We start from the raw sequence: 57,671 nt of genomic DNA on the forward strand, positions 1-57,671 counted from the left end.
TCCTTCGTCAACACCCCGCACATCACCAAGGAGCACCTCTACCAGGTCTCCGGCCACCTCGACTGGTACGCCGACGGCATGTTCCCTCCCATGGAGCTGGAGGGCGCGCGCTACTACCTCAAGCCCATGAACTGCCCGATGCACAACCTGATCTTCAGGGCGCGCGGGCGGTCCTACCGCGAGCTGCCGCTGCGGCTGTTCGAGTTCGGCACGGTCTACCGCTACGAGAAGTCCGGCGTGGTGCACGGCCTCACCCGCGTGCGCGGCCTGACCCAGGACGACGCGCACATCTACTGCACCCGCGAGCAGATGCGCGACGAGCTGACCTCGCTGCTGCGTTTCGTGCTCGAGCTGCTGCGCGACTACGGCCTGGAGGACTTCTACCTCGAGCTGTCCACCAAGGACCCGGTCAAGTTCGTCGGCACCGACGAAGACTGGGAAGAGGCCACCCAGACGCTGCGCGAGGTCGCCGAGTCCGAGAAGCTCGAGCTGGTGCTCGACCCCGGGGGCGCCGCCTTCTACGGCCCCAAGATCTCGGTGCAGGTGCGGGACGCCATCGGCCGCTCCTGGCAGATGTCCACCATCCAGCTCGACTTCAACCTGCCCGAGCGGTTCGAGCTGGAGTACCAGGGGGCGGACGGGGCGCGCCAGCGCCCGGTCATGATCCACAGGGCGCTGTTCGGGTCGATCGAACGGTTCTTCGGCGTGCTGGTCGAGCACTACGCCGGGGCGTTCCCTCCCTGGCTCGCGCCGGTGCAGGTGATCGGCATCCCGATCTCCGACGCCCACGTCGACTACCTCTCGCAGATCGCGGCCCGGCTGCGCGAGCGGGGCATCAGGGTCGAGGTCGACGCCTCGGCCGACCGCATGCAGAAGAAGATCCGCAACGCGCAGAAGGCCAAGGCGCCGTTCATGCTGCTGGCCGGCGACGACGACGTCGCGGCCGGCGCGGTCTCCTTCCGCTACCGCAGCGGCGAGCAGAACAACGGCGTCCCCGTGGACGACGCGATCGCCGAGATCGTCGACGCCGTCGAGCGCCGCGTCCAGGTCTGAGGCTCGAAGGAGGCGGGGCGGCGGCGGTGCCCGGCGGGCGCGGCCGGCGCCCCGCGTCCTATGCTGCAAGGCATGCAGGAGCCGATTGAGCAGCCCGGTGCGGGAGATCCCGACAACTTCCAGCGTCTGTGGACCCCGCACCGCATGGCCTACATCAAGGGAGAGAACAAGCCGAGCGGCTCGGGCCCCGGCGACGGCTGCCCGTTCTGCGAGATCCCCAAGATGAGCGACCAGGACGGGCTCATCGTGGCCCGCGGCTCCTCGGTCTTCGCGGTGCTCAACCTCTACCCCTACAACTCCGGGCACCTGATGGTGGTGCCCTACCGCCACGTCGCCGACTACGTCGACCTGGACGAGGCGGAGACCGCCGAGCTGGCCGACTTCACCAAGCGCGCGGTGCTGTCGCTGAGGAAGGCCAGCGGCGCGCAGGGGTTCAACGTCGGCATGAACCTCGGCCACGTCGCCGGCGCCGGCATCGCCGCCCACCTGCACCAGCACGTCGTGCCCCGCTGGGGCGGCGACACCAACTTCATGCCGGTGGTCGGCCACACCAAGGTGCTGCCCCAGCTCCTGCAGGACACCCGCGACCTGCTCGCCGGCGCCTGGCCCGCCTGACACGCCCGGCTCAGGTGGGCAGTGGGCTGAGCGCGGGGGCCGGGCGGGCCTGCGCCTGCGGGGCCAGGGCGCGGATGCCGGCCGACAGCACCAGCGGCACGGCCAGCGCCAGGGCCATCGACAGCACGGCCGCGCCCGAGTCGTTGACCAGCATGCCCACCACGCCGCTCACCAGCGCGCCGATCAGCCCGGCGCGCAGCATCGGCGCCCGCTCGAAGGCCACCGGCAGCACCCCGGCGCTGGCGGTGCCCGGCCGCAGCAGCGCGAAGACCAGGAACGCGAACGCCGCGATGACGATCGGCATGAGGTTGGGCGACAGCAGCGTGCTCAGCATGGCCCCGAGCTTGCGCCCGATCACCGGCAGGAACGTGCCGTCGATCACCTGACCGGCGAACCGACCGAGATGGGTCTGCGAGGCGGGCGGCCGCAGGTGGTCCAGGTAGGCGATGCCCATCACCAGGACCCCGCCGGCCACGCAGAACGCCCCGAGCCTGACCACCGAGACCCGCTTGCCGGCCACCAGCAGGGCGGTGACCGCGATGCCCGGCACGAAGGCGATGACGCCGCCGAAGTCGCTGCCCACCCCCGGCCAGCCGTCCAGGATCATCGCGAAACCGCCCAGCCCGGCCACCAGGAGGACGGCCGCCCGTCGGCGCCCGGCCCGCACCAGCCCGTCGGCGACCGCGGTGGTCAGCAGCAGCACGGCGGTGGCCATCAGCGCGAATGGGATGTTGCCCAGGCCGTAGTAGCGGGCGCCCACCACGCCGGTGTACCCCATGATGCTGTCGAGCTGCAGGGGCGTGCCGCTGAGCAGGTCGCCCACCAGCACCGCGGCCGTGACCCCGGCGATCACCGACGGCGGCCCGAGCACCCCGCCCGCGCCGGGACGGCCGCGCAGCCGCGCCCACGCGACCGGCGCGCCGAGAGCCAGCACGGTGAGCGCGGCGGCGCAGGCGAGCACCCCGGCCACCAGCGTGACCGCCGGCGCCGTGGCGCGCTCCCACGGGGCGAGGTTCACCAGGTAGGTCGAGACCGGCAGTGAGGCCAGGGCGAGCGCGGCGACGCGCACTCCGCCGAGGGCCCGGCGGCGGCGCAGCAGCAGGAAGGCGACCAGGTAGAACAGCACCTGCAGCACGGCGAGGCCGGTGAAGAAGCCGCCGCCGACGGCGCGGATGGTCTGCCCGGCGACGTCGGCGTGCCGCAGGGCGGCGACGCCCTCCTCGGTGCCGGTCGCGCCGGTGGGCGCCCACGGCACCCCGATGACGGTGCCGGGGACGGCCGCCCCGGCCGCCCGCAGAACCGTCGCGGTCACGTCGGGCAGGATCACCATGTCGTCGCGGTGGGTGGAGGTCGCGCCCAGGAAGTGGTCCTGAGCGCCGGGCGCCCGCCACATCGCCACCCGCAGGTGCGGCTCGGAGCCGTGGTCGGAGAGCCCGGTCAGCACGACCCGCGTGTCGGCGGGCAGGTGCCCGACGACCGTGCCGACGCCGGCGTCCGCGGCGGCGAGCGCCGCCCGGCGGGCGGCGGGGGTGAGCTTGTCGGGGGCGTCCGCCAGCAGCTCGCCGTCGTAGTAGGGGCGCACCAGGTCGTCGATGTCGGCGGCCAGCACGGGGCAGGCGGACCAGTCGCGGACGCCGTCGGGCGCCGGGGCGTACAGGTCGACGGCGCCGGAGCGGTCGGCGAGCGCGAGCGCCGCCCCCGGGCCGACGGCCGAGGTGCAGCCACCGGCCGCGTGGACGGCCGCGCCGAGCGAGCCGGCGTAGTCGGCGTCGCGCACCGTCCACAGCCAGTCGAAGCCGGGGATGACGGCCTTACCGCCCTGCTGCTCGACGGCGGGCGGCGGCCCGCAGCGGGCGCCGACCGAGGAGCGAACGCCCGAGGAGATCGTCAGCCACCCGTCGTAGGGGCAGGTGACGCGGCCGACGGTGCGCACCGACAGCGAACCGATGGCGCTCTGCGCCGCGAGCCGCCACAGGTTCGGGGTGGTCTCGGCGCTCACGTCGTCCCAGTGGAGCCCCGGCACGCCGATCAGCGCCACCCGCCCTGGGGCGTCGGCCCGTCCTGCGGCCTCCGCCCGCCCGGGGGCATGCGCCCACGCGGCGCCGGTCGTGACCATGCACAGCGTGATCACCGCCAATGCGCCCAGCGCCCGCCTCACCACTGACTGACCTCCCATGACGTCCACCCGCGAATCCATGGAACCGTACGGGAAAGCGCGCCGCCCGGTCCAGGAAATCGCGGTGAACATCGCCCGCGGCCCGGCGTGGCCCGGGATCAGGGCAGGACGACGGTGGCGGGCGCGCTCTCGTTGCCGAGGCGGTCGAGGGCGGTCACCAGGTAGGAGCCGCCGGCCGTGACCGTGAAGGACTGGACGGCGGCCGGGGCGGCCGGTGCCACGGCCACCAGGTTGCGGCCGTCGGCCGTCGCGCACGCGTCCGGCTTGGCGCCCGTGACCCGGTACACGGCGTAGGACCGGGCCTCGGGGGAGGACTTCCAGCTGAGCGCGCCGCCCGCCAGGGTCAGCCCGGTGGGGGCGGCCGGGGCCCTGCCGCCGCGGTCCTGGACCAGCGGAAGCAGCGCGGGGCGGGGGTAGTGGTCCTTGACCAGCGCGTCGAGCACGCCCAGCGGGTTCTTGGCGAGCTGGGCGGCGCTGAAGTAGACGTCCCCCCGCACCTCGGGGTACTTGCGGTTGAGGGTCAGGTGGGCGGGCAGCTCGCCGGCCCTGGTCCAGGCCGCGGTGTCCTTGGTGCCCACGCGGTAGAGCGCCTGGCCGATGTAGAGGTGCACTCCGGTGCCCTTGACCTGGTCGGCCCACCACGGCACGAGCTTGGCGTAGTCGGCGGCGGCGAAGCCGCGCGGCCAGTAGATCTGCGGCATGACGTAGTCGATCGACCCGGACTTGATCCACGCCTTCGCGTCGGCGTAGATGGCGTCGTAGGCGGACAGGCCCTTGGTGTCGGAGCCCGTGGGGTCGTCGGACTTGTTGCGCCAGATGCCGAACGGGCTGATGCCGAACTTGACGTACGGCTTGGCCTGGTGGACGGCCGCGCCGACCTGGGAGACCAGCGTGTTGACGTTCTCCCGCCGCCACTCGGCGAGCGACATGCCCTTGCCGTACTTTGTAAAGGCGGCGGCGTCGCCGAACTTCGTGCCCCGGCCGGGATAGGGGTAGAAGTAGTCGTCGAAGTGCACCCCGTCGATGTCGTACCGCTGCACCACGTCCTTGATCACCTTGACGGTGTAGGCGCGCACCTCCGGCAGGCCGGGGTTGTAGTACAGCTTCCCCTCGTGCTTGACCACCCACTTCGGGTGAAGGCGCGCCGGGTGGTTCGCGGGCAGCTTGGACACGTCATCCTTGTCGGCCGCGCGGTAGGGGTTGAACCAGGCGTGGAACTCAAGGCCGCGCTTGTGCGCCTCGTCGATGAGGAAGGGCAGCGGCTCCCACCCGGGGTCGCGGCCCGCGATGCCGGTCAGCCACTGGGACCACGGCTCATAGGGGGACTTGTAGATCGCGTCGGAGGCCGGGCGGACCTGGACGAACACCGCGTTGAGGTGGCGCTTGACCGCGTTGTCCAAAATGCGGACGTACTCGGCCTGCTGCCGCGCCGCGTCCAGGCCGGTCTTGGACGGCCAGTCGACGTTGTGCACGGTCGCGATCCACACGCCCCGCAGTTGCCTCTTGGGGTATTTGGGGCTCGCCTCGCACGCTTGCTCCTGCTTCGCCGCAGCGGGGTGGGCGGCCGCGGACCTGGCTTGGCCGGTCGCGGGCTTGGCCTCGGCGGCCGACCGCTTGGCCTCAGCGGCAGGGCGCTTGGCCTCGCTGTCGGCGGGAGCGGCGCCAGGCCCGAAGAGATAGGCGACGCCGGTGGTGACCACCGCCATGGTGGTGGCGGCGAGCAGAGGCCGATGTCCGTTTCGCATGGGACATCAGTCTGGCATCGGCCAAACACTGGTAAGGCCCGATAAAAGAAATCGCACCGTGATGCCACGGTGACACACGAGGTATATGAGGCCGCTGTGGCGAGGAGCGCCGGCCCATGACGGCGGCCGCCGTCCGGTGCGGACACGACGGTTTCCCGGCCGGCACCTGCGCGTCGGCGCCCCGGCCCGCCCGGCGATTCTCCGAAGCGGTCGCCGGATCGGCTCCGGCCTCCGGCGCGGGTGACAACTGCCTTACCTTCGATCGACGCGCGGTGCGAGCGGGCCGGCCGGTGTCGTACGGCCCGCTCGCTCGCACCGCGTCCGGCGGCCATCCCCGTGAAGCCCGGGGCCGCAGGGAAGGGTCTAGTCGGCGGCCGATCTGAGCTTGTCGGCCAGGTGGGAGGGCAGCGGCTCGTACCGCAGGAACGAGCGGTGGAAGGTGCCCGTGCCGTGCGACATGGACCGCAGATCGATGGCGTACCGGGTGATCTCCAGCTCGGGGACCTCCGCCTTGACCAGCGTGCGCCCGGTGCCGACCGGCTCGGTGCCGAGGACGCGGCCACGGCGCGAGGACAGGTCGGACATCACCGCGCCGACGTGCTCGTCCTCGACCAGCACCGACAGCTCGTCCACCGGCTCCAGCAGCAGGGCGGGCACCTTGGCCGCCGCCTCCTTAAGGGCGAGCTGCCCGGCGATCTGGAAGGCCATGTCGGAGGAGTCGACCGAGTGGGCCTTGCCGTCGAACAGCGTCACCCGGATGTCCACCACCGGGTAGCCGGCCAGCACGCCGCGCTCCATCTGGGCCCGCACGCCCTTCTCCACCGAGGGGATGAACTGCCTCGGCACCACGCCGCCGACGATCTTGTCGACGAACTCGAAGCCGCCGCCGGAGGGCAGGGGTTCGATCTCGACGTGGCAGATGGCGTACTGCCCGTGCCCGCCGGTCTGCTTGACGTTGCGGCCGGTGCCCTGGGCCTTGCCGCCGAAGGTCTCGCGCAGCGGCACCCGCAGCTCGACGCGCTCGACCTCGACGCCGTGGCGCTTGGCCAGGTGGTCCAGCAGCACGTCCGCGTGGGCCTCGCCCATGCACCACAGGACGAGCTGGCGCGTCTCGGGGTTGTTCTCCAGTCGCAGGGTCGGGTCCTCGGCCACCAGACGCCCGAGGGCCTGCGAGAGCTTGTCCTCGTCGGCCTTGGACCTGGCGCGGATGGCGACGGGCAGCAGCGGGTCGGGCATGGTCCAGGAGGTCACCAGCAGCGGTTGGTCCTTGTCGGACAGCGTGTCGCCCGTCTCGGCCCGGCTGAGCTTGGCCACCGCGCAGAGGTCGCCGGCGACGCACTTGGTGGTGGTGCGCTGGTGCTTGCCCAGCGGGGAGGACAGCGCGCCGATGCGCTCGTCCAGATCGTGGTCCTCGTGGCCCCGCTCGGTCAGGCCGTGCCCGGAGACGTGGACCACCATGTCGGGGCGCAGCGTGCCGGAGAAGACCCGGACCAGGCTGATGCGGCCGACGTAGGGGTCGCTGGTGGTCTTGACCACCTCGGCGACCAGCGGCCCGTCGGGGTCGCAGGCGAGGCTCGGCACCGGCTTGCCGCCGATCGTGGTGATCTCGGGCAGCGGGTGCTCCATGGGGGAGGGGAAACCCTGGGTGATGATCTCCAGCAGCTCCTGCATGCCGACGATCGCGCACGACCCCTGCACGGCGCACGTCGCCAGCACGGGGTAGAAGCCGCCCCTGGCCACGGCCTTCTCCAGGTCGTCGATCAGGACCTTGGTGTCGATCTCCTCGCCGGAGAGGTAGCGGTCCATGAGGGACTCGTCCTCGCTCTCCTGGATGATGCCCTCGATCAGCGTGCCCCGGTAGGCGTCGATCTGCTCCTGGTAGGCCGCGCCCGCCTGGTTCTCGGTGCGCGTGCCGGTCGCGTAGTTGTAGAACTTCTGCGACAGCAGCCCGATGAGGCCGTTCACGTGGCCGTTGGTGACCACCGGGAGGTAGAGGGGCGCCACACCGTCGCCGAAGGCGCCCTGGCAGGCGGTGACCACGTCGTCGAAGTCGGCCCGCTGATGGTCGATCTTGGTGATGACGACGGCGCGCGGCATGCCGACCGAGGCGCACTCCTCCCACAGCATGCGCGTCAGCCCGTCGATGCCCTCGGCCGCGGAGACCACGAACAGCGCCGCGTCCGCGGCGCGCAGGCCCGCCCGCAGATCGCCCACGAAGTCGGCGTAACCGGGGGTGTCCAGCAGGTTTATCTTGATGCCGTTGAAGGTGAGCGGCGCCACCGACAGGTTGACCGAACGCTGCTGGCGCACCTCCACCTCGTCGAAGTCGCTGACGGTCGTGCCGTCCTCGACCCGGCCGGTGCGCTGGATGGTGCCCGTCGCGGCCAGCAGGGCCTCCACGAGCGTCGTCTTCCCGGACCCCGAGTGGCCGACCAGCACGACGTTGCGCACGGCATCCGGCCGGTCGGCCGAGGGTGCCCTGCCCGCGGCTCCCGCTGGTCCTCCCGCTGTTCTCTCTGGCATAACGCCTCCCGCGTCTCGCCGTGAGATGCGGCCGCGCGCGGTCGCATCGTCCGCCGCCGCGCCCGCCGCCCGAAAAAGAGCGCGGTGCATTCACCCTTCACCCGTCCGGCGCGGATCACAAGGGTCTAAAGGCAAAAGTGCTCGCGAGAAGACATGTGGACTTCCTGACCCGTTCTCCGGGTCGTTCCCCGCCGTTCTCCGGCCCGCGCCGCGCCGTTCCCCGTGCGGGGAAGCGGCCCAGGTGAGGGGACGGCGCTCGGTTCGGACCCCGTGGCCGGAGTGGCTACGATCGGACGGCGATGTTGAAGCTCCTGCGCCCCGCCGTCACCCGTGTCCTGTCCCCGCTCGGCCGGGCGCTCGCCCGCCGGGGGATCAGCCCGAACGTCATCACCGTCCTCGGCACGCTCGGGGTCGCCGCCGGAGCCCTCGGCTTCTATCCGCGCGGCCAGCTGTTCCTCGGGTCGGTCGTCATCACCTTCTTCGTCCTGGCGGACCTGCTGGACGGCGTCCTGGCCCGCATGCTCGGCAACGGCAGCGTGTTCGGGGCCTTCCTGGACTCCACCCTCGACCGCGTCGGCGACGCCGCCGTCTTCTCCGGGCTGATCTTGTGGTTCATGTCCACCGGGCAGGCCGTGCTGGCCTGCGTCGCGCTGTTCTGCCTGGTCGCGGGGGCCGTGGTCTCCTACGCCAAGGCGCGGGCCGAAGGGCTCGGCCTCACCTGTGATGTCGGCCTGGCCGAACGGTCCGAGCGCCTGGTGGTCGTCCTGGTCGCCGCCGGCCTCGGCGGGCTCGGCGTGCCCTACATCCTGGCCGTGGGCCTGTGGCTGCTCGCCGCCGCCAGCGCTTTCACCGCCGTGCAGCGCATCGTGCACGTTTACCGCCAGACGGTGCCAACATGAACCTACGGGCCGCGCATCGGCGATGATGCCCTGAAGTCCCGACCGGCGCCCCGCCGGAGCCTGTGACCTACCCATGGGGGTGAACCTCGCGTTGACTGATCGGCTCGTCGTATGGGCTTTCCACCTCGGCTGGGTGCTGGTGCCCAAGCTGCCCGAGCCGGTGGCCGCGTGGGCCTTCCGCCTCATCGCCGACCTCATCTGGCGCAGGCGCGGCAAGCTCGTGCGCCGCCTTGAGTCCAACCTGGCGCGGGTCACCGGCAAGGACGTCGCCGACCCCTCGGTCCGCGACCTGAGCAGGGCCGGCATGCGCTCCTACTTCCGTTACTGGATGGAGGCGCTGCGCCTGCCGGTGATCGGCAAGGAGCGCATCCTCACCGGCACGCGCGCCATCCACGGCGAGCGCATCTTCGACACCCTCGACAGCGGCCGGGGCATCGTGCTCGCCCTGCCCCACATGGGCAACTGGGACCTGTCCGGCGCCTGGCTGGTCCACAGCGGCCACACCTTCACCACGGTCATGGAACGTCTCAAGCCCGAGTCGCTGTACGAGCGGTTCGTGGCCTTCCGCGAGAGCCTGGGCATGGAGGTGCTGCCGCTGACGGCCCAGGGCGGCGGCACCGCGCACGCCTTCGGCACCCTGGCCCAGCGGCTGCGCGCCGGCCGCGCGGTCTGCCTGCCCGCCGAGCGCGACCTGACCGAGAAGGGCATCGAGGTCGACTTCTTCGACGGCAGGACCCGCATGGTCGCGGGCCCGGCGCTGCTGGCCGTCCAGACCGGCGCCGCGCTGCACCCGGCGACCATCTGGTTCGAGGACGCCGGCTGGGCGATCCACATCCACGAGGAGATCCCCGTCCCGGCCGAGGGGACGCGGCAGGAGAAGGTCGCCGTCATGACCCAGAGCATGGCCCGCGTCTTCCAGGAGGGCATCTCCCAGCACCCGGAGGACTGGCACATGCTCCAGCGGCTCTGGCTGGACGACCTGGAGCCCCGGTGACCGCGCCCGCGGCCCGGCCTGCCCGGGGCGGGGTGAGCGCGCCGTGAGGGTGGGCATGGTCTGCCCCTATACCTGGGACGTCCCCGGCGGGGTGATGGCCCACGTCCGCGACCTGGCCGAGGCGCTCATCGCCGACGGGCACCACGTGTCGGTGCTCGCGCCCGCCTCCGACGACGCGCCGCTGCCCTACTACGTGACCTCCGCCGGCCGGGCCGTCCCCGTGCCCTACAACGGCTCGGTGGCGCGGCTGGCGTTCGGCTTCCTGTCGGCCGGCCGGACGCGCAAGTGGCTGCGCGAGGGCCGGTTCGACGTGCTGCACGTCCACGAGCCGGCCGTCCCCTCGGTCGGCCTGCTGGCCGTGTGGGCGGCGAGCGGGCCCATCGTGGCCACCTTCCACGCCTCCTACCAGCGCTCGCGGGTCGTGGCCGTCACCGCGCCCGTGCTGCACACCGCGCTGGAGAAGATCTCCGGCCGCATCGCCGTGTCCGACGCCGCGCGAAAGACGCTCGTCGAGCACATCGGAGGCGACGCGGTCCTCATCCCCAACGGGGTCACGGTCAGCCGGTACACCGACGCCGAGCCGCTGCCCGGCTGGGGCCCCGACGGCGGCTCGGGCGGCGGCGTCATCGGGTTCCTCGGCCGCATGGACGAGCCCCGCAAGGGCCTGCCGGTGCTGCTGGAGGCCTTCGCCCGGCTCGCCCCTGAGCGTCCCGGCCTGCGGCTGCTGGTGGCCGGGCCGGGCGACGCCGACGAGGTGCTGTCGAAGGTGCCCGCGGCGCTCCGCGACCGGGTGGGGGTCCTCGGCATGGTCAGCGAGGAGGACAAGGCCCGCGCCTACCACTCCGTGGACGTGTTCTGCGCGCCCAACACCCACGGCGAGAGCTTCGGCATCGTGCTCGCCGAGGCCATGGCGGCCGGGGCCACCGTGCTGGCAAGCGACATCCCCGCCTTCCGCAAGGTGCTCGGCGAGGGCCAGGCGGGCGCGCTGTTCACCACCGGCGACGCCGCCTCCCTCGCCCGTGAGGCCGCGTCCCTGCTGGACGACCCCGAGCGGCGCGCCAAGCTGTCCGAAGAGGCCGGCGTGGCCGTGCGCAAGTACGACTGGTCCACGGTGGCCCGCGACGTCGTGCGCGTCTACGAGACGGTCGCCGCGACCACCAGCGGCGGCGTCGAAGAGGAGAGCCGCGGAGTGGTCCTGTGAGCGCCATGACCATCAGCCTGGTCGTCGGCGCGGTCATCGTGCTGACCGCCGTCTACATCTCCTGGCGGGCCGGTCGGCTGGACCGCATGCACATCCGCCTGGAGACCGCGCGGGCCGCCCTGGACGCCGCGCTCATCAGCCGGGCCGCCGTGTGCATGGAGCTGGCCGCCTCACGGGTGCTGGACCCGGCCACCAGCCTGGTGCTGGCCGCGGCCACCCACGAGGCCCGCTCGGCGGGGCCGGAGGAACGCGAGCACGCCGAGAGCGACCTGTCGCGCACGATCAGGGCCGTCATGGACCAAGACCGCTTCAGGGAGCGCCTGGCCGAGACCCCCGAGGGGGCCGCCCTGGCGGCCGAGCTGGACACCGCCGTCACCAAGGTCATCTACTCGCGCCGCTTCTACAACAACGCCGCCGAGGTGACCCGGCGGGCCCAGCGCCGCTGGCTGGCCCGCACCCTGCGGCTGGCCGGCCACACCGCCCCCCCGTCCTTCTTCGAGATCGACGACGCCGAACCCGCCTCCTTCGCCCACCAATCCTGACCCCCGGGGCAGGGGCCAAGACCGGGTGCGAGGATGCCGGTGTTCAGCGGTGGTCGCGGCCGTCGGTCCGTCGCGCGGCCGCGCGCCCTCCCGGTGCGGCCGGGCGGTCGCCGGGCTGGGGTGAGGGAGAAGTCAGGGTGGCGACCATGGTCTCGACCAGGGGGCGGGTGGCCTCGAAGGTCGTGGCGGTCAGGGCGGGGGAGCCGACCAGGGAGCGCATCACGCCCAGGCCGAGCATGAGCGCGCCTATCAGCTCCGCGCGCAGGGCGGCGTCCTCGCCGCCGAGGCGCTCGGTGAAGTCGCGCAGATAGCCCCCGCAGATCTCCTGGCGCAACTGGTCGCGGATCTCCGCCCGCCCCGAGGAGCGCAGCATCACCAGCAGCGGGTGCTCGCCGTCGAACTGCTCCCAGTCGGCGAAGACCACGTCGTGCAGCAGGGCGCCGACGACCTCCGGGATCGGCCGGTCGTCGCCGCCGGTCGGCCCGGCGGGCAGCTCGACGTGCACGGCCTGCGCGTACAGCCCGTCCTTGGAGCCGAAGTAGCGGAAGACCAGCGCCGGGTCCACGCCGACGTCGGCGGCGATCTCGCGCACGCCCGTGCCGTCGTAGCCGTGCTGGGCGAAGCGCCTGCGGGCGGCGTCGAGGAGCGCGGCGCGGGTGGCCGCCTTGTCGCGGCGTCGTGGAGACTGCATGCAAGTCAGCATAAGTCATCGATCGTTGACTTAGTCGCGGGTCCGCCCTAGCATCGGTTGTCATCGACTGATGACTTAGTGGGGAGAGGGCTGGGGCATGCGCACATACGTGATCACCGGAGGGACGGACGGCATTGGGAAGGGGCTCGGCCTGCACTGGCTGGGGCGCGGCGACCGGGTGATCGCCGTGGCGAGCGGCGAGGCCAAGGGTCGCGCCTTCCTCGCCGACGCCGCCGGCATCGGCGCCGCGGACCGGGCGACCTTCCTGCGGGCCGACCTCAGCACCGTCGCCGGCATGCGCCGCGTCGTCGAGGAGGTCGGCGCCACCGTTGACGCGGTCGACGGGCTGGTGTTCGGCGCCCAGCACTTCCAGTCGCGGCGCGTGGAGACCCGGGACGGGCTGGAGCACATCTTCGCCCTGGGCTACCTGAGCCGCTTCGTCATCGGCCACGGCCTCGTGGACGTTATGGAGCGGGCGGATAGGCCGGTCGTGATGAACGTCGCCGGGCCCGGCGGCCTGCCGGGCCGCATCCACTGGGACGATCTCCAGCTGCACCGGAAGTACGGGGGACATCGCGCCTCGATGCAGGTCTCCCGGTGCATCGACCTGCTCGGGGTGGACTTCCCGGTGCGCCACCCGCGGGCCCGCACCCGGTACGTCCTGTACAACCCGATGTTCGTCAGCACCGGCCTGGCCGACCCGTTGCCGCAGCCCTGGCGGGCCGTGATGAAGGCTCTCGCGCCTCTGTTCGCGATGCCGGTGGCGAAGGCGATCGTCCCGATCGCCCGGCTGGTGGACGACGCCCCTGAGGCTCCGGTGAGCGCGTTCCGGCGACAACAGCGGCTTCCGCTCACCGGCGAGGACTTCGACCCGGCCGCCGCCGACCGGCTCCACGCGGTGACGACCGACCTGCTGGCGCGCATCGACGCGCACGCGCGCTGAACGCCGCGCACGGGAACGTCCGGGGGTGGCCCCGGCGGGGGTGAGGCGGAGATATGGCCGGGATGTGCGGGGGCCGGGCCGGCCGGGGTGAGGCGGATGTGCGGCCGGCATGTGCGAGGGCCGGGCCGGCCGAGGGTGCGGGGGCGCGGGGCGACCGGGGTGGGGTCAGGGGAGGAGGCGGGCGCTGGAGCGGGCGTGGCGCAGCAGGGGCGGGCAGGTCAGGCGGGTTCCAGAGCGTGTGGGGAGCGCGAAGGCGATGGCCTTGGCCGGCTCGCCGCCGGTGAAGGTCGTCGTGACGTACGCCCGGCAGTGCCCCTGCGACAGCTCCCGGGTGAGCACCAGCCCCCTGCCGCCCTCGGCGTACAGGTCCAGCTCCGTCTGCCCGTACGAGCGGTTCAGGACGGCCGGGATCCAGCGCAGGTCCGGGTCGCCGTCCACCACCTCGCACCAGGTCGGCACGCCGCCGAGCTCATAGACCCGCAGCTCGTAAGGCGGCAGGCCGTGCCGCTCGGCGTTGGCCACCAGCTCGGCCACGATCGTCTCGGCGTCCAGCACCTCCTCGCCGGAAAGCCCCTCGGCCTGGAGCGCCTCCCGGACCAGGGCGCGGCCACGGCGGCACGCCGAACCGGGATGGAGCACCGCGACCACCACGCTCACCAGCGCGAAAGGGAACTCCCCGCCCGCCCCGCCGGTCGCGGCGAAACCGGCTTCCCCCTCGGTGACACGACGGTCCGCCGTCTCCTCGCGAACGCCTCCGTGCCCATCTCCTCCAATGACGCGTCCGTGCCCATCTCCTCCAATGACGCGTCCGTGCCCGTCCCCTTCGGGGACGCGGTCGCGCCGTGGCGCCTCACCCCAGCAGGTGCAGGCCGAGGCCGACCGGCCGGGGCGAGGACCGGCGTTCATGCCGTCCATGGGGTTCGCGACGGTGCGCCCGTCGGTGCCCGGGTCTCTCTGGGCGGGGATCGTCGGGCGTCCTGGGGGGACGCCGGGTGCGTCCGCTGACCAGTGGGGGATCGGCCGCATCGGGCTGCTCCTTCTCGGCTCTCGGCGACGGTGCTCCAGCAGGAGACCTGACCGAACGCCCGCAGGACAGGTCCCCTCTCGGGCGTCGCCGTTCGCCGCGCCGTCCAAGCGTCCCGGGGACCTTTCCGTCGCCCGCCGTGCGCGTCTGCGCGCCCAGTGGTCGTTTCCCGGTCGTTTCGGACGGGGGGCCGGGAATCCGTGCCGTCCCTATTGACAATGGGTCGCCGTCTGATTACGCGTGGTCATGGAGGTGGTCGTGGGCGGGTCGAAGCGTGGTGCGGGAAGGCCGGAGCTGGCGCGGGCGCGCAGGCGGATGGGCATGAGCCAGGAGGAGATCGCCGAGGCGCTGTGGGTGTCGCCGACCACCTGGAGCCGCTGGGAGCGCGGCAGGCAGGCGATCCGGCCGGTGTACCGGGCGCGGATGGCGGAGGTGTTCGGGGTGGACCCGGCCGAGGTCGAGCGGTGGATCGAAGGCGGTGCCCCGGTCGATACGGAAGCCTGGCTCCGCCCGGACTTCAGCGACCTGTCGCTCGCGGCTACGGTCGAGGCCGCCGGACGCCTGTGGAGGTGCGACATGGACCCCGATCGCCGTCATGTGCTCGCCGCCCTGCCCTTCGTGCCCGCGGCCCTCGGAAGCTGGCTGTCGGCCTGGAGTTACGGCGCCCCGGTCGCCTCCGCCGCCCACGACGGCTCCGGCCTCTCGGTGGGCCTGTCGGACGTCCAGCGCATCGAGGAGGCGCGGCAGGCGTTCGGCGAGATGGACCACCGCTTCGGCGCAGGGCTGGTCCGCCCGGCCGTGGTGGACTACCTGAACACCGTCGTCGCGCCTCTGCTCAAAGGCCGCTACACCGACAAGGTCGGCTCCGCCCTGATGTCGGTCGCGGCGGGAATGACGCAAATGGCCGGCTGGACGGCCTTCGACCTTGGACGGCACGGCCTGGCGCAGCACTACTTCGGCCAGGCACTCAAACTCGCCAGTGCCGGCGGGGACGCGCTGACCGGTGTGTGGGTCCTGACGAGCATGACCCACCAGGCCACCTGGCTGAAGCACTCCTCGCACGCGATGTGGCTGGCCCGTGCCGCCGTCGAGACCGCGCGCCGTGGCCAGGCGCCGCCACGTGTACTGGCTCCGATGCTCGTCAGGGAGGCATGGGCGACGGCGCTGCAAGCACGACCGACGGACGGCGGAGACACCCATGCCGCGCGTCGGGCCGAGCGCCTGCTCGCCGAAGCCGAACAGGTGCACGCCGAGGGCCGTACTGATCGCGATCCGGCTTGGACAATGTGGGCGGACGAGCCGGAAGTGGGCTCGGAGATCGGTCTGTGCTGGGAGTTGCTCGGCCGATACGACCGAGCGGTCGACCGTGCGCACTTCGCCGTACGAGAGTTCTCGGACAGACGCCCTCGATCGGCCCAGATAAATCTGATGAACATGGCCGACGCCTATCTTGGCATGCATGAAGTGGGGCAGGCGGTTACATCGGCCCGGACGGCCATCGGGATGGCTCGGTCGCTGACCTCCGTCCGGGCCGTCGAGCGCGTCAGGCAGTTCTCCGACCGCCTCGACCCCTACGCCGACACCGTCCACGTCAAGGAGTTCCGCGCCCACCTGGCCGCCGAGCTCACCGCCTGACGAGAGCCGCCAGGAGCCCCGACCGGCATGTGCCGGTTTCCACGGGTCCGCGCCATCGCCGCCCGTCCCTTCATCACCGCGGGACGGCATGACCACGCGCCAAGCGAAGGCCCCCGGTGACTGAGAAGGCTCGGGGTGATGGGGGCGTGGGTCTCCCCGCTAGGGTCGCGGAATGGGTTCTCAGCGGATGCCGGCGGCGGAGGTGGAGGTCTCCGCGGACCTGGTGCGGCGGCTCGTGGCCGCGCAGCATCCTGACCTCGCCCACCTTCCGGTGGAGATGATGGCCAACGGGTGGGACAACGTCATGTTCCGGGTCGGCGACGCGCTGGTGGCGCGGCTGCCGAGGCGTGAGGTGGGCGCCAGGTCGCTGGTGCACGAGCAGCGGTGGCTCCCGGTGCTTGGGCCCCGGCTGCCGCTGCCGGTTCCCGCGCCCGTGCGCGTCGGGCGGCCTCAGTTCGGCTACCCGTGGCCGTGGAGCGTCGTCCGGTTCCTGCCCGGAGGAGTCGCCTCGCGGAACCCGCCCGCCGACCCGCGCGCCGCCGCCGCCGGCCTGGGCGCGTTTCTCGGGGCGCTGCACACTCCCGCCTCGCCGGAGGCTCCGGCCAACCCCTATCGCGGCGTCCCGCTCGCCGGGCGCGCCCCGGCGCTGGCCCGGTGCCTGAGCATCGTGGGCGATCTGGTCGACCACGGGGCCGTGATGCGCGTATGGGAGGGCGCGGTCGCGGCGCCGCAGTGGGACGGGCCTCCCGCCTGGCTGCACGGCGACCTTCATCCCGCCAACATCCTGGTCCACGACGGCCGGGTCAGCGGCGTCATCGACTTCGGTGACGTCACCGCCGGGGACCCCGCCACCGATCTGTCCGTGGTGTGGATGCTCCTTCCCGCCGAATGCCATGACGCCTTCCGCGACGCCTACCACGCCGCCGCCGGGCGCGCGGGGGGCGACGACCTCTGGTTGCGGGCCAGAGGATGGGCGCTGGCCCTTTCGCTCGCGTTCCTCGCCCAATCGGCCGACGACCCGGTGATCGCCGAGATCGGCCGGCACACCATCACCGCGGTCCTCGCGTAGCTTTCCGGAAATGATGGGTCCGCTCGCGCCATGTACGGGATGTCCGCATCCGGTACTGACGAAGGAGACGCCCATGAGGACGGCGCGTGGATGATGACGAGGTGGCCCGGTTCGAGGCCGTCTACAGGGAGTGCTACGACCAGATCACGGCCTACGCGGTGCGGCGCTGCGACTCGCCGCAGGACGCGGCGGACGTCGTGGCCGAGACCTTCGCGATCGCCTGGCGCAAGCTGGCCGACCTGCCGCGGGGCGGGGAGGCCAGGCTCTGGCTGTACGGCGTGGCGCGCAGGGTGCTGGCCGACCAGCGCCGCAAGTCGGTCCGCCGGCGGATGCGCGACGTGGAGCTCGACGCCGAGATGGCCGATCTCTACGGCGATCCGCCGGAGGCCGGCGCCGAGCTGAGGGCGGTCGCGGCGGTGTTCCGGAGCATGCCGGACGACGATCGCGAGCTGCTGTCGCTGGTCGCCTGGGAAGGGCTCGGCCGGGACGAGATCGCCACGATGCTCGGAGTGTCGCGCAACGCGGTGCGCGTCAGGCTGCACCGCGCGCGCAGGCGCTTCGCCGCCGCGCTGAGCGCGGCCGATGTCCACCTGACGACGAGCAGCCGGATGATCCCGGCGGGGAGGCCGCTGTGAACGACGCGGAAGAGATCAGCCGGCTGCTGCGGCCACTGGCCCGGGTGGAGCCAGGAAGAAAGGGAAGCGGAGGGTCCGGCGCGGGCGCGCAGGCGCTGCTGGCCTCCATCACGGGCCGGCGGGCCGACGCGCCGGCGGTCCCTGGGCCGGACACGGTCGTCGCGCGGCCGGAGGCGGTGGCCGCAGGGAGCCCAGGCGCCCCCTCGGCCGGGCCCTTGGCCGGGCCGCGGCGCCGGTCCCTCCGGCTCGGCCCTCGCCGCCTGACGCTCGGCCTCACCGCCGCGGCCCTGCTCGCGACGGGCGTCGTCGTGGGGCCGAGCCTGGTGCGGGACGGAGGCGGTGTCGCGGTGTCCTACGCCAACGCGGCGGTGGACATCAGACGGGACGGCGACCAGTACGTCGCCCGCATCAAGGACCCGTTCGCCGAGTACGCCATGTACACCGAGGCGTTCCGGGCGGTCGGCCTGCGGGTCGAACTGCGCCCGGTGCCGGTCTCGGCGGGATACGTGGGGAAGATCCTCGGCATGGTGATCGCGTCGAAGGAGGCTCCCGACCGGCAGGCCACGCCGGATCCCTCCGGCCCCCGGTTCGGCGGCGTTCCGCTGACGCTGGGAACCGATCCCCGGGGGTGCGAACCCGGACGGTCCCCTGGCTGCGTCATGGTGATCCGGGTCCCGGCCGGGCTGACCGGGAGGGTGGACGTCCGGATCGGCCGCCAGGCCAGGGAGGGGGAGGAGTACGCCAACTTCGACGCGGCCCTGGCGCCGGGGGGGATGTTCCACGGGGTGCGCCTGCGGGACGGCCGCCCGGTCGGGGAGATCCTCGCCGAGGCGCGCAGGCGCGAGTTGTCGGCGGTGTTCAGCCTCATCCGCATCGACCCGAAGACCGGCGGCCTGTCCTTCGAGCCGCTGCCCGCGGACCGGGTGGGCGGGGGCTGGACGGTGTGGAACGCCTGGCAGGTGAAGGCCGGGGTGGTCCGGCTGCTGGTCACGCCCGGGCGCCTGCCCGAGAATCCCTTCTACAACGGGAGCGCCCCACCACCCGCCTCTGGTTGACAGTGGGCCCGGCCGAGCAGGTCCCGGCGGTGCCGGAGGCGCCCATCGTGCGGGGTGGGCAGGCCGTAGGAGGGCGTCCTTGGTAGGGATTGCGGCAAGTACTGGCAACGACTTGCCCTCTATTCGGGTGATACGACCGATCTTGCGTATTCGCCGGGGCCTGCGTAGGTAAGCTTCGTGGCGTTTCGCGACGAATCGGGAGGAGCCGCAGCTGTGCCAGCAAAACGGGTGATTGGCATCGCGTTGGCGGGGACGGCCGTTCTGGTGCCCGCCGTGGCGTGCTCCTCCTCCGGCGGCGGCGGCGCGGCGCCCGCGTCGCAGGGCGCGGAGCCCGTGGCCTCGGCCTCCGCCTCCCCGACCCCGCCGCCGGAGCACCCGTTCACCGGGCAGCCGGTGGCGGGGCGCCGGCCGGTGCTCGCCGTGAAGATCGAGAACACCTCCTCGGGCAAGCCGCAGCTCGGGCTGCGCAGCGCCGACCTGGTGTTCGTCGAGCAGGTCGAGGGCGGCCTGACCCGCCTCATGGCGGTCTTCTCCTCCAAGATCCCCGCCAAGGTCGGCCCGGTGCGCAGCGCCCGCATCTCCGACCTGCACCTGCTGCCGATGTTCGGCAAGCCCGCCCTGGCCTACTCGGGCGTGCAGAGCAAGATGGTGCCGCTGGTCCAGCAGGCGTCGCTGTACGACGTCTCCGACAGCGCCGCGCCGGGCGCCTACTTCCGCCAGCCCGGCCGCGTCGCCCCCTACAACCTGTTCGCCGACACCAGGAAGCTGCTGGCGAAGGCGCCCAAGGCCACCAAGGCGCGCGACATCGGCCTCACCTTCGGCGACGCGCCGGAGGGCGGGACCCCCAAGAAGTCGTTCACCGTGAAATATCCGGCGGCGACCTTCACCTTCACCTGGGCGGCCTCCCAGAAGCGCTGGCTGGTGACGCAGGACGGCAAGAAGGACATGGCGGCCGAGGGCGGCCAGCTCGGCGCCCCCACCATCGTCGTCCAGTACGCCAAGACCACCCGCTCGCAGTTCCACGACTTCACCGGCAGCTACACCCCTCTCATCCACACCACCGGGACCGGCAAGGCGGTCGTCCTGCGCGACGGCAAGGCCTACAAGGCGGAATGGTCGCGCTCCTCGGAGAAGGAGGGCGCCACGTTCACCACCGAGGGCGGCGAGCCGATGAACCTCAGCCCCGGCCAGGTGTGGATCGTCCTGGCGGCGCCCAAGCCCGTGCAGCCCTGATCCGGGGCACACGGTCCGCCGTACCCGTACAACATGTCCAAAGCGCCCGTGGAGTTGCGACGATCCGGACGGCGAGCGCCGGGCTGATCAGCGCCTACCATGGGACGGGAACCCGTCGTCACGCTCGTGAGGTAAGACCGTGTCCAGCAGCACCCCCGAAGTCGCCGAGACCACCGCCGTCACCGGCACCGCCCGCGTGAAGCGCGGCATGGCCGAGATGCTCAAGGGCGGTGTGATCATGGACGTCGTCAACGCGGAGCAGGCCAAGATCGCCGAGGACGCCGGGGCCGTCGCCGTCATGGCCCTCGAGCGCGTGCCCGCCGACATCCGGGCCGAGGGCGGCGTCTCGCGCATGAGCGACCCCGACATGATCGACGGCATCATCGCCGCCGTCTCGATTCCCGTCATGGCCAAGGCCCGCATCGGCCACTTCGTCGAGGCCCAGGTCCTGCAGGCCATCGGCGTCGACTACGTCGACGAGTCCGAGGTGCTCACCCCCGCCGACGAGGCCAACCACATCGACAAGTGGGCCTTCACGGTGCCCTTCGTCTGCGGGGCGACCAACCTGGGCGAGGCCCTGCGCCGCATCGCCGAGGGCGCCGCCATGATCCGCTCCAAGGGCGAGGCCGGCACCGGCAACGTCGTGGAGGCCACCCGCCACATGCGGCAGATCCGCGGCGACATCAAGCGCCTGGGCGCCCTGGACGAGGCCGAGCTCTACGCCGCCGCCAAGGAGCTGCGCGCGCCCTACGAGCTGGTCGCCGAGATCGCCAAGACCGGCAAGCTGCCCGTGGTGCTGTTCACCGCCGGCGGCATCGCCACCCCGGCGGACGCCGCCATGATGATGCAGCTCGGCGCCGAGGGCGTGTTCGTCGGCTCGGGCATCTTCAAGTCCGGCGACCCGGCCAAGCGGGCGGCGGCGATCGTCAAGGCCACCACCTTCTACGACGACCCCGACGTCATCGCCAAGGTCTCCCGCGGGCTCGGCGAGGCCATGGTCGGCATCAACGTCGCCACGCTTCCCGACAGCGAGCGCCTGGCCATGCGCGGCTGGTGATCTTCCCGCCGTCCCGGTGCCCTTTCGCGGCCATCGGGACGGCGTTTCACTTACATGGCGATTTGTCGCCTGGAATCGTGACATGTCGGCCGAGACGGGCGCCCCGAGCGGCCGAGGCGCGTTGATCGTCCGGAAATATCCGCTCTGACCTGGGTGTGGCTATACCTGGCGTTTGCTGGGCATAGTTGATGATCGTCATGTGATCGACAGGCGATCGTTCCTCGTGATGGGGCTCATAGCCGGAGTGCCGGGGGTGCCACCCCTGAGCGCTCCCTACGGCGAGCCCTTCACGCTCGGCGTCGCCTCCGGCGATCCCGCGCCCGACGGCTTCGTCCTGTGGACCCGCCTGGCGCCCGCCCCGCTCGCCGAGGACGGGTACGGCGGCATGCCGGCGGCCCCGGTGCCGGTGTACTGGGAGGTCGCCACCGACCCCGCCTGCGCCCGCGTCGTGCGGCGCGGCAGCGAGAACGCCGTGCGCGAATGGGCCCACGCCGTGCACGCCGAGGTCGGCGGGCTGGAGCCGGGCCGTGACTACTGGTACCGCTTCAAGGCCGGCCCCTACATCTCGCCGACCGGCCGCGCGGTGACCGCGCCCCCCGCCGGAGCGCCCGCCGCCTCGCTCACCCTCGCGGTGACCTCCTGCGCCAACTACCAGCACGGGCACTTCACCGCCTACACCAGGGTCGCCGAGGAGCGCCCGCACATGGTGCTGCACCTTGGTGACTACATCTACGAGCACGGCAAGGGCCAGGCGCCGTGCCCCGGCGGCAATGTGCGCGACCACGAGGGCGGCGAGGCCACCAGCCTGGCCGACTACCGCCGCAGGCACGCCCTCTACAAGACCGACCCCGACCTGCGGGCCGCCCACGCGGCGGCGCCCTGGGTGCCGATCATGGACGACCACGAGGTGCGCAACAACTGGACGAGCCGGTTGCCCGCCGCGCGGCGCGCGGCCGCCTTCCGCGCCTACTACGAGCACATGCCGCTGCGCCGCGCGTCGATCCCGAAGGGGGCGGCGATCCATCTGTTCCGCCGCCTGCACTGGGGAAGCCTGGCCACCCTGCACCTGCTCGACACCCGCCAGTACCGCGACCGGCCGATCTGCGGCTCCGGCTTCGCCGACTGCCCCAAGGCCGACGACCCCGGCCGCACGATCACCGGGAAAGCCCAGGAACGATGGCTGCTGGAGGGCTTCCGCGAGTCCAGGGCGCGGTGGGACATCATCGGCCAGCAGGTCTTCTTCGGCCAGCGGACCAAGTACCCCGGTCCCGAGAGGGTCGTGCGGCAGGACGCCTGGGACGGTTACACCGCCTCGCGCACCAGGGTCACCCGCGGCTGGCTGGAGGCCGGCACGCGCAACGCCATCGTGCTGACCGGTGACGTGCACTCCCACTGGGCCGGCGACCTCGCCCTGGACTACGACGACGAGGACTCGCCCCTGATCGGCACCGAGCTGGCCGTGACCTCGGTCAGCAGCGGCGGCAACGGCCACGACCACGACCGCGCCAGAGACGCCCTGCTGGACACCAACCCCCACCTGCGGTTCCATCTGCGCCGCCGCGGTTACCTGCTGCTCAAGGTGGAGCCCGCCGAGGTCAGGGCCGAGTTCAAGATCGTCAAGTACGTGAACACCCCCGGCGCCCCGGCCCTGGTGGCCGCCGGCTTCACCGTCGCCGACCGGATCCCCGGCCTGGTCCGCCAGGCCTGACCCGGCCGCCGGCCTCGGCCCCGCTCCGGGAAGTCCGGGCCCGTTTGGGACGTTGTTCCGCTTGGCCGTACGCTTCGGCGGTCGGGAACGACATCCGCGCCACCACCAACGGACCGAACGGGGAGGAAGACCGGTGACCTCTGCGCCGACGATCGGCGTGCTCGCCCTCCAGGGCGACGTGCGTGAACACGTCCGGGCCCTGGAGGCCTCCGGCGCCAGGGCCGTGGCCGTTCGCCGCCAGGCCGAGCTGGAGGCGGTCGACGCGCTGGTCCTGCCGGGCGGCGAGTCCACGACCATGTGGAAGCTCGCCGAAGCGTTCGAGCTGCTCGAACCGCTGCGCATGCGCGTCAAGTCCGGCATGCCGACCTACGGCTCCTGCGCCGGGATGATCATGCTGGCCGACCGCATCGAGGGCGGCATCGAAGGCCAGCAGACCCTCGGCGGCATCGACATGGTCGTGCGTCGCAACGCCTTCGGCCGCCAGGTCGACTCTTTTGAGGCATCCTTGGACTTCGCGGGACGCGGTCGGCTGCGCGCCGTCTTCATCCGGGCTCCGTGGGTCGAGTCCGTCGGCGCGGATGTCGAGGTGCTGGGACGGGCCGAGCCTGGGGATAGGATCGTCGCGGTCCGGCAGGGACCTCTGCTCGCGACGTCCTTCCATCCCGAGCTGACCGGGGACACGCGGGTTCATTCGTATTTTGTCGAGATGGTGAGGGAGCTCTAGGCGATGTCCGGCCACTCCAAATGGGCGACGACGAAGCACAAGAAGGCCGTGATCGACGCCAAGCGCGGCAAGCTCTTCGCGAAGCTCATCAAGAACGTCGAGGTGGCGGCCCGTACCGGTGGTCCTGACCCGGACGGCAACCCGACGCTGTACGACGCCATCCAGAAGGCGCGCAAGAGCTCGGTGCCCGTCGACAACATCGAGCGCGCCCGCAAGCGCGGCGGCGGCCTGGAGGCGGGCGGCGCCGAGTACCAGACGATCATGTACGAGGGCTACGCGCCGGGCGGTGTCGCGGTGCTGGTCGAGTGCCTCACCGACAACCGCAACCGCGCGGCCTCCGAGGTCCGCGTCGCCATGACCCGCAACGGCGGCTCCATGGCCGACCCCGGCTCGGTGTCCTACATGTTCAACCGCAAGGGCGTCGTCATCGTGCCCAAGGGCGGCCTCAGCGAGGACGACGTGCTGGTCGCCGTCCTGGACGCCGGCGCCGAGGAGGTCAACGACCTCGGCGACTCCTTCGAGGTCGTCTCCGAGGCCGGCGACCTGGTCCCGGTCCGCAAGGCCCTGCAGGACGCCGGCATCGACTACGACTCCGCCGAGAGCAGCTTCATGCCGACGCTGAGCGTGCCCCTCGACGAGGATTCGGCCCGCAAGGTCTTCCGCCTCATCGACGCCCTGGAGGACAGCGACGACGTCCAGAACGTCTACGCCAACTTCGACGTCTCCGACGACGTGCTGGCCAAGCTCGACTGACGCCGGTCCGGCCGGGCCGCCGACTGGGATGGAAAACGGTTCGACCTGGTCGGGGCGGGGCCCTAGGTTGGGCGGTTGTGGAAATTCGTGACGTGACGGTCGGCGACCTCGGCGCCGTGCTCGACAACCGCATACGCGCCTTCGGCCCCATTCCGCCCGGCAGCGCCGAGCAGTGGCGCGCCATGGCGACCGCCGCCCTGGGCGACGGCCGTTACCTCGGCGTCTTCGACGGCGCGCGCCTGGTCGCCACCAGCAGGATCATCCGCTTCGACCAGTGGTGGCACGGCCGGCCCGTCTCGATGGGCGGGGTCGCCAGCGTCACCGTCGCCCCCGAGGACCGCGGCCGCGGCGTCGGACGCCTGCTCATCCAGGCCACCGTCGACCGCTGCGCCGACCTCGGCCACGCGATCTCGGCGCTGTACCCCGCCACCACCCCTGTGTACCGCGGCGCCGGCTACGAGCACGCCGGCGCGCGCAGCCGCGTCACCGTCCCCACCGAGGCGCTGCGCGCCCTCGGGGCCCGCGACGGCGTGAAGCTGCGCAGGATGGGCCCCGGCGACGCCCCCGAGCTGCTCGCCACGATGGCACGCGTCTACGCCTCCACGCGCGCCTGCGGGCCGCTGGGGTGGGAGGAGTCCGCCGCCCGCCGGTGGCTGGCCGATGAGGACGACTTCGCCTACCTCGCCGAGGACGGCTACGTCGTCTACCGCTGGCACCAGGGGAACATCGAGGTGGAGAACCTGGTGGCCGGCTCGGAGGCGACGGCCAGGGCGCTGTGGTCCCTGGTCGGCACGGCCTCCTCGGTCGCCGCCACCGTGAGGGCCAGCGTCGAGCCGGACGACCCGATGCTGTGGCTGCTGCGCGAGCGCTCGCGCGACTCGGTCGAGCAGACCCGCTGGATGCTCCGCCTCATCGACCTGCCGGCCGCCGTCGCCGCCCGCGGCTACCCGGCCGGGACCGGCCTCGACACCGTCGTCCGAGTCGAGGACCGCATGCGCCCGTCCAACTCCGGCGCCTGGCGGCTGCGCGTCCGCGATGGAGCCGGCACGGCCACTCCCGCCGAGGGCCCCGCCGGGGACGAGGTGGCCCGCCTCACCATCGGCGGCATGTCGGCCCTGTTCGCGGGCGTCCACACCAGCACCCTGCGCCGCGCCGGGCTGCTCACCGGCGGCACCCCGGACGGCGACGACCGCCTCGGCGCCGCCTTCGCCGCCAAGCCCTACATGATCGACTACTTCTGACCCCGGCCCCGGCGCCTCTGCCACCGTGCAGGGCTAGGACACGGCGGCGCGGCCGGTGCGTGCGCGGGGCCGCCGATGCCGGTACAGTTCCTCCGAACAGGTGTTCGGCGAGGTTGGAGGCGTGCGGGTGCGGCTGCCTGAGCTGCGGGTGCTGGGGGTCGATCCCGGGCTGACCCGATGCGGTCTCGGCGCCGTCGAGGGGCGGGCAGGCGCCCCGCTGTCGCTGGTCAAGGTCGGCGTCGCGCGCACCCCGGCCGACGAGGGCATCGGCGAGCGCCTGGTGGCCATCGAGGCCGAGATCGAACGCTGGCTGGACGAGATCAAGCCGGACGCCGTCGCGGTCGAGCGGGTCTTCAGCCAGAGCAACCTGCGCACGGTCATGGGCACGGCCCAGGCCTCCGCCGTGGCGATCGTCTGCGCCGCCCGCCGGGGGCTGCCGGTCGCCCTGCACACCCCCTCCGAGGTCAAGGCCGCCATCACCGGGTTCGGCAACGCCGACAAGGCGCAGGTCGGCACCATGGTCACCCGGCTGCTCCGGCTCGACGCCATGCCCAAGCCCGCCGACGCCGCCGACGCGCTGGCCCTGGCCATCTGCCACATCTGGCGCGGCGGCGCCCAGAACCGCCTCGCCGACGCCCTCGCCAAGGCCAGATCCACCGGCACGCGCCCGCCGTCGGCGGGCGCGCGCGGCGCCAGGCCCGCCGCGGCGCCGCCCTCCGGCCTTCCCGCGAAAGGAGCCGGCCAGTGATCGCTTCGGTGTCCGGCCGCGTCGCCGCGCTCGCCCCCGACTCCGCGGTGGTCGAGGTGGGCGGCGTCGGCGTCCTGGTCCACTGCACTCCCGGCACGCTGGCGGGGCTGCGGGTGGGCGAGCAGGCCCGCCTGGCCACCTCGCTGGTGGTCCGCGAGGAGTCGCTCACTCTTTACGGCTTCGGCTCCGACGACGAGCGCGTGGTGTTCGAGATGCTCCAGACCGCCTCGGGGGTCGGCCCGCGTCTCGCCCTGGCCATGCTCGCCGTCCACGCGCCGAACGCCCTGCGGGTCGCGGTGGCCGGGGCCGACGTCAAGGCGCTCACCATGGTCCCCGGCATCGGCCAGAAGGGGGCGCAGCGCATCATCCTGGAGCTGAAGGACAAGCTCGGCACCCCGGACGCGGCCGTCGCCGCGGCGCTGAACGGCAAGGCGAGCAAGCCCGCCTGGCGCGAGCAGGTGCACGCCGGCCTGGTCGGGCTGGGCTACTCCGCCAAGGACGCCGACGAGGCGATCTCCATCGTGTCCCCCGAGGCCGACGCCGAGCTGGCCGCCGGGCGCACCCCCGCGGTCGCCGCCCTGCTGAAGGCCGCCCTGCGGGCCCTGAGCGTGCGATGAGCGCCGTCCAGGCGATCGGCGGCGCCGGCGCGCCCGCCGGGGGTTGGACGTCCCGGCCCGTGGCGGCGAGCATCGACCTCGCGGGCGGGCCCCGCCGCGTGAGCCGTGACCCTGTGGCGGAGGCGCTGCCGGTGAGCCCTACTCATGTGACGGAGGCCCTGCGGTGAGCCTTGAGCGTGACCTGGTGTCCCCCGACGCCGAGGGCGACGAGCAGGCCGTCGAGTCGGCGCTGCGCCCCAAGCGCCTCGGCGAGTTCATCGGCCAGGGCCGGGTGCGCGAGCAGCTGTCGCTGGTGCTCGAGAGCGCGCTGCGCCGAAGCCGGCCGCCCGACCACGTCCTGATGAGCGGTTCGCCGGGGCTCGGCAAGACCACCCTCGCCATGATCATCGCGGCCGAGCTGGGCATGCCCCTGCGGCTGACCTCCGGCCCCGCCCTGGAGCGCGCGGGGGACCTCGCGGCGATCCTGTCCACCTTGTCCGAGGGCGAGGTGCTGTTCATCGACGAGATCCACCGCATGGCCCGCCCCGCCGAGGAGATGCTCTACCTCGCCATGGAGGACTTCCGGGTCGACATCGTCGTCGGCAAGGGCCCGGGGGCCACGGCGATCCCGCTGGAGATCGCCCCCTTCACCCTGGTCGGGGCCACGACCCGCGCCGGGCTGCTGCCCGCTCCGCTGCGCGACCGGTTCGGCTTCGTCGCCCACATGGACTTCTACGACGTGGCCGAGCTCGAACAGGTGCTGCGCCGTTCGGCGCGGCTGCTCGGGCTGGAGCTCCCCGACGAGGGCGCGCACGAGATCGCCCGCAGGTCCAGGGGCACGCCCCGCATCGCCAACCGCCTGCTGCGGCGGGTGCGCGACTTCGCCGAGGTCCGCGCCGACGGCGTGATCACCAGGGACACCGCCTCGGCCGCGCTGAACCTGTACGAGGTGGACGCCGAAGGGCTCGACCGGCTCGACCGCGCCGTCCTGGGCGCGCTGCTGCGCAAGTTCGGCGGCGGTCCGGTGGGGCTGTCGACGCTGGCCGTGGCGGTGGGGGAGGAGCCCGAGACGGTCGAGGTCGTCGCCGAGCCGTTCCTGGTGCGCCAGGGCCTGATCGCGCGCACGCCGCGCGGCCGGGTGGCCACGGCCGCGGCCTGGACGCACCTCGGCATGGTCCCCCCGCCGGACGCCTTCGGCGCGGCGGCCCAGCCGGTCCTGTTCGAGGACCCCGGTGCCTCCTGAGCGAGGCAGGGCCGAGCCGGGGGACGCCGGCCTCGGGCGCCCGGTGTGGGGCGGTGGCAGGTGACGGCCCGCGCGCGTTCTGACTGGGAGGTTGACAGAGGTCGCGGTGCTGCCTGCGAGCTGTGCACATGTTTGGGGGGATACGCCGGATCATTCGGGCTGTTCGGGGATGCCGCCGCAGCAGGGCGCCGCGGGCACTGAAAGTTTCAAGCCGGTCGTATCCGCCGGTCACAGATCGGTGACAACGGGAACTTTCCCGCCTGCAAGAGCGTGGGTTCGTTGCCGGGCTTTGACAAGCTCGCCTAAACTCCGTGGCTTGGCTGGCTGTGTACGCTGACGCGATCAGTGTGTGGCCGTGCCGATCGCCGCCAGACCGCCGGCGCCAGGCCGGTCAATTCTTAACCGGAAGGAAGCCCCGTGCAGGGCCTTGGATCGTTCGTGCCACTGATCTTGCTGGTCGTGGTGTTCTATTTCCTGCTCATCCGCCCGCAGCGTAAGCGGGCGCAGGAGCAGGCGCAGATGCAGAGCAGTGTGACGCCGGGCACCCGTGTGATGACCACGACCGGCCTGTTCGGCACCGTCATCGCCGTCGAGGACGACGACGTGATCCTCGAGGTCGCGCCCGGCGTCGAGACCCGCTGGACGAAGGCGGCCATCGGCCGCGTGCTCGTCCCGGTCGAGGAGGAGACGGTGGACAATGGAATCGTCGAGCCGGAACCCGTCACCGACGTCAAGCCGGCCGACGCACCGGAGATCCGCGGAGACGAAGGTCCGAGCGACAAGAAGTCCTGAGTAGGCTCACCGCAAACCCCTTGACGAAAGAATCGACCACCAGTGGCCCCATCGACCAGTAGCCAGAGCAGGCCGGGACGCGTGCTCCTGGCCCTCTTGGTGCTCATCCTCGCCATGGGCGGGGTGATGGCACTGCAGAAGGCCTTCGTGCCCAAGTTCGGCCTCGACCTCGCCGGCGGCACCACGGTGACGCTGTCTCCGGTCACGGAGGCAGGTGCGGCTCCCTCCCAGGAGAGCCTCGACCTGGCCGTCAACATCCTCCGCGACCGGGTGAACGGTACGGGCATCTCCGATGCCGAGGTCGCCAAATCGGGTGACAACATCGTCATCTCGGTTCCCGGCGCCGGGCAGAAGGAGGTCGTCGGGCGCTTGGGCACCACGGCCGAGCTCCGCTTCCGTCAAGTGCTCGCGGTGGCCCCGGCGGTCATCGCCCCGAGCCCGCTGCCGACCACGCCCGCGACGCCCGCGCCCTCGGGCACCGGCACTCCGAAGCCGGGCGCGAGCGGCCAGCCGTCATCGACCGCCAAGCCCGCCGCCACGGCCAAGCCCGCGACCAGCGCGACGCCCGCGGGCCGCGCCCTGTCGTCGGCGCTGACCGCCCCGACCCCGGCGCCGTCCACTTCGGCCTCGGGGTCCGGCAAGGCCGACAAGAGCGCCAAGGCCACTCCGGCGCCGAGCGCCTCGGCCCCCTCGGGCCAGCCGACCGCGCAGCCCTCCGACGACCCGATGGCGGGCGTGGACCTCACCGGCGTCGACCCGGCCGTGGCCGAGCAGTTCAAGAAGATCGACTGCACCAAGAAGGACCGAGGCCAGGGCGTCCAGGACAACCCGGACAAGCAGCTCGCGGCGTGCAGCAAGGACGGCGACGCCAGGTACATCCTGGAGAAGGCCGCCGTCAAGGGCACCGAGGTGTCCGGTGCCACCTCCGGCGTCGACTCCACCACCGGCGAGTGGATCGTCCAGGTCACCTTCAAGAGCAAGGGTGCCAGCGAGTTCGCCAAGACCACCGGTCAGATCACCAGCGCGCCGCAGCCGCGCAACCAGCTCGCCATGGTGCTGGACGGCCTGGTCATCTCGGCTCCCGTCATCGAGGAGCCCATTCCCGGCGGCCAGGCCCGCATCTCCGGCAGCTTCACCCAGAAGTCCGCCACCGACCTGGCCAACCAGCTCAAGTACGGCGCGCTGCCGCTGAAGTTCAAGCAGAGCTCGATCGAGGAGGTCTCCGGCACGCTCGGGGCCGACCAGCTCAGGGGCGGCCTGCTCGCCGGCGCCATCGGCCTGGTCCTCGTGGTCTTCTACTGCCTGCTGTACTACCGGGGCCTCGGCCTGGTCGCGGTGGCCAGCCTCGTGGTGGCGACCATCCTGACCTACAGCACGGTGGTCATCCTGGGCCACAACGCCAACTTCCGGCTCTCGCTGCCGCACATCATCGGCCTCATCGTGTCGATCGGCATCACCGCCGACTCCTTCATCGTCTACTTCGAACGCATGCGAGACGAGATGAAGGAGGGCAGGCGGTCGCTGCGGGTCGCCGTCGAGGTCGCCTGGGCCCGCGCCCGGCGCACCATCCTGATCGCCGACGCGGTCATGTTCATCGCCGCCGTGGTGCTGTACTTCCTCGCGGTCGGCGGCGTGGCCGGGTTCGCCTTCGCGATGGGCCTGACCACCCTGATCGACATCGCGGTGGTGTTCCTGTTCACCAAGCCGTTCGTCGCCCTGCTGGCCAAGCTCCCGTTCTTCGCCAAGGGGCACAAGCTGTCGGGCCTCGACGCCGAGCGCATGAGCCGCGAGGCGCCGGCCGCTCGCACGACCGTTCCGCAGGAGGGCTGATGTCTGCCATCGGGGCGCTCGGGCGCCGTCTGTACCGCGGCGAGGTCAACGTCGACTTCGTCGGCAGGTACAAGCTCTGGGCGACGCTGTCGGGGGTCCTGCTGCTGATCTCCATCCTCGGGCTGGTCATCCAGGGGCTCAACCTGGGCATCGAGTTCCGGGGCGGTTCGGTCTTCAGCTTCGACAAGCCGGCCGCGTCCTCCATCGCCGACGTCCGCGACACCGTCGAGGCGGTCGGCGGTCACCAGGTGATCGTGCAGGAGGCCGGCACGCGCTGGCGGGTCACCACCCAGAGCCTGCCGGAACAGGGCGTGACGAAGGTCGCCGACGCCATCTCCGCCAAGTACGGCGTGCCCGACAACCAGATCTCCAAGCAGATCATCGGCGCCACCTGGGGCGGTGAGGTCCTCAACAAGGCCATCATCGGCCTGATCGTGTTCATGATCGCGATCATCCTGTACCTCACGCTGGCCTTCGAGTGGAAGATGGCGCTGGCCGCGGTGGTCGCGCTCATCCACGACCTGGTCATCACGGCCGGCATCTACGCCTGGTCGGGCTTCGAGGTCACTCCGGCGACCATGCTGGGCTTCCTGACCATCCTCGGTTACTCGCTCTACGACGCCGTCGTCGTGTTCGACATGATCAAGGAGGTCACCGCCAAGCTCGGCACGACCGCCAAGATGACCTACACCGAGGCCGCCAACAACGCGCTCAACCACACGCTGATCCGCTCGCTGAACACCTCGCTGGTGGCCATCCTGCCGGTCGCCGCGATCCTGTTCATCGGCACCACGCTGTTCGGCGCGGGCACGCTGAAGGACCTGTCGCTGGCCCTGTTCGTCGGCATGATCGTCGGTACGTACTCCTCGCTGTGCGTGGCGACGCCGCTGCTGGCCAACCTCAAGGAGCGCGAGCCGAAGTACCTGGCGATCGCCAAGCGGGTCCACGCCAACCGGGTCGCCGCCTCCAAGGACGCCGCGTCCCCGGGCAAGGCCAAGGGCAAGGAACCCGCCGCCGCCTCCACCTCCGGCTCGGCGAACGGGTCGGTGGCCACGGGCAAGCGCAAGAAGCGCTAGCCCCGCACCCGCACGTCCCTCAGCGCCCCCGTGAGCTCGCCGCCACGGGGGCGCTCGCCTGCTGCCACCGGGCGGTCCCCTAGGATCGCTGGGCGCCGCACCGCCGCCGGAAAGGACCCCCTATGAGCGACCTCACCACGACGATCCTCGACCGCATCAGGGACGTGCCCGACTACCCCCGGCCGGGGGTGATGTTCAAGGACATCACGCCGCTGCTCGGCGACCACGGGGCCTTCTCCTCGGTGGTCGACGCGCTGGCCGACGGCCTCGCGGTGGACAAGGTCGTCGGCATCGAGGCCCGCGGCTTCATCGTGGCCGCCCCGGTGGCCTACCGCGCGGGAGCCGGGTTTGTGCCGGTCCGAAAAAAGGGCAAACTGCCTGCCGAGGCGCTGGAAGCGTCCTACGATCTGGAGTACGGCTCCGCCGTCATCGAGGTGCACCGCGACGCCTTCTCCCCGGGCGAGCGCGTGCTCATCGTCGATGACGTGCTGGCCACGGGCGGCACCGCCCGGGCCGCGGTGGAGCTGGTCAGCCGGGCCGGCGCGCAGGTCGTCGGCGTGTCCGTGCTGATGGAACTCGCCTTCCTCAAGGGGCGCGACCGTCTTCCCGACGTCGACCTGCGCGCCCTGGTGGTGGTCTGATCGGCTCCTCCGCGAGGTCGGCGTTCTCCAGCGTGGATACACTGGAGGATCTGGACTCGACGTGAGGAGTCTGAGTGCCCCGTGATGTGGCCTTGCCCGAAGTGACCGACACGCCTGAGCCGGTTTCCGCGCCCGCGGACGATACGGGTTTAGCCACGTCCGCAGGCACCGACGACAAGCCGGCGCCTGCCGCACGCCGCAGGCTTTCCCGGTTCGGGGGGCAATGGGGTGGCGCGATGAATCCGGTCCTGGAACCGCTGTTCAAGACGGTCCGCGCCACGCATCCCAAGGCGGATCTGCGCGTGATCGAGCGCGCCTACGACGTCGCCGCCTACCACCACCGTGATCAGAAGCGTAAGAGCGGCGATCCTTACATCACCCACCCGCTGGCGGTGGCGACGATCCTCGCCGAACTCGGCACCGACGACGAGACCCTGTGCGCGGCGCTGCTCCACGACACCGTGGAGGACACCGCCTACGGGCTGGACGAGCTGAGCGCCGACTTCGGCGAGAGCATCGCGCTGCTGGTCGACGGGGTCACCAAGCTCGACAAGGTCAAGTTCGGCGACGCCGCGCAGGCCGAGACCGTGCGCAAGATGGTCGTGGCGATGTCCCGCGACATCCGGGTGCTGGTCATCAAGCTCGCCGACCGCCTGCACAACATGCGCACCCTGCGCTACCTGCCCCGCCACAAGCAGGAGCAGAAGGCCCGCGAGACGCTCGAGATCTTCGCGCCGCTGGCCCACCGTCTCGGCATGAACACCATCAAGTGGGAGCTGGAGGATCTCGCCTTCGGCATGCTCTACCCCAAGCGGTACGACGAGATCGCCCGCATGGTGTCCGAGCGCGCGCCGCGCCGCGACCTGTTCCTGCAGGAGGTCATCGAGAAGGTCTCGGCCGACCTGCGCGAGGCCAAGATCCGCGCGACGGTCAAGGGCAGGCCCAAGCACTACTACTCGATCTACCAGAAGATGATCGCGCGCGAGGTCGCGTTCGACGACATCTACGACCTGGTGGGCATCCGCGTGCTGGTCGACACCGTGCGCGACTGCTACGCGGCGCTAGGAACGATCCACGCTCGGTGGAACCCGGTGCCCGGCCGGTTCAAGGACTACATCGCGATGCCCAAGTTCAACATGTACCAGTCGCTGCACACGACGGTCATCGGGCCCGAGGGCAAGCCGGTCGAGCTGCAGATCCGCACCCGCGCGATGCACCACCGCGCCGAGTACGGCGTGGCCGCCCACTGGAAGTACAAAGAGGAGATAGGCGCCGCCGGCGCGGCAGGGGCGCGGGTGAAGCAGGCCGGCGACATGGCCTGGCTGCGCCAGCTCCTCGACTGGCAGAAGGAGACCTCCGACCCGGGCGAGTTCCTGGAGTCGCTGCGGTTCGACCTGTCGGTGTCGGAGGTCTTCGTCTTCACCCCCCGCGGCCAGGTCATCGCGCTGCCCGAGGGGGCGACGCCGGTCGACTTCGCCTACGCCGTGCACACCGAGGTGGGCCACCGGTGCATCGGCGCCCGGGTGAACGGCCGCCTGGTGCCGCTGGAGTCGCGGCTGAGCAACGGCGACGCCGTCGAGATCTTCACCTCCAAGTCGCCCGACGCCGGCCCGTCCCGCGACTGGCTGAAGTTCGTCAAGAGCGGCCGGGCGCGCAACAAGATCCGCCAGTGGTTCTCCAAGGAGCGCCGCGAGACGGCGATCGAGGCGGGCAAGGAGGCCATCGGGCGGGCGATGCGCAAGCAGGGCCTCCCATTGCAGCGCCTGATGTCCGGAGAGACGCTCCTGGCCCTCGCCAGGGACCTTCGCTACCCCGATGTCTCGGCGCTGTACGCGGCGGTCGGAGAGGGCCACACAGGCGCTCAGTCGGTGGTCGAGAAGCTCGTCCAGTCCCTCGGGGGAGTGGACGCCGCCGAGGAGGACATCGCCGAGGCGGCCGTCCCGACCAAGATGCGCGGCCGCCCGCGCACCGGCACCAACGCCGGAGTGATCGTGGCGGGCGACTCCGACGTCTGGGTGCGGCTTTCGCGCTGCTGCACGCCGGTGCCCGGCGACGAGATCGTGGGCTTCGTGACCCGGGGGCACGGGGTGTCGGTCCACCGCACCAACTGCCCCAACATCGAGCAGCTGCGCTCCGAGCCCGACCGGCTGGTCGAGGTGAGCTGGTCGCCCGGCGACGACTCGGTGTTCCTGGTGGCGATCCAGGTGGAGGCCCTGGACCGGCCGCGCCTGCTGTCGGACGTCACCCGCACGCTGTCCGACCAGCACGTCAACATCCTGTCGGCGTCGGTGACGACCTCCCGTGACCGCACGGCGGTCAGCAAGTTCACCTTCGAGATGGGCGACCCCAAGCACCTCGGCCACGTGCTGAAGGCCGTGCGCAACATCCAGGGCGTCTACGACGTCTACCGCGTCACCAACTGACCGGTTCCGTCCCGGCGGCGTGGCCTGCCCGCGGGGACGGTCGCTGGTCCCGCGCGCCCGCGGTCGTCCTGAGAGCCGCCGCGGTGACCGGCCCGCGAGTCACGTGCGCCGCGCCCGGGGCCGCCCGGGTGACCCGCCCGCGATCACGTGCACCGCGCCCGATGTCGTCCTGGGGGCCGTGGAAGCCGTGGAAGATGCGGAGGACGTGGAGGCCGCTCATCCGCGCGACCGCCGGTCCCGTCCGCCCGGGACCGTCCCCCCGATGGACGGCTTCCCGGGCCGCGGGTCAGGAGAACTCGGCGAGCGTGCGCTCGGCCTCCTCCAGCCAGGAACGGCGGGCGGCGATGGCCTCCTCGGCCTCCTTGACGTCCTTGTCCTTGCCCGCGGCGCTCGCCTTGGCCAGGCGCCCCTCGAGCTGCTCGATGGACTTGCGGAGCTGGTCGACGGTGTTCTGCGCCCGGGCGCGGGCCTCGGGGTTGGACCGCTTCCACTCGGTCTCCTCGGCCTTGCGGACGGCCTCGTCGATGCGGCGCAGCCCGCCTTCGAGCTTGTCCCTGGACTCCCGGGGCACCGGCCCGACGGCCTCCCAGCGCTCCAGCACGCCGCGCAGCGCGGCGCGCGCGGACCGGGCGTCGGTCACCGGCAGGATCCGCTCGGCGTCGGCCAGGATGCGCTCCTTGGCCTCGGCGTTCTCCCGCAGGGAGGCGTCGCGCTCGGCGAACACCGCGGAACGGGCCTGGAAGAACTGGTCCTGGGCCCCCTTGAAGCGGCCCCACAGCTCGTCCTCGGCCTCGCGCGATGCCCGCCCGGCGTTCTTCCACTGCCGCATGAGCTCGCGGTAGGCCGAGGCGGTGTCACCCCAGTCGGTGGAGGTGGCGAGCTGCTCGGCCTCGGCGACGATGCGCTCCTTGATGCTGCGCACCGACTCGCGCTGCTCGTCCAGTCCGGCGAAGTAGGACTTGCGCCGCTTGGCGAACGCCGTGCGGGCGGCCGACAGCCGCTTCCACAGGGCCGCCTCGGTCACGCGGTCGATGCGCTCGGCGGTCTTCCACTCCTCGACCAGCTGGCGCAGCCGCTCGCCGCCGGACTTCCAGTGGGTGGTGTCCTCGGCGATGCGCTCGGCCTCGGCGACGATGCGTTCCTTGATCTCCCGTGACTGGGCGCGCGCCTGGTCGCGGGCGGCCTTGACCTCCTCGCGGCGCTTGCCGACCAGCTCGCTGAGCGCCGCCAGGCGGTCCTCCAGCGCGCCGAGGTCACCGACCGCGTGCGCCTCGGTGATCGACTCGCGCAGCTTGACGATCGTCGCCTCCGCCTGGGCAGGTGGCAGGTCGGTGCCGCGAAGCCGCTGTTCCAGCAGTTCAACCTGGGTCGCCAGCTCGTCGTACTTGCGATGGAAGTAGGCCAGGGCCTCTTCCGGTTCACCGGCCTGCCAGGACCCGACGGCCCGTTCTCCCTCGGCCGTACGAACGTAGACGGTGCCGTCGTCGTCTACCCGGCCCCACGGGTCGGTGCTCACCGTGTCCTCCCGCACTCGAATCAGCCTCCAGGACGCCACGCGTCCTTGGTTGTATTACGTCAGCTCTTGCCAGAGATTGTCACGTGTTTGATGTCGACCGGGTCCTTCGGAGCCCCGGAGCCGTCGCCCATGCCTCCGGGCAGGACGCCCTTCTTGCTGACATCGTCGAGGATTTCGATCCCCTTTGTGACGGTACCGAATGGTGTGTACTCCGCGGGGAGCTGCAGGTCGCCGAAGATGATGAAGAACTGGCTGCCCGTGGTGCCGGGCGCCTGGCTCTTGGCCATGGCGACCACGCCGCGGGTGTACTTGGCGCCCGAGAGGTTCTCCTCGGCCAGCCGGTAGCCCGGCCCGCCCTGGCCGTCGGTCTGGCTCTTGCCGTCCGCCTTGGCCAGCGGGTCGCCGCACTGCAGCATCGGGAAGTTCGCCGGGCCCAGGCGGTGGCACTTGGAGCCGTCGAAGAACTTCTTCTTGGCCAGGAACGCCATGGAGTTGACCGTGCAGGGCGCCTTGGCGGTGTCCAGGGCCACCACGATGTCGCCGTGGTTGGTCTCCAGGGTCATCGTCTTGGCGTTCTTGTCCGGCTTCGCGGGCGGCATGCCGACGTTCTTGGCCGGGCCGCCGTTGGCGTCGGCGACGTAGTCACAGGTGCCGGTGGCCGCGTCGTACGGCTTGGGTCCCGCCGCCGCCGAGGGGGCGGCGGAGGCGGAGGCGGGGGCCGAGGGCGTCGCCGCCGCGGCCTGGGTCTTGGCGTCGCCGCCCCCGACCACCGCCACGGCCGTGAAGATGCCGCCGACCACCACCAGGACACCCACGGTGGTGGCGACGACCGCCACCTTCTTCTGCTGGGCCTGCCGCTCGGCGCGCCGGCGTATCTGCCGTTCGTAATGCTCTCGTGCCAGCTGCTTTTGACGGTCCTTGCCGGTCGCCACCGCTGTGTCCTCCCGACTGTCCGAGTTGGTCGTGTTTGGTCGCCTCACTGGACGACCGCCACCTTTATGGAGTGGGCGAATCGTATCGGCCCACGGGTCATGGTTCGCAGCCCGGCGACCCGCACCGGTACCCTTCGGTTACATTCCCATCCGCTTTCCTTGACGAGATCGATCACACCGAGGACCGCTTCCGTGCTCATCGACGGCTTTCCCGCAGGCTCCCTGCAGGCCAACTGCTACGTGGTCGCGCCCGCCGCCGGCGAGGAGTGCGTGATCGTCGACCCAGGTCAGGACGCCGTCCGGGGCCTGGACGACATGCTGCGCGAGCACCGGCTCAAGCCGGTCGCCGTGCTTTTGACGCACGGTCACATCGACCACATGTGGTCGGTCGCGCCGGTCTGCGGAGCGAGGGACGTGCCCGCCTGGATCCACCCCGAAGATCGTGATCTGCTGAGCGACCCCGGCAAGGGCCTGTCGCTCATGACCCGTCAGCAGCTCTTCGGCGGGCTGAGCTTCACCGAGCCGGACGACGTGCGCGAGCTGTCGGACGGCGCGGTGCTCGACATCGCCGGCATGGCCATCACCGTCGACCACGCGCCCGGGCATACCAGGGGGTCGGTGACGTTCAGGCTTCCAGGAGAGCGTGTGATGTTCTCCGGGGACCTGCTGTTCGCCGGCTCCATCGGGCGCAGCGACCTCCCGGGCGGTGACTACCCGACCATCTTGCGCAGTCTGGGGAGCGTCTGCCTGACGCTTCCGGACGACACGACGGTGCTGCCCGGTCACGGACCACAGACGACGATCGGCCGCGAACGCGCGACGAACCCGTACCTCGCCGAGGCGGCGCCGTTCGCGGGCCCAACCAGGGGACTGTAGATGAGCTTTCAGGCGCCCAAGGGCGTACCAGAATATCTGCCGCCGCGTTCCGCGATCTTCCTCGCGGTCCGCGACGCCTTCTCCACGGCGGCCGAGAACGCCGGCTACTCCTACATCGAGGTGCCGGTCTTCGAGGACACCGAGCTGTTCGCCCGCGGCGTCGGCGAGTCGACCGACGTCGTGACCAAAGAGATGTACACCTTCGCCGACCGGGGCGGCCGGTCGGTGACGCTGCGGCCGGAGTTCACCGCCGGGGTGATGCGCTCCACTCTGGAGCACGGCCTGCACACCGGCCAGCTCCCGGTCAAGCTGTGGACCACCGGCCCGGCCTTCCGCTACGAGCGCCCGCAGGCGGGCCGCTACCGCCAGCTCCAGCAGTTCGACGTCGAGGCCATCGGCACCGAGGACCCGGCGGTCGACGCCGAGACCATCGCCCTGGCCTGGGCCGGCTACCAGGCCCTCGGCCTGACGCGGGTGCGGCTGCTGCTCAACACTCTGGGCTGCAAGCAGTGCCGCCCGGCCTACCGCGCAGCCCTGCAGGACTTCCTGCGCGGGCTCGACCTGGACGAGGCCACCCGGGCCCGCATCGAGGTCAACCCGCTGCGGGTGCTGGACGACAAGCGCCCCGAGGTGCGGGCGCAGGTCGAGAACGCGCCGCTGATCACCGACCACCTGTGCGCGTCCTGCAAGGCCCACCACGACCGCGTGCGCTCCCTGCTGGAGGACCTCGGGGTCCCCTGGGAGGACACCCCCCGGCTGGTACGCGGCCTCGACTACTACACCCGCACGACCTACGAGTTCGACCACCCGCTGCTCGGCGCCCAGTCGGGCATCGGCGGCGGCGGCCGCTACGACGGGCTGTCGGAGGACATCGGCGGGCCGGCGCTGCCGGGCATCGGCTTCGCCGTGGGCGTCGACCGCATCATCATGGCCGTCGAGGCCGAGGGCCTGGCCCAGCGGGCGCCCGCCCGCGTCGCGGTGTACGGCGTGCCGCTCGGCGAGGAGGCCGCGCGGCGGATGTTCACCCTCGTCAACGCGCTTCGCGCCGCCGGCGTGTCCGCCGACATGGCCTTCGACGGCAAGGGGCTCAAAGGCGCGATGAAGGGCGCCGACCGCTCCGGGGCCACGTACGCGGTGATCCTCGGCGAGCGCGACATCGCCGCCGGGTCCGCGCAGGTGAAGGACCTGGCGAGCGGCGAACAGACCGCCGTGCCACTCGCCGAGATCGTCTCGACTCTGAAGGAGAAACTGACCAAATGATCCGCACGCACACCGCCGGATCGCTGCGCAGAGAACACGCCGGCCGACAGGTCACGCTGGCCGGCTGGGTGGCGCGCCGCCGCGACCATGGCGGCGTCGTCTTCATCGACCTGCGCGACGCGTCCGGTTCGGCGCAGGTGGTCTTCCGCGAGGAGGACCACGCGCACGACCTCCGCTCGGAGTACTGCGTCAGGATCGTCGGAGAGGTCCGCGCCCGGCCCGAGGGCAACGAGAACCCCGACCTGCCCACCGGCGAGATCGAGGTCGTGGCCTCGGAGGTCGAGGTGCTCAGCGAGTCCGCGCCGCTGCCGTTCCCGATCGAGGGCGGCACCGGCGTCTCCGAGGAGGCGCGGCTGAAGTACCGCTATCTGGACATGCGCCGCCAGCAGGTCGGCAACGCCCTGCGCATCCGCTCCACCGCCACCTACCTGGCCCACGAGGTCATGCGCGAGCACGGCTTCCTGTACGTCGAGACCCCCGACCTCACGCGGTCCACCCCCGAAGGCGCCCGCGACTTCCTGGTGCCGGTGCGGCTGCAGCCGGGCAACTGGTACGCGCTGCCGCAGTCGCCCCAGCTGTTCAAGCAGCTGCTCATGGTGGGCGGCCTGGAGCGCTACTACCAGCTCGCCCGCTGCTTCCGCGACGAGGATCTGCGCGCCGACCGCCAGCCGGAGTTCACCCAGATCGACGTCGAGATGTCCTTCGTGGACCAGGACGACGTCATCGCCCTGGGCGAGGCGCTGATCGGGCGCATCTGGAAGGAGACGGTGGGCTACGAGCTGCCCACCCCGCTTCCCCGCATGACCTACGCCGACGCCATGGCCCGCTACGGCTCCGACAAGCCCGACCTGCGGTTCGGCTGCGAGCTGGTCGACATGACCGGCTACTTCGCCGACACCACCTTCCGGGTCTTCCAGGCGCCCTACGTCGGCGCGGTCGTCATGCCCGGCGGCGCCTCACAGACCCGCAAGGAGCTGGACGCCTGGCAGGACTGGGCCAAGGCCCGCGGCGCCAGGGGCCTCGCGTACGTGCTGGTCCAGGCCGGCGGCGAGCTCGGCGGCCCGGTCGCCAAGAACCTCACCGACGGCGAGCGCGCCGGGCTGGCCGAGGCCGTCGGCGCCTCGGAGGGCGACGCGGTGTTCTTCGCCGCCGGCCCGCGCGGCCCCTCGCGCGACCTGCTGGGCGCCGCCCGCCTGGAGATCGGCCGGCGCTGCGGCCTGATCGACGAGTCGCTGTGGAGCTTCCTGTGGGTCGTCGACGCGCCGATGTTCGAGCCGGTGGTGGACGAGGTGGGCCGCCAGACCGGCTGGACGGCCGTGCACCACCCGTTCACCGGCCCCAAGCCCGAGTTCGCCGACACCTTCCACGAGCGTCCCGGCGAGGCTCTGGCCTACGCCTACGACATGGTGTGCAACGGCATGGAGATCGGCGGCGGTTCGATCCGTATCCACCGGGCCGAGATGCAGCAGCGGGTCTTCGAGGTGCTCGGCATCTCCAAGGAGGAGGCCGAGAGCAAGTTCGGCTTCCTGCTGGAGGCGTTCAAGTACGGCCCGCCGCCGCACGGCGGCATCGCCTACGGCTGGGACCGCATCTGCATGCTGCTGGCGGGCGGCGACTCCATCCGCGACGTCATCGCCTTCCCGAAGACCGCCTCCGGCTTCGACCCGCTGACGGCCGCTCCGACGCCCATCACCCCCGAGCAGCGCAAGGAGGCCGGGGTGGACGCCGGACGGGCCCCTGGGGCCGCCACGGAGGCGCGCAAGGCCACCGGGTGACCGCCGCCGCGGTCCGCTGAGACGCCGGTCCGCTGAGACGCAAGAGAGCCCCGGCGCGCGTGGCGCGCCGGGGCTCCGCTGTGCTGACAGGTGCCCGCCGGCTAGCGGGTGATCCGCAGGTCCTTGATGACCACCGGGAGCTTGGGGGCGTTGGAGCCCTCGCCCCGCACGTCGGCGAGGGGGTCGCCGTTGAAGGGGATGATGCCGCCCTTGGCGATCTTGTCGATGACGTCCATGCCCTTGGTGACGACCCCGAACGGCGTGAACGCGGCGCCCGAGGAGGTCAGCTGGGTGTTCTCGTCCGAGAAGGAGATGAAGAACTGGCTGCCGTTGGAGTTGGCGTCCTCCGAGGCCTGCGCCATCGCCACCGTGCCCCTGCCGAGCGGGATGCCGCCGAGGTTCTCGTCGGCGAACAGGTAGCCCGGGCCGCCGGTGCCGTCGGTCGCGTGCTTGGCGTCGCCCTTGGCCAGCGGGTCGCCGCACTGCAGCATGCCGAGGCCCACGGTATCCGGGGTCGCCAGACGGTGGCAGCGCGTGTTGTCGAAGAAGTTCTTCTTCGCGAGGAACTCGAAGGAGTTCACGGTGCACGGCGTCTGCGCGGTGGCGAGCTGGATGACGATCGTCCCCTGGTTGGTGGTGATCACCATGTTCTTGCCCCGTGTGTCGGGCTTCGCCGGCGGCGTGCCCACCTTCTTCGCCGGCGCTCCCGAGTCGTCCTTGCGGTATTCGCAGGTGGCGGCGGCCGGGTTGGCGCTGGCGCCGGTGCTGGGCACCGCGGCCGGGACGGAGGCCCCGGGCGACGCGGAGGCCGAGGCGGAGGCCGAGTCGGCGGGCGCGGCCGCGTCGGGCGCCTTGGAGTCGTCGTTCCCCATGAGTGTCACGGCGGCGATGACGCCGCCGGCCACGAGCACCACCCCCAGGAGGGCGCCGATGACCGTGTTCCGCCTGGAGTTGCCGGTGTCCTTGCTGCGCTGTTCCTGCCGCTCGCGGTGCTCCCGTGCCAGCTGGGTCTGGCGATCCACGTCGGTCACGGTATGCCTTCCATTTGCCGATAGATGACTTGATGTGCTCGGGAATCGTACCGGCCTTTACGTCGAGCCCGTATAAAACGCCCAGTTCGCATCGCCTGGTGGATCGTCCTTTGCCGGGCGGTCCAGCCTGGTTGCCGCGAGGAAAGTTGCCGTGCGGAACTTCTTATGGCGACTTGACGCCGGTTCCGGGATCATGGGGAGGCGGTGGAGGGGGACCGTGCCGCCGGCCCGGCCGGAACCACGCGCCGGCCGGATCCGTATATGGGGACGAACCACTGACAGGAGCCATGTGATGTTCGACCAGATTCTCGGACTGCCCGCCCACCCCCTCATCATCCATACCGCCGTGATCTTCATCCCGCTGCTCGCCGTGGGCGCGGTGGTGTACGGCGTCGTGCCCCGCGTGCGGCCCTCCATCGGCTGGGCCGTCGTCCTGCTCGCGATCGCCGCGCCGGCCGTCACCTTCGCGGCCAAGGAGAGCGGCGAGGCGTTCCTGAGCACCATGTTCGCGGGCGGTTCGCCGAGCGGGCCGCTGGCCGCGCGCATCGAGGAGCACGAGAGCTACGCCAACCCGCTGCTGTTCAGCACGCTAGGGCTGGGCGTCTCCTCGCTGCTGCTGGTCTACTCCTCCCGCAGACTGGGCAGGATGACCACCGCCGTACTGGTCGTGGTCACCGTGCTGCTCGCCGCCGCCGCCGGCTTCTACGTCCTGCGGGCCGGCCACACCGGGGCGACGGCGGTCTGGGCGCACTGAGGGCCGGCGCCGGCGCGGCCGTAGGCCCTCCCGCGCCGGCGGTAATGTCGACGCGTGGAGAGTTTGTTCGACTCGGCGGCGGAGGAGGCCCACAAGGGCCAGGAGCCGCTCGCGGTGCGCATGCGGCCGCGCGGCCTCGACGAGGTGGTCGGCCAGCGCCACCTGCTGGGCCAGGGCACCCCGCTGCGCCGTCTGGTCGAGAGCGAGGCCCCCATGTCGCTGTTCCTGTGGGGGCCGCCCGGCACCGGCAAGACCACCCTCGCCTACGTCGTCGCCGGGGTCACCAAGCGGCGCTTCGTCGAGGTCTCGGCCGTCTCGGCCGGGGTCAAGGACGTCAGAGCGGCCATCGACCAGGCCAAGCGCGAGCTCGGCATGACCGGCCGCCAGACGGTGCTGTTCGTCGACGAGGTGCACCGCTTCAACAAGGCCCAGCAGGACGCCCTGCTGCCCGCCGTGGAGAACCGCTGGGTCACCTTCATCGGCGCCACCACCGAGAACCCCTTCTTCTCGGTCATCTCGCCGCTGCTGTCGCGCTCGCTGCTGCTGACGCTGGAGTCGCTGACCGAGGACGACGTGCGCGCCGTCCTCGGCCGCGCCCTGACCGACCCCAGAGGCCTGGCGGGCGCGGTGACCCTGGCCCCCGAGGCCATGGACCACCTGGTGCGGCTGGCCGGGGGAGACGCCCGCCGCTCGCTCACCTACCTGGAGGCGGCCGCCCTGCTCGTCCCCGAGGGCGAGATCACCGTCGAGACCGTCGAGAAGGCCGTGGACAAGGCCGCCGTGCGCTACGACCGGCAGGGCGACCAGCACTACGACGTCATCAGCGCCTTCATCAAGAGCATGCGCGGCTCGGACGCCGACGCCGCCCTGCACTACCTCGCTCGCATGATCGAGGCGGGGGAGGACCCCCGTTTCCTGGCCCGCCGCATCATGATCTTCGCCTCCGAGGACGTCGGCATGGCCGACCCGACCTGCCTGCAGGTCGCGGTGGCCGCCGCCCAGGCCGTGCAGATGATCGGCCTGCCCGAGGGCCGCCTCAACCTGGCCCAGGCGGTGGTCCACTGCGCGCTGGCCCCCAAGTCCAACGCCGTCACCAGGGCGATCGGCGCCGCCTCCGACGACGTGCGCAGGGGGCTGATCGGCCAGGTGCCCGGCCACCTGCGCGACGCCCACTACCCGGGCGCGGCCAAGCTCGGCCACGGCAAGGGCTACAAGTACCCGCACGACTTCGAGCACGGCCTGGTCCGGCAGGACTACGCGCCGGAGGAGGTCCGCGACCGGCGCTACTACGAGCCCACCCGCCACGGCGCCGAAGGGCACTTCGCCGACCGGTGGGCCAAGATCCGCGAGTTCCTGCGCGGCGCCGGGTGAGCGTCCCGCCGGCCGCCGCCGGAGATCGCCGGAGATCCCGGCGGACGCGTGGCGAGCCCACTCCGCCGGGACCGTGCGACCCGCCGCTCCTCCGGGGCGGGGCGAGCCTCCCGCCGTCCACAGACTGGCGCGCTCAGCGCGGGCGCCACGCCCGGGCGCGATAGGGTCTCCCCATTCCATCGCCCCAGCCGGGTCGAACATCCGTAGGTCACCTACGAGGGGACGCATCGACATGCTTACCGCGGGAGAGGTCGCAGGCCTCATCGTCGCACTGTTCTGGGCGATATTGGTGTGCTTCATGGCCGTGGTGCTGGTGCGGCTGGCCCGGCTGCTCACCGAGACCGCCAAGATGGTCGCCGACCTGAGCGAGCGGGTCATCCCCCTGCTGGACGAGGTCAGCGTCACGGTCTCCGAGACCAACCGCCAGCTGGTCGCCGTCGAGGCCATAGCGGTCGACATGAAGCAGGTCAGCGGCAACATGGTCAAGGTCACCGGCGTCGCCTCGACGCTGCTGGCCAGGCCGCTCATCAAGGTCGCCGCGCTGCTGCACGGCCTGCGTGCCGCGTTCACCGGCCGCCGCGGGGGCGCCGCGTTCCAGGCGGGCGACAGGCGGTGGCGCGCGTGATCCGCCGGCTGTTCTACATGGCCCTGGGCGCGTACATCGCGGTCTGGGTGATGCGTAAGCTGCAAGCGTTGAAGCCCGACCACGTCGCGCGCCGCACGGCCGACCGCGCCATGGGCCTCGCCGAGGAGGCGCGCCTTCTCGCCGGCGACGTCCGGCGCCTGGCGGCCGGCAGGGAAACCGAGTTGCGAGCGCGCTTCGGCATCGACAGTGTTGAACAAACCCACGTAAACGACGTAAAGGATGGCCGCTGAGATGGAGTCGGCAGAGATCGCCCGCCGCTTCCTGCGCTTCTTCGAGGAGCGCGGTCACACTGTCGTGCCCTCGGCCAGCCTTGTCGCCGAGGACCCGACGCTGCTGCTGGTCAACGCGGGCATGGTGCCCTTCAAGCCCTACTTCCTGGGCCAGAAGAAGCCGCCGTTCCCGAGGGCGGCCAGCGCCCAGAAGGTCGTGCGCACGCTCGACATCGACGAGGTGGGCAAGACCACCCGGCACGCCAGCTTCTTCCAGATGCTCGGCAACTTCTCCTTCGGCGACTACTTCAAGGACCAGGCCCTCCCGTACGCCTGGGAGCTGCTGACCAGGCCCGAGTCCGAGGGTGGCTTCGGCTTCCCCGAGGAGCGCCTCTGGGTCACCGTCTACCACGACGACGACGAGGCCTTCGACATCTGGCACAACAAGGTCGGCATCCCCGCCGAGCGCATCCAGCGCCGCGGCCTGGCCGACAACTACTGGCACATGGGCGTGCCCGGCCCCGGCGGCCCCTGCTCCGAGATCTACTACGACCGCGGCCCCGACTACGGCAAGGAAGGCGGCCCGGTCGCGGACGAGAACCGCTACCTGGAGGTCTGGAACAACGTCTTCATGCAGTTCCAGCTCAGCGCGGTCCGCAGCAAGGTCGACTTCGACGTCTCGGGCGAGCTGCCCGCCAAGAGCGTCGACACCGGCATGGGCCTCGAGCGCATGGCGGCCATCCTGCAGGGCGTCGACAACATCTACGAGATCGACACCACCTACAAGATCCTCGACCGGGCGGCCGAGCTCACCAAGTCCCGCTACGGGCGCAACGCGCGCGCCGACGTCTCGCTGCGCGTCATCGCCGACCACCTGCGGGCCGGCGTCATGCTCGTGGGCGACGGCGTGCTGCCCTCCAACGAGGGCCGCGGCTACGTCCTGCGCCGCATGCTGCGCCGCGCCATCCGCAACCTGCGCCTGCTCGGCGCGGGCGAAGAGCGCTACATGCACGAGCTCACCGCCACCACCATCGAGGCGATGGGCCAGCAGTACCCCGAGCTCAAGGCCGACGCCGCCCACCTCCACACGGTGATCGACGCCGAGGAGGTCTCCTTCCTCGGCACCCTGCGCACCGGCACCGCGATCTTCGACGCGGCGGTCGAGGAGACCAAGCGCAAGGGCACCGCGACGCTCGCGGGCAGCCAGGCGTTCCAGCTGCACGACACCTACGGCTTCCCCATCGACCTGACGCTGGAGATGGCCTCCGAGCAGGGCCTGCAGGTCGACGAGGAGGGCTTCCGCCGCCTCATGGACGAGCAGCGCCACCGGGCCAAGGCCGACTCCGCGGCCAAGAAGACCGGCAACGCCGACATCTCCGTGCTGGGCGAGATGCTCGACCGCGCGGGCAAGGTCGACTTCCTCGGCTACGACCTGACCACCGCCGAGGCCACCGTCATCGGCCTGCTCGTCGACGGCGCCTCGGTGCAGGCGGCGGGCGCGGGCACCATGGTCGAGGTCGTCCTCGACCGCACCCCGTTCTACGCCGAGGGCGGCGGCCAGCTGTCCGACCAGGGCGCGATCGGCACCGGCGGCGCGCACGTCGACATCGTGGACGTCCAGTCGCCCTTCGCCGGCCTGGTCGTGCACCGCGGCAAGGTCCGCGACGGCGAGATCCGCGTGGGCGACCAAGCGCACGCCGAGATCGACATCGAGCGGCGCCGGGCCATCTCCCGCAGCCACACCGCGACCCACCTGGTGCACCGCGGGTTCCGCAACGCGCTCGGCGAGAGCGCGGCGCAGGCCGGCTCCGAGAACTCCCCGGGGCGCTTCCGCTTCGACTTCACCGCGGCCGGCGCCGTCCCGCCGAGCGTGCTGCGCGACGTCGAGGACGAGGTCAACGCCATCCTGATCAACGACCTGAAGGTCCACGCCTACCACACCTCGCTCAACGAGGCCCGGTCGATGGGCGCCCTGGCGCTGTTCGGCGAGAAGTACGGCGACGAGGTCCGCATCGTCGAGGTCGGCGACTACTCCCGCGAGCTGTGCGGCGGCACCCACGTCGCCAGCTCCGGCCAGCTCGGCCTGGTCAAGGTGCTCGGCGAGGCGTCGATCGGCGCCGGCGTGCGCCGGGTCGAGGCCCTGGTCGGCATCGACGCCTTCCGCTTCCTGGCCCGCGAGAGCGTTCTGGTGGCCCAGCTCAGCGAGCAGCTCAAGGCCCGCCGCGAAGAGCTGCCCGAGCGCGTCGAGGGCATCGTCACCCGCCTGCGCACCGCCGAGCGCGAGCTGGAGAAGCTCCGCTCGGCCCAGGTGCTCGCGGTGGCCGGCGAGCTCGCGGCCTCCGCCCGCGACATCGAGGGCGTTTCGGTCGTCACCCACCGCGCGCCTGACGGCACTTCGCCCGATGACCTGCGTAAACTCGCCCTAGACGTGCGCGGCCGGTTCCCCGGTGACCGCGCCGCGATGATCGTGATCGCTGGTGTTCCCGCCGACCGGCCGGTCGTGGTCGCCGCTGTGAACGATGCGGGGCGCGCCCGGGGGCTCAAGGCCGGGCGACTGGTCGGCGTCGCCGCCAAGGCACTTGGGGGTGGCGGTGGCGGTAAGGATGACGTCGCGCAGGGCGGTGGCGCCCGTCCGGAGGCGATCGGTGACGCGCTCGGCGCCGTCGAGCACGCGGTCCGGGAGGCCCTGTCCTGAACACCGGCGCCCGCATCGGGAGCCCGCCGTGAGGGCGGGCGTCCGGCTCGGCGTCGACGTGGGTTCCGTCCGCGTCGGGGTGGCCCGCAGCGACCCCTCGGGTCTGCTGGCCACCCCCGTTGAGACCGTGCGCCGGGGGCGGGGCGACCTCGACCGCATCGCCGCGATCGCCGGCGAGCACGAGGCCGTCGAGATCGTCGTCGGTCTGCCCACCTCGCTGTCGGGCCGCGAGAGCCACGCGGCGGCCGCGGCGCGCGAGTTCGCCGTCCGGCTGGCCGTCCGGCTGGCGCCGACGCCGGTCCGGCTCTACGACGAGCGGCTGACCACCGTGACCGCGCAGCAGGGGCTGCGCGCCAGCGGCGTGAAGGCCAAGAACCAGCGCGAGGTGGTCGACCAGGCGGCCGCCGTGGTGCTGCTGCAGGCCGCCCTGGACGCCGAGCGGGCGAGCGGCGCCCCGCCGGGCAGACCCGTCGAGCCGCCGGGGCGCCGCCCCGGCGGGGAATCGAGCGCCGGGCCCGCGCGGTGACCCGCCAGGCGGGCCCCGGCGGCCCCGGCGATCCGGATGCTTCCCCTGATGTGCCCGATGTGAAGCGGGACCATTGGAACGTTCCGCCGGGCCCGGACGAGGCCGATGGGGAACGGGACGGGCGCGAGCGGCAGGACGGGCCGCCGGACGGCCCTGACAGGCCCGACGATCCCGAGGACCCCGGCGACCTGATCGCTTTCAGCGACGAGGGCGGCGAGGACGACGAGCGGGCCCGCGCCGACCGCGGGCGCCGCGGGCTGCTCCTGCTGGTCGCAGGCGGCAGCGCCGTGGTGATCGCGGCCGGGCTGGCCGGCGCGCTCACCCTGTTCCGGCCGCTGATGAGGCCCGCCGACTTCGAGGGCAGGGGCACCGTCCCGGTCGTGGTCGAGATCGCGCCGGGCGCGAGCGCGGGGCAGATCGCCGAGGTCCTGGTGAAGGCGGAGGTGGTGGCGAGCGCACGCGCGTTCGTGCACGCCGTGGAGGAGCGCGGCCAGTCCGGCAGCCTGCGGCCGGGACGCTACCTGCTGCGCAAGCGCATGGCGGCCGCCTCCGCGCTGGACTCGCTTCTCGCGCCGCAGTCCAGGATCCGCAAGCGGGTGACGGTGCCCGAGGGGCTGCGCGCGGCCGAGGCCGTCGCCCGGCTCGCCAAGGGATCGGGCCTGCCCGCCGCCGAGCTGTCCAAGGTGCTCGCCCGCCCCGCCGACCTCGGGCTGCCCGCCTACGCCAAGGGCGCCGCCGAGGGGTTCCTGTTCCCCGCGACCTACGACATCGAGCGCACGACGACTCCCCGCGACCTGCTGCGGTCGATGGTCCGCCGGTTCAGGCGCGCCGCCGCCCAGGTCGGGCTGGAGGCCGAGGCCGCGCGCCTGCGCCTCACGCCGCGCGAGGCGGTGGTGGTCGCCAGCATCGTGCAGGCGGAGGGGGGCAGGGAGGCCGACTATCCGAAGATCGCCAGAGTCATCTACAATCGCCTCGCGTCCGGAGCCAAGCTGGAGATGGACAGCACGGTGATGTACGGCCTGGGCAAGCACGGCATCGTGGCGTCGAACGCCGAGATCAAGCGCGACACCCCCTACAACACCTACATGCACCCCGGGCTGCCGCCCGGGCCGATCAGCAACCCCGGTGAGGCGGCGCTCAGCGCGGCACTTCGTCCGGCAAAGGGTGATTGGTACTGGTTTGTCACGGTCGACCCACAGCGTAGAATCACGAAATTCACTGACAAAGAGAGTGAGTTCGTGAAGTACCGAGAAGAGCTGCACAAACGTCTCGGGCAGCACCACTGATGCCCGGCGGTACGGCCGTCCCCTCCCGTACACGCCCGGTGACGCGGACCGGCGCGACCCCCGGCGCCGGACCGACCGGCCATACGGTAGGTCCTGCCGATTGTGAGCACTGGCTTGACGGCGGGCCGGTCCGACCGGGAGATTGGCGAACGCACCCATGAACGATCTCGACCTCGATAGCTTGCTGGGTGCCGAGGACGACGAAGGTCCCCGGCGCCGGTCTCGTGGTTCCCGATCCGCCCAGAGGCGCAGCAAGAAGCGCCAGCGGCGCCAGCGGCGCAAGGGCTTCGTCGCCTTCTTCGTTGCGATCGTCATCATCATCGGAGTCCTCGGCGTCGGCGGCTACTACGGCTACAACTGGATCCGCGGCGTCACGATCCCCAAGGACTACACCGGCCAGGGCTCCGGCGAGGTCCTCGTGGAGATCAAGGAGGGGCAGAGCGCCACCGACATCGCCCAGACCCTGGTCGACCAGGGCGTCGTGGCGAGCGAGCGGGCGTTCATCAACGCCATCGGCGCCGCCGGCAAGAGCGCCTCCCTCCAGCCGGGCGAGTACAAGCTCCGCAAGGGCATGGCCGCGGCCAACGCCGTCCCCCTCCTGGACCCCAAGCGCCGCCTGCAGACCACCCTCACCGTGCGCGAGGGGCTGCGGCTCTCCCAGATCTTCCAGCAGCTCTCGACCGCGACCGGCAAGCCCGTGCGCGACTTCGAGAAGGCCGCCAAGGACGCCGAGGCGCTTGACCTGCCGTCCTACGCCAAGAAGCGGCTCGAGGGCTTCGCCTTCCCCGCCACCTACGAGGTCTCGCCCAAGTCGGCCCCCGAGGACCTGCTGGCCGCGATGGTCGAGCGGTACAAGAAGGCCGCCGACGACGTCGGCCTGGTGGCCGGGGCCCGGCGGGTCGGCCACACCCCGATGGAGGTGCTGACGATCGCGAGCATCGTGCAGGCCGAGTCGGGCAGCAAGCGCGACATGCCGAAGGTCGCCCGGGTGATCTACAACCGGCTCCAGCGCACGCCGCCGATGCTGCTGCAGATGGACAGCACCGTCATGTACGGCCTGAACAAGTTCGGCGTCTCGGCCACGCACGCCGATCTGAAGAGCAAGTCGCCCTACAACACCTACGCGCGCCCGGGCCTGCCGCCGGGGCCGATCACCAACCCCGGCGAAGACGCCATCAAGGCCACGCTTAAGCCGGCCGACGGGCCCTGGCTGTTCTTCGTCACCACCGACACCAAGCGCGGCATCACCAAGTTCACCGACTCCCAGGAAGAGCACGACAGGTTCGTCCAGGAGTTCAACCGCAACCAGGCGGGCGGCTGATGGAGCGCCGCGCCGCGGTCCTGGGCTCGCCGATCGCGCACTCGCTGTCGCCGTGCCTGCACCGCGCCGCCTACCGGGCGCTCGGCCTTACCGGCTGGCGGTACGACGCCATCGAGTGCGACGAGGCGGACCTGGCCGGGCTGATGGCCACGATGGGCCCCGAATGGGCCGGGCTTTCGCTCACCATGCCGCTCAAGCGGGCGGTGCTGCCGCTGCTGGACACCGTCGCCGACCTCGCCGTGCGGGTGGGCGGGGTCAACACGGTGGTGTTCCGGGACGGCGCGCGGCACGGCGAGAACACCGACGTGCACGGCATCGTCCGTGCGCTCACCGAGGCGGGGGTCGCGGCGCCGCGCTCGGCGACCATCCTCGGCGGCGGCGCGACGGCCGGCTCCTCGCTCGCCGCCCTGCGCGAGCTGGGGCTCCAGGAGGCGACGCTGGTCGTGCGCGACCGGTCGCGGGCGGAGGAGACCGCACAGGTGGCCGACCGGCTCGGCATGGCCCTGTCGGTCCGGCGCTTCGACGAGCTGGGCGCCGCCCTCGACGCCGACCTGGCCATCTCGACTCTGCCGTCGGGCGCGGCGGACGCCTACGCCGAGGCCGTGGCGGTCGTGCCCGCCGTCTTCGACGTGGTCTACGCCCCCTGGCCCACCCGGCTCGCGCGCGCCGTCCGCGACAAAGGCGGGACGGTCGTCAGTGGCTTCGCCATGCTGCTCCACCAGGCCGTCCGCCAGGTCGAGCTGTACACCGGCCAGGCCCCCGTACCGGTGGACCCGGTGCGCGCCGCCGGCGAGACCGAACTGCTCAGGCGATCGGCCCGGACACACTGAGCGTCCGACCCCTGGTGAACGGCCGTTTCGTCGCCCTCTGCACCGGAAATCTCGCACAGGGTGACAGGGGTGTGGGACGATTCGGCGGGGGCGCGGTGTTGTGGTAATGTTACTGCTTGATCGGTCCGGCGTGCGCGCTGGACGCGCAAGCGGAGGTCTTCCTCCCACCTGATCGGCTGCCAGGCTGACGGGTCAAGGATCACTACCGGACTACTCCGGGGAGCTCTCGATCGATGATCTGAGAGCTCGGTGGCCCCGCATGCGCGACGTGCGGGGCTTTTCGCTTTCCGGCGTGAGGCCCCATGGCACGGTCGAGCACGAACGCGGAAATGCCAGGTACCTAGGAGGTCCCATCAGCACTGAGCCCCGCATCAACGAGCGCATTCGTGTGCCCGAGGTCCGCCTCGTGGGCCCGAACGGCGAGCAGGTCGGCATCGTCTCCATCGGAGACGCCCTGAAGCTGGCCCAGGAGTCCGATCTCGATCTGGTCGAGGTCGCGGCCACGGCTCGTCCGCCCGTGTGCAAGCTCATGGACTACGGCAAGTTCAAGTACGAGTCCGCCATGAAGGCACGCGAGGCGCGCCGTAACCAGGCGCACACGATCATCAAGGAGATCAAGCTCCGGCCGAAGATCGACCCGCATGACTACGAGACCAAGAAGGGTCACGTCGTGCGGTTCCTCAAGGCGGGGGACAAGGTCAAGGTCACCATCATGTTCCGCGGGCGTGAGCAGTCCCGCCCCGAGCTGGGCTTCCGGCTCCTGCAGCGGCTGGCGGAGGACGTGACGGAGCTCGGCTTCGTCGAGTCCCAGCCCAAGCAGGACGGCCGAAACATGATCATGGTGATCGGGCCGCACAAGAAGAAGGCCGAGGCCAAGGCCGAGAAGGCCGCCGCGCGCGCGCGGACCGACGACCTGGCGCATGACGACCTGGCGCATGACGACCCGGCGCATGACGACGTGAGCGTCGGCGCCGACATGGCGGGGGCTTCGGAACCGCAGGAGTGACGCGGCCCGCCTGACGATCCGGCGGCGAGCGTAGAGGACACCGACACCGGGTGAGGTGCCACAGCCGGCCGAACGGCCTGGCTGGGGTACCTTGACCCGGGATATCGGCACGGACGAACGAGGGAGAGACGGCTGAGATGCCGAAGATGAAGACGCACAGCGGTGCGAAGAAGCGGTTCCGCCTCAGCGGCAGCGGCAAGATCATTCGCCGGCGCGCGAACCGTGCCCACTACAACGAGTGGAAGTCGTCGACGCTGACGCGCCGTCTGAAGCCTGAGGTCGTCATGTCCGATGCCGACACCAAGAAGATCAAGAAGCTGCTCGGTAAGTAACCGAACCCCCGGGGAGATAGAACAATGGCACGCGTAAAGCGGGCGCTCAACGCCAAGAAGAAGCGCCGCGTCGTCCTCGAGCGGGCGAGTGGTTACCGGGGTCAGCGGTCGAGGCTGTACCGCAAGGCCAAGGAGCAGATGCTCCACTCCTTGACCTACGCCTACCGCGACCGCAAGGACAAGAAGGGCACCTTCCGGCGGCTGTGGATCCAGCGCATCAACGCCGCGGCGCGCGCGAACGGCATCACCTACAACCGGTTCATCCAGGGCCTGAAGGCCGCCGGTGTCGAGGTCGACCGCAAGATCCTCGCCGATCTCGCCGTCAACGACAGCCAGACCTTCGCCACGCTGGCCGAGACCGCCAGGAAGGCGCTTCCGGCCGACGTGAACGCGCCGGCCGCGAGCTGATCGCGACGCACGTCCTGGTGAACGACTCGTTCTCTCGCGGAGCGGGTCGTTCACTGTTTTCCGCGTCGTTTTCCGGGTTGTCGCGGCGGGCCATGCCGCGGCGGTCCGGGGGTTGCTAAGGGGGCACATGGCCGGGTCCGAGCTGACCAATGTCAAGTCGCCGCGGGTCAAGGCCGCCAAGCGCCTGACCAAGCGGGCGTTCAGAGACCGCGACCGGTCCTTCCTGGCCGAGGGCCCGCAGGCCGTCAGGGAGGCGCTGGCGCTGCCCGGCGTCGCGGTCGAGCTGTTCACCACCGCCGAGGCCGAGAGCAGGCACGCCGACATCGTGACCGCCGCCCGGCTGGCGGGGGTGCCGGTGCACGGCGCCAGCGGCGAGGTCATGGCCGAGCTGGCCCAGACGGTCACGCCGCAGGGGCTGCTCGCGGTCTGCCGTTTCGTGCACGTCCCGCTCGCCGAGGCCGTCACCGAGACGGCCGGGCTCGTCGCCGTGCTCGCCCACGTGCGCGACCCCGGCAACGCCGGCACCGTCCTGCGCACGGCCGACGCGGCGGGCGCGGACGCGGTGGTGTTCACCGACGCCTCGGTGGACCCCTACAACGGCAAGTGCGTCAGGGCCAGCGCCGGCAGCCTGTTCCACCTGCCGGTGGTCACCGCGGCCCCGGTGGCCCAGACCGTGCGCCACCTGAAGGACAAGGGCTTGCGGGTGCTGGCGGCCGACGGGGCGGGCGACAGGACGCTCGACGACGTGGACCTCGCCGGGCCGACGGCGTGGATCTTCGGCAACGAGGCGTGGGGGCTCCCCGAGGAGATCCTCCGCCTGGCCGACGACGTCGTCCGGGTGCCCATCTACGGGCGCGCCGAGAGCCTCAACCTGGCCACGGCGGCCGCCGTCTGTCTCTACGCCTCGGCGCGGGCCCGCCGCACCGGTTGACCCCTGCGGTCCGCCCGGAAATTCGTTACCGGACAACTCGCCATGTTTCGGGCGAGGCATGGCGTCCCGCGCTGGCGCGGGGCTGCCGCCGGGTACGGGAAACCCGCTATTGTCGGCGCTGTAGGGGTCGAGGGAGGCGATAGTGCGCGGCGAGCAAACCCACCGGCGGGGCGCCGATGCCGCGTGCTCGATCGACGTCGACGACCTTCCCGAGGGCGTCATCGTGGCCGACGGCCGCGGCCGGGTGGTGGCCTTCAACCGGGCCGCCTGCCGCCTCACCGGCGTGGGGGGCGACGCCGTCGTCGGCAAGTACTTCCCCGACGTCCTGCCCTTCCGCGACGACGACGGCCGCGACTGGTGGAAGTGGCTGGACGCCTACGGAGGGCTGCGCATCCGCAGCCGCCAGCCCGAGTGCTCCCTGTATCTTCCCGGCGGCCACGAGCTGCTGGTCGCGGCCCGGTTCGTCCGCAGGCCCGCGCGGGGTGGGGAGGTCGAGCGCGTCGTGGTCACCCTGCGCGACGCCGCGGCGCGCGCCCGCCTCGAGCGCAGCCGGGCCGACCTGGTCTCCACCGTCGCCCACGAGCTGCGCTCCCCGCTGACCAGCGTCAAGGGATTCACCGCCACGCTGCTGGCCAAGTGGAGCCGCTTCACCGACGACCAGAAGCGCGTGATGCTCGAGACCGTCAACGCCGACGCCGACCGGGTCACGCGGCTGATCACCGAGCTGCTCGACGTCTCGCGCATCGAGTCCGGCCGGCTGCAGATCCACCGCCAGGTGGTCGACGTCCCGGCCCGGGCCCGCAAGATCATCGCCGGCCGGGTCGCCGCGGGCGAGCCGGAGGACCGCTTCCGCCTGGAAACGCGCGGCGAGCTCCCCGAGATGTGGCTCGACCAGGACAAGATCGACCAGATCCTCGGCAACTTGCTGGAAAACGCGGTGCGCCACGGGCGAGGTACGGTGACGATAGTGGTGGAGCCCGTCGAGTGGGGAGTCGCCGTGTCCGTGCGTGACCAGGGTGAGGGTGTGGCACCCGAGCTGGCCTCGCGCGTCTTCCGGCAGTTCTGGCGCGGCAACGGGCGCCGCCGCGGCGGCACGGGCCTCGGCCTGTTCATCGTCAAGGGCCTGGTGGAGGCCCACGGCGGCACGATCACCGTGCAGCGGGCGCCCGGCGGGGGCGCCGAGTTCCGATTTACCATGCCCGCCGGCACCCCCGACTTCGCCTGAGGCGTCGGGACAGGCCGGTGGGCGACACCACGCCGGCATCCGCCGGCTCGGCCGCGTCGCGTCCGGCGCCCGACCGCGGCAGCGGTCGCGGGGTCCGGCCGCGGTCAGGAGGCTGTGAGCGCCGCCCCGTTCGCGCATGATCGTGGTGGTCGTCCACAGCGCACCGTTCGTGGCCGGTCCGCCACTCTGGACGGACTAGACTCGTGCCCGCTCAAGCCCTGGATACGGAGCTCTCTCTTGTCGAACACCTATGACCCGGTCGAGGTGACGCCGTTGCACGCCGACGAGGTGGCGCGCATGGAGGCCGAAGCCGTAGCCGCCATCGACGCGGCCGCCGACCTCGACGAACTCAAGCAAGTGCGGCTCGCCCACGCCGGTGACCGGTCGCCGATCGCGCTCGCCAACCGCGAGATCGGCGCCCTTCCGCCCCAGGCCCGCGCCGAGGCGGGCAAGCGCATCGGCGGGGCGCGCAAGACCATCGGCGAGGCGCTCACCGCCCGGCAGGCCGTGCTGACCGCCGAGCGCGACGAGCGCGTCCTGGTCGAGGAGACCGTCGACGTCACCCTGCCGTGGGACCGCCGCCCGCGCGGCGCCCGCCACCCGCTCACCACCCTCCAAGAGCGCATCGCCGACGCCTTCGTCGCCATGGGCTACGAGGTCGCCGAGGGGCCTGAGCTGGAAGGCGAGTGGTTCAACTTCGACGCGCTCAACATCGCGCCCGACCACCCGGCCCGCTCCGAGCACGACACCTTCTTCGTCGGCTCGGTCGACTCCGGCATGGTGCTGCGCACCCAGACCTCCCCGGTGCAGATCCGCGCGCTGCTGTCGCGCGAGCTTCCGGTCTACGTCGTCTCGCCGGGCAAGGTCTTTCGCACCGACGAGCTCGACGCCACGCACACCCCGGTGTTCCACCAGGTCGAGGGGCTGGCCATCGACGAGGGCCTGACGATGGCCCACCTGAAGGGCACGCTCGACCGGTTCGCCGAGGTCATGTTCGGCCAGGGCATCAGCACCCGGTTCCGGCCCAACTACTTCCCCTTCACCGAGCCGTCGGCCGAGATGGACCTGCGCTGCTTCGTCTGCCGGGGCGCCTCGGCCGTGCCGGGCAACCCGCCCTGCCGCACCTGCAAGTCCGAGGGCTGGATCGAATGGGGCGGCTGCGGCATGGTCAACCCGCGCGTGCTGGTGGCCTGCGGCGTCGACCCCGAGCGCTACAGCGGGTTCGCCTTCGGCATGGGCGTCGAGCGGACCTTGATGTTCCGCAACAACGCCGAGGACATGCGAGACATGGTCGAGGGAGACGTGCGCTTCACGCTCCCGTTCGGTATGGAGGCCTGATGAAGTTCCCGCTCTCCTGGCTGCGGGAGTACGTCGACCTGCCGGCCGCCAACGCCCACGAGGTCGCAGAGAAGCTCACCGCCGCCGGGCTCAAGCTCGAGTCGATCGAGTCGGTCGGCGACGACATCAAGAACGTCGTCGTCGGCGAGGTGCTGTCCATCGAGGAGCTCGCCGGGTTCAAAAAGCCCATCCGCTACTGCTCGGTCGAGGTCGGCGAGGCCGCGCCGCGCTGGCTGATCTGCGGCGCCACCAACTTCGCCGTGGGCGACCGCGTCGCGGTGGCGCTGCCGGGCGCCGTCCTGCCCGGCGGGTTCGAGGTCGGGTCCCGCAAGACCTACGGCCACGTCTCCGACGGCATGATCTGCTCGGCGCGCGAGCTCGGCATCGGCGAGGACCACAGCGGCATCCTCATCCTGCCCGCCGACACCCACCTGGGCGCCGACGTGGTCGAGCTGCTCGGCCTGCGCGACGACGTCATCGAGCTGGAGGTCACCCCCGACCGCGGATACGCCCTGTCGATCAGGGGCGTCGCCCGCGA

At 71.8% G+C, this 57,671-nt stretch carries 53 protein-coding genes (2 of these 53 running past the window's edge); 45 read left to right on the forward strand and 8 right to left on the reverse strand.

Translation table 11 applies throughout. The features are described 5' to 3' along the window. Positions 1–1,053 carry the 3' portion of a threonine--tRNA ligase gene (gene thrS, locus ABZT47_RS27130; protein ID WP_354847775.1) on the forward strand. Its footprint begins 915 nt before the window's first position, so 1,053 of the gene's 1,968 nt are visible here — the last part of the coding sequence; its start codon lies off the left edge, out of view; it ends in the stop codon at positions 1,051–1,053. Between the two features lie 72 nt (positions 1,054–1,125). Further along, positions 1,126–1,668 (forward strand): HIT domain-containing protein, encoded by a 543-nt coding sequence (locus ABZT47_RS27135; protein ID WP_354847778.1) that lies wholly within the window; start codon positions 1,126–1,128, stop codon positions 1,666–1,668. 10 nt (positions 1,669–1,678) lie between these two features. Here the strand turns inward: ABZT47_RS27135 and ABZT47_RS27140 are convergent, their stop codons facing one another. The 3 genes from ABZT47_RS27140 to ABZT47_RS27150 all read right to left on the reverse strand — a co-directional run bounded on the left by ABZT47_RS27140 (position 1,679) and on the right by ABZT47_RS27150 (position 8,112). Then, entirely contained in the window at positions 1,679–3,844 is a 2,166-nt protein-coding gene (locus ABZT47_RS27140; RefSeq protein ID WP_354847781.1) for a hypothetical protein, read from the reverse strand. 98 nt (positions 3,845–3,942) lie between these two features. Beyond that, complete coding sequence (locus tag ABZT47_RS27145; protein WP_354847784.1) at positions 3,943–5,589, reverse strand: family 10 glycosylhydrolase; 1,647 nt, start codon at positions 5,587–5,589, stop codon at positions 3,943–3,945. A 363-nt stretch (positions 5,590–5,952) separates the two neighbouring features. Continuing rightward, the gene (locus tag ABZT47_RS27150; RefSeq protein ID WP_354847787.1) at positions 5,953–8,112 is read right to left on the reverse strand and encodes an elongation factor G-like protein EF-G2; all 2,160 of its coding nucleotides are present in this window, start codon (positions 8,110–8,112) and stop codon (positions 5,953–5,955) included. Between the two features lie 299 nt (positions 8,113–8,411). On the opposite strand from ABZT47_RS27150, the gene pgsA reads away from it, so the two are divergent. The 4 genes from pgsA (at position 8,412) to ABZT47_RS27170 (ending at position 11,748) form a co-directional block, all read left to right on the forward strand. Beyond that, complete coding sequence (gene pgsA, locus ABZT47_RS27155) at positions 8,412–9,011, forward strand: phosphatidylinositol phosphate synthase (protein WP_354847790.1); 600 nt, start codon at positions 8,412–8,414, stop codon at positions 9,009–9,011. A gap of 91 nt (positions 9,012–9,102) precedes the next feature. Beyond that, the gene (locus ABZT47_RS27160; protein ID WP_354847792.1) at positions 9,103–10,005 is read left to right on the forward strand and encodes a phosphatidylinositol mannoside acyltransferase; all 903 of its coding nucleotides are present in this window, start codon (positions 9,103–9,105) and stop codon (positions 10,003–10,005) included. A 43-nt stretch (positions 10,006–10,048) separates the two neighbouring features. Beyond that, complete coding sequence (locus ABZT47_RS27165; RefSeq protein ID WP_354847795.1) at positions 10,049–11,206, forward strand: glycosyltransferase family 4 protein; 1,158 nt, start codon at positions 10,049–10,051, stop codon at positions 11,204–11,206. A 5-nt stretch (positions 11,207–11,211) separates the two neighbouring features. Beyond that, positions 11,212–11,748 carry a hypothetical protein gene (locus ABZT47_RS27170; protein ID WP_354847970.1) on the forward strand — a complete coding sequence of 179 codons (537 nt, stop codon included), beginning with the start codon at positions 11,212–11,214 and terminating at the stop codon, positions 11,746–11,748. Positions 11,749–11,791: 43 nt separating this feature from the next. On the opposite strand, the gene ABZT47_RS27175 is transcribed toward ABZT47_RS27170, so the two are convergent. Then, on the reverse strand, positions 11,792–12,439 hold the full coding sequence (locus ABZT47_RS27175) for a TetR/AcrR family transcriptional regulator (RefSeq protein ID WP_354847797.1): 648 nt from the start codon (positions 12,437–12,439) through the stop codon (positions 11,792–11,794). Positions 12,440–12,536: 97 nt separating this feature from the next. Here ABZT47_RS27175 and ABZT47_RS27180 point away from each other — a divergent pair, with 97 nt between their 5' ends. After that, positions 12,537–13,382: an SDR family NAD(P)-dependent oxidoreductase gene (locus ABZT47_RS27180; RefSeq protein ID WP_354847800.1), complete on the forward strand. Its 846-nt coding sequence runs from the start codon at positions 12,537–12,539 to the stop codon at positions 13,380–13,382. A gap of 165 nt (positions 13,383–13,547) precedes the next feature. On the opposite strand, the gene ABZT47_RS27185 is transcribed toward ABZT47_RS27180, so the two are convergent. Continuing rightward, complete coding sequence (locus ABZT47_RS27185; protein WP_354847803.1) at positions 13,548–14,408, reverse strand: hypothetical protein; 861 nt, start codon at positions 14,406–14,408, stop codon at positions 13,548–13,550. Positions 14,409–14,664: 256 nt separating this feature from the next. Here ABZT47_RS27185 and ABZT47_RS27190 point away from each other — a divergent pair, with 256 nt between their 5' ends. From ABZT47_RS27190 to ABZT47_RS27280, 19 genes are all read left to right on the forward strand, one after another. Beyond that, positions 14,665–16,041 (forward strand): helix-turn-helix transcriptional regulator, encoded by a 1,377-nt coding sequence (locus tag ABZT47_RS27190; RefSeq protein WP_354847806.1) that lies wholly within the window; start codon positions 14,665–14,667, stop codon positions 16,039–16,041. Between the two features lie 172 nt (positions 16,042–16,213). Beyond that, positions 16,214–17,110, forward strand: coding sequence for an aminoglycoside phosphotransferase family protein (locus tag ABZT47_RS27195; protein ID WP_354847808.1), 897 nt, complete (start codon positions 16,214–16,216; stop codon positions 17,108–17,110). A gap of 86 nt (positions 17,111–17,196) precedes the next feature. Next, positions 17,197–17,745, forward strand: a complete 549-nt coding sequence (locus ABZT47_RS27200; RefSeq protein WP_354847812.1) for an RNA polymerase sigma factor — start codon at positions 17,197–17,199, stop codon at positions 17,743–17,745. Continuing rightward, entirely contained in the window at positions 17,742–18,800 is a 1,059-nt protein-coding gene (locus ABZT47_RS27205; RefSeq protein ID WP_354847815.1) for a hypothetical protein, read from the forward strand. The genes ABZT47_RS27200 and ABZT47_RS27205 overlap by 4 nt, the downstream gene beginning before the upstream one ends. A 213-nt stretch (positions 18,801–19,013) precedes the next feature. Next, entirely contained in the window at positions 19,014–20,033 is a 1,020-nt protein-coding gene (locus ABZT47_RS27210; protein WP_354847817.1) for a DUF3048 domain-containing protein, read from the forward strand. Between the two features lie 139 nt (positions 20,034–20,172). Continuing rightward, a complete protein-coding gene (gene pdxS, locus ABZT47_RS27215) occupies positions 20,173–21,090 on the forward strand; it encodes a pyridoxal 5'-phosphate synthase lyase subunit PdxS (protein ID WP_354847820.1) in 918 nt (305 codons plus the stop codon). Positions 21,091–21,289: 199 nt separating this feature from the next. Beyond that, the gene (locus ABZT47_RS27220; RefSeq protein WP_354847823.1) at positions 21,290–22,798 is read left to right on the forward strand and encodes an alkaline phosphatase D family protein; all 1,509 of its coding nucleotides are present in this window, start codon (positions 21,290–21,292) and stop codon (positions 22,796–22,798) included. A gap of 133 nt (positions 22,799–22,931) precedes the next feature. After that, a complete protein-coding gene (gene pdxT, locus ABZT47_RS27225) occupies positions 22,932–23,522 on the forward strand; it encodes a pyridoxal 5'-phosphate synthase glutaminase subunit PdxT (protein WP_354847825.1) in 591 nt (196 codons plus the stop codon). Between the two features lie 3 nt (positions 23,523–23,525). Next, complete coding sequence (locus ABZT47_RS27230) at positions 23,526–24,275, forward strand: YebC/PmpR family DNA-binding transcriptional regulator (RefSeq protein ID WP_354847827.1); 750 nt, start codon at positions 23,526–23,528, stop codon at positions 24,273–24,275. 77 nt (positions 24,276–24,352) lie between these two features. Beyond that, the gene (locus ABZT47_RS27235; RefSeq protein ID WP_354847829.1) at positions 24,353–25,516 is read left to right on the forward strand and encodes a GNAT family N-acetyltransferase; all 1,164 of its coding nucleotides are present in this window, start codon (positions 24,353–24,355) and stop codon (positions 25,514–25,516) included. A gap of 142 nt (positions 25,517–25,658) precedes the next feature. Next, positions 25,659–26,264: a crossover junction endodeoxyribonuclease RuvC gene (gene ruvC / locus ABZT47_RS27240; protein ID WP_354847972.1), complete on the forward strand. Its 606-nt coding sequence runs from the start codon at positions 25,659–25,661 to the stop codon at positions 26,262–26,264. After that, positions 26,261–26,881 carry a Holliday junction branch migration protein RuvA gene (ruvA, locus tag ABZT47_RS27245; RefSeq protein WP_354847832.1) on the forward strand — a complete coding sequence of 207 codons (621 nt, stop codon included), beginning with the start codon at positions 26,261–26,263 and terminating at the stop codon, positions 26,879–26,881. The genes ruvC and ruvA overlap by 4 nt, the downstream gene beginning before the upstream one ends. After that, positions 26,878–27,048 (forward strand): hypothetical protein, encoded by a 171-nt coding sequence (locus tag ABZT47_RS27250; RefSeq protein WP_354847835.1) that lies wholly within the window; start codon positions 26,878–26,880, stop codon positions 27,046–27,048. Before ruvA ends, ABZT47_RS27250 begins: the two co-directional genes overlap by 4 nt. Beyond that, complete coding sequence (ruvB, locus tag ABZT47_RS27255) at positions 27,045–28,103, forward strand: Holliday junction branch migration DNA helicase RuvB (protein ID WP_354847838.1); 1,059 nt, start codon at positions 27,045–27,047, stop codon at positions 28,101–28,103. The genes ABZT47_RS27250 and ruvB overlap by 4 nt, the downstream gene beginning before the upstream one ends. Positions 28,104–28,520: 417 nt before the next feature. Beyond that, positions 28,521–28,895 carry a preprotein translocase subunit YajC gene (gene yajC / locus ABZT47_RS27260; protein ID WP_354847841.1) on the forward strand — a complete coding sequence of 125 codons (375 nt, stop codon included), beginning with the start codon at positions 28,521–28,523 and terminating at the stop codon, positions 28,893–28,895. A gap of 81 nt (positions 28,896–28,976) precedes the next feature. Then, positions 28,977–30,725, forward strand: coding sequence for a protein translocase subunit SecD (gene secD, locus ABZT47_RS27265; RefSeq protein ID WP_354847844.1), 1,749 nt, complete (start codon positions 28,977–28,979; stop codon positions 30,723–30,725). Then, entirely contained in the window at positions 30,725–31,801 is a 1,077-nt protein-coding gene (secF, locus tag ABZT47_RS27270) for a protein translocase subunit SecF (protein WP_354847846.1), read from the forward strand. Before secD ends, secF begins: the two co-directional genes overlap by 1 nt. 122 nt (positions 31,802–31,923) lie before the next feature. After that, on the forward strand, positions 31,924–32,442 hold the full coding sequence (locus tag ABZT47_RS27275; RefSeq protein ID WP_354847849.1) for an adenine phosphoribosyltransferase: 519 nt from the start codon (positions 31,924–31,926) through the stop codon (positions 32,440–32,442). A gap of 236 nt (positions 32,443–32,678) precedes the next feature. Further along, the gene (locus ABZT47_RS27280) at positions 32,679–34,865 is read left to right on the forward strand and encodes a bifunctional (p)ppGpp synthetase/guanosine-3',5'-bis(diphosphate) 3'-pyrophosphohydrolase (protein ID WP_354847852.1); all 2,187 of its coding nucleotides are present in this window, start codon (positions 32,679–32,681) and stop codon (positions 34,863–34,865) included. Between the two features lie 286 nt (positions 34,866–35,151). On the opposite strand, the gene ABZT47_RS27285 is transcribed toward ABZT47_RS27280, so the two are convergent. Together ABZT47_RS27285 and ABZT47_RS27290 are read right to left on the reverse strand one after the other, a co-directional pair. Continuing rightward, on the reverse strand, positions 35,152–36,381 hold the full coding sequence (locus tag ABZT47_RS27285; RefSeq protein WP_354847855.1) for a DUF349 domain-containing protein: 1,230 nt from the start codon (positions 36,379–36,381) through the stop codon (positions 35,152–35,154). Positions 36,382–36,440: 59 nt separating this feature from the next. Next, positions 36,441–37,313 (reverse strand): peptidylprolyl isomerase, encoded by an 873-nt coding sequence (locus ABZT47_RS27290; protein ID WP_354847858.1) that lies wholly within the window; start codon positions 37,311–37,313, stop codon positions 36,441–36,443. Positions 37,314–37,505: 192 nt separating this feature from the next. On the opposite strand from ABZT47_RS27290, the gene ABZT47_RS27295 reads away from it, so the two are divergent. The 3 genes from ABZT47_RS27295 to aspS are packed head-to-tail and all read left to right on the forward strand — an operon-like array spanning position 37,506 to position 41,224. After that, positions 37,506–38,189 (forward strand): MBL fold metallo-hydrolase, encoded by a 684-nt coding sequence (locus ABZT47_RS27295; RefSeq protein WP_354847861.1) that lies wholly within the window; start codon positions 37,506–37,508, stop codon positions 38,187–38,189. Beyond that, a complete protein-coding gene (hisS, locus tag ABZT47_RS27300; protein ID WP_354847863.1) occupies positions 38,190–39,449 on the forward strand; it encodes a histidine--tRNA ligase in 1,260 nt (419 codons plus the stop codon). Next, positions 39,446–41,224 (forward strand): aspartate--tRNA ligase, encoded by a 1,779-nt coding sequence (gene aspS / locus ABZT47_RS27305; protein ID WP_354847866.1) that lies wholly within the window; start codon positions 39,446–39,448, stop codon positions 41,222–41,224. The genes hisS and aspS overlap by 4 nt, the downstream gene beginning before the upstream one ends. A gap of 101 nt (positions 41,225–41,325) precedes the next feature. Here the strand turns inward: aspS and ABZT47_RS27310 are convergent, their stop codons facing one another. Continuing rightward, positions 41,326–42,246, reverse strand: a complete 921-nt coding sequence (locus ABZT47_RS27310) for a peptidylprolyl isomerase (protein WP_354847869.1) — start codon at positions 42,244–42,246, stop codon at positions 41,326–41,328. A 301-nt stretch (positions 42,247–42,547) separates the two neighbouring features. Here ABZT47_RS27310 and ABZT47_RS27315 point away from each other — a divergent pair, with 301 nt between their 5' ends. The 16 genes from ABZT47_RS27315 to ABZT47_RS27390 form a co-directional block, all read left to right on the forward strand. Beyond that, positions 42,548–43,009 (forward strand): DUF2231 domain-containing protein, encoded by a 462-nt coding sequence (locus ABZT47_RS27315; protein ID WP_354847872.1) that lies wholly within the window; start codon positions 42,548–42,550, stop codon positions 43,007–43,009. A 54-nt stretch (positions 43,010–43,063) separates the two neighbouring features. Further along, complete coding sequence (locus ABZT47_RS27320) at positions 43,064–44,380, forward strand: replication-associated recombination protein A (protein ID WP_354847875.1); 1,317 nt, start codon at positions 43,064–43,066, stop codon at positions 44,378–44,380. Between the two features lie 232 nt (positions 44,381–44,612). Then, positions 44,613–45,005 (forward strand): DUF948 domain-containing protein, encoded by a 393-nt coding sequence (locus tag ABZT47_RS27325; RefSeq protein WP_354847877.1) that lies wholly within the window; start codon positions 44,613–44,615, stop codon positions 45,003–45,005. After that, positions 45,002–45,256, forward strand: a complete 255-nt coding sequence (locus ABZT47_RS27330) for a hypothetical protein (RefSeq protein WP_354847880.1) — start codon at positions 45,002–45,004, stop codon at positions 45,254–45,256. Before ABZT47_RS27325 ends, ABZT47_RS27330 begins: the two co-directional genes overlap by 4 nt. Position 45,257: 1 nt before the next feature. Continuing rightward, entirely contained in the window at positions 45,258–47,930 is a 2,673-nt protein-coding gene (gene alaS, locus ABZT47_RS27335) for an alanine--tRNA ligase (RefSeq protein WP_354847883.1), read from the forward strand. Positions 47,931–47,958: 28 nt separating this feature from the next. Continuing rightward, positions 47,959–48,456: a Holliday junction resolvase RuvX gene (gene ruvX, locus ABZT47_RS27340; protein WP_354847886.1), complete on the forward strand. Its 498-nt coding sequence runs from the start codon at positions 47,959–47,961 to the stop codon at positions 48,454–48,456. Positions 48,457–48,515: 59 nt separating this feature from the next. Continuing rightward, positions 48,516–49,742, forward strand: coding sequence for an endolytic transglycosylase MltG (mltG, locus tag ABZT47_RS27345; protein WP_354847890.1), 1,227 nt, complete (start codon positions 48,516–48,518; stop codon positions 49,740–49,742). Between the two features lie 157 nt (positions 49,743–49,899). Further along, a complete protein-coding gene (gene mltG, locus ABZT47_RS27350) occupies positions 49,900–51,063 on the forward strand; it encodes an endolytic transglycosylase MltG (RefSeq protein WP_354847893.1) in 1,164 nt (387 codons plus the stop codon). Then, positions 51,063–51,893, forward strand: a complete 831-nt coding sequence (locus ABZT47_RS27355; protein ID WP_354847896.1) for a shikimate dehydrogenase — start codon at positions 51,063–51,065, stop codon at positions 51,891–51,893. The genes mltG (ABZT47_RS27350) and ABZT47_RS27355 overlap by 1 nt, the downstream gene beginning before the upstream one ends. Positions 51,894–52,245: 352 nt before the next feature. After that, complete coding sequence (infC, locus tag ABZT47_RS27360) at positions 52,246–52,899, forward strand: translation initiation factor IF-3 (RefSeq protein ID WP_354847975.1); 654 nt, start codon at positions 52,246–52,248, stop codon at positions 52,897–52,899. 137 nt (positions 52,900–53,036) lie between these two features. Further along, positions 53,037–53,231 (forward strand): 50S ribosomal protein L35, encoded by a 195-nt coding sequence (rpmI, locus tag ABZT47_RS27365; RefSeq protein WP_189163794.1) that lies wholly within the window; start codon positions 53,037–53,039, stop codon positions 53,229–53,231. Positions 53,232–53,255: 24 nt separating this feature from the next. Then, positions 53,256–53,639 (forward strand): 50S ribosomal protein L20, encoded by a 384-nt coding sequence (gene rplT, locus ABZT47_RS27370; RefSeq protein ID WP_354847900.1) that lies wholly within the window; start codon positions 53,256–53,258, stop codon positions 53,637–53,639. A 127-nt stretch (positions 53,640–53,766) separates the two neighbouring features. After that, entirely contained in the window at positions 53,767–54,570 is an 804-nt protein-coding gene (locus tag ABZT47_RS27375; RefSeq protein ID WP_354847903.1) for an RNA methyltransferase, read from the forward strand. Positions 54,571–54,712: 142 nt separating this feature from the next. After that, positions 54,713–55,795: an ATP-binding protein gene (locus ABZT47_RS27380; protein ID WP_354847906.1), complete on the forward strand. Its 1,083-nt coding sequence runs from the start codon at positions 54,713–54,715 to the stop codon at positions 55,793–55,795. Positions 55,796–56,092: 297 nt separating this feature from the next. Further along, positions 56,093–57,133, forward strand: coding sequence for a phenylalanine--tRNA ligase subunit alpha (gene pheS, locus ABZT47_RS27385; protein ID WP_354847977.1), 1,041 nt, complete (start codon positions 56,093–56,095; stop codon positions 57,131–57,133). Continuing rightward, positions 57,133–57,671, forward strand: the start of a protein-coding gene (locus ABZT47_RS27390; RefSeq protein ID WP_354847908.1) for a phenylalanine--tRNA ligase subunit beta. 2,005 nt of this gene lie beyond the right edge of the window; the window shows 539 of its 2,544 coding nt (coding positions 1–539); the start codon lies at positions 57,133–57,135; its stop codon lies off the right edge, out of view. The genes pheS and ABZT47_RS27390 overlap by 1 nt, the downstream gene beginning before the upstream one ends.

This window comes from Sphaerisporangium sp. NPDC005289 (genome assembly GCF_040607455.1).
Lineage (GTDB): Bacteria > Actinomycetota > Actinomycetes > Streptosporangiales > Streptosporangiaceae > Sphaerisporangium > Sphaerisporangium rhizosphaerae.

Bases quoted from the DNA above. Each gene is read 5' to 3' on its own strand.
- ABZT47_RS27275 (WP_354847849.1), top strand. From the start codon at position 31,924: ATGAGCGACCTCACCACGACGATCCTCGACCGCATCAGGGACGTGCCC.
- ABZT47_RS27325 (WP_354847877.1), top strand. From the start codon at position 44,613: ATGCTTACCGCGGGAGAGGTCGCAGGCCTCATCGTCGCACTGTTCTGG.
- ABZT47_RS27150 (WP_354847787.1), bottom strand. From the start codon at position 8,112: ATGCCAGAGAGAACAGCGGGAGGACCAGCGGGAGCCGCGGGCAGGGCA.
- ABZT47_RS27175 (WP_354847797.1), bottom strand. From the start codon at position 12,439: ATGCAGTCTCCACGACGCCGCGACAAGGCGGCCACCCGCGCCGCGCTC.
- ABZT47_RS27170 (WP_354847970.1), top strand. From the start codon at position 11,212: ATGACCATCAGCCTGGTCGTCGGCGCGGTCATCGTGCTGACCGCCGTC.
- ABZT47_RS27355 (WP_354847896.1), top strand. From the start codon at position 51,063: ATGGAGCGCCGCGCCGCGGTCCTGGGCTCGCCGATCGCGCACTCGCTG.
- mltG (WP_354847893.1), top strand. From the start codon at position 49,900: ATGAACGATCTCGACCTCGATAGCTTGCTGGGTGCCGAGGACGACGAA.
- ABZT47_RS27280 (WP_354847852.1), top strand. From the start codon at position 32,679: ATGAATCCGGTCCTGGAACCGCTGTTCAAGACGGTCCGCGCCACGCAT.
- ABZT47_RS27315 (WP_354847872.1), top strand. From the start codon at position 42,548: ATGTTCGACCAGATTCTCGGACTGCCCGCCCACCCCCTCATCATCCAT.
- aspS (WP_354847866.1), top strand. From the start codon at position 39,446: ATGATCCGCACGCACACCGCCGGATCGCTGCGCAGAGAACACGCCGGC.
- ABZT47_RS27145 (WP_354847784.1), bottom strand. From the start codon at position 5,589: ATGCGAAACGGACATCGGCCTCTGCTCGCCGCCACCACCATGGCGGTG.
- ABZT47_RS27140 (WP_354847781.1), bottom strand. From the start codon at position 3,844: ATGGGAGGTCAGTCAGTGGTGAGGCGGGCGCTGGGCGCATTGGCGGTG.
- ABZT47_RS27250 (WP_354847835.1), top strand. From the start codon at position 26,878: ATGAGCGCCGTCCAGGCGATCGGCGGCGCCGGCGCGCCCGCCGGGGGT.
- ABZT47_RS27230 (WP_354847827.1), top strand. From the start codon at position 23,526: ATGTCCGGCCACTCCAAATGGGCGACGACGAAGCACAAGAAGGCCGTG.
- hisS (WP_354847863.1), top strand. From the start codon at position 38,190: ATGAGCTTTCAGGCGCCCAAGGGCGTACCAGAATATCTGCCGCCGCGT.
- alaS (WP_354847883.1), top strand. From the start codon at position 45,258: ATGGAGTCGGCAGAGATCGCCCGCCGCTTCCTGCGCTTCTTCGAGGAG.
- ABZT47_RS27180 (WP_354847800.1), top strand. From the start codon at position 12,537: ATGCGCACATACGTGATCACCGGAGGGACGGACGGCATTGGGAAGGGG.
- rpmI (WP_189163794.1), top strand. From the start codon at position 53,037: ATGCCGAAGATGAAGACGCACAGCGGTGCGAAGAAGCGGTTCCGCCTC.
- ABZT47_RS27135 (WP_354847778.1), top strand. From the start codon at position 1,126: ATGCAGGAGCCGATTGAGCAGCCCGGTGCGGGAGATCCCGACAACTTC.
- pgsA (WP_354847790.1), top strand. From the start codon at position 8,412: ATGTTGAAGCTCCTGCGCCCCGCCGTCACCCGTGTCCTGTCCCCGCTC.
- ABZT47_RS27375 (WP_354847903.1), top strand. From the start codon at position 53,767: ATGGCCGGGTCCGAGCTGACCAATGTCAAGTCGCCGCGGGTCAAGGCC.
- secF (WP_354847846.1), top strand. From the start codon at position 30,725: ATGTCTGCCATCGGGGCGCTCGGGCGCCGTCTGTACCGCGGCGAGGTC.
- ABZT47_RS27195 (WP_354847808.1), top strand. From the start codon at position 16,214: ATGGGTTCTCAGCGGATGCCGGCGGCGGAGGTGGAGGTCTCCGCGGAC.
- ABZT47_RS27185 (WP_354847803.1), bottom strand. From the start codon at position 14,408: ATGCGGCCGATCCCCCACTGGTCAGCGGACGCACCCGGCGTCCCCCCA.
- rplT (WP_354847900.1), top strand. From the start codon at position 53,256: ATGGCACGCGTAAAGCGGGCGCTCAACGCCAAGAAGAAGCGCCGCGTC.
- pheS (WP_354847977.1), top strand. From the start codon at position 56,093: ATGGAGGCCGAAGCCGTAGCCGCCATCGACGCGGCCGCCGACCTCGAC.